A 57,164-nucleotide genomic window follows, 5' to 3' on the forward strand; every position below is an offset into this window, starting at 1 on the left:
GGGGATGAGCAGCGTGTCCCGCTTCTTGATGAGGTGCAGCGCTGCGCGCCGCGCCGAGCGTGGGCCAAGACCCGGCAGGCGCGCCAGCAGCTGGATCAGGCGCTCGATTTCAGGGCCGGCGACGTGCTGGGCCATGCAGGCTCTCTTTTGCTTTTAGCGCATCGCTCGATGCGAAGAACCGGTATCCACTTCTTCGCGCGATGCTCTACTTAGAACAGCTTCAGGCCGGGCGGGATCGGCAGGCCCTTGGTGATGCCTTCCATGCGCTCCTGCGCGGCACGCTCGGCCTTGCCTCGCGCATCGTTCATGGCGGCAACGATGAGATCCTCGAGGATCTCCTTCTCGTCCGGGTTCATGAGGGTGGGATCGATGGAGATGGCCTTGAGGTTGCCCTTGCCGGACACTTTTACAGTCACGACACCGCCGCCGGCCGTACCGTCGACTTCGAGAGTGTCCAGCTCGGCCTGGGCATCCTGCAGCTTCTGCTGCATGGCCTGAGCCTGCTTCATCAGTCCCATGATGTCCTTCATGACTTAATCCTCCGATGAGCAAAATTTGCGATTAGAAAAGATCGTCGTCGTCTTCGGCTTCGTGCGCGGCAAGCGCATCGGCCTCGCCGAGAATCTCCGTCTCGGCATCCGCCCCATCTTTCTCGGCGCGCTCGATCACATTGACGATCTGCGCGCCGGGGAACTTCGACAATACCGCCTGCACCAGGGGATGGTTGGCTGCCCCTTCCTTGCGCTCGCGCTCGGCGGTTTCCGCCTGCTCGCGTAAGGTCGGCGCGCCCTCCTCCGACGACAACGCCACCATCCAGCGCTCACCGGTCCAGTTCTGGAGCGCGCGGGAGAGATCGTTGGCAATGGTGCGATTGCCGGAACCGGTGAGGCTGAGCTCGATGTGACCTTCCTCGAAGCGCACAAGGCGCACATCGCGCTCCAGCGCAGCTTTCAGCACGATCTCACGCTTCTCGCTGGCGAGCGCCACCACATCCTCAAAGCGGCGAAGCCGCATGGTCGGCTCAGGCTGTGCCGGTTGGGGACGCGGCTGCGGCTGGGGCTGCGATGTCGCAAGCGCCATGGAGCCGGAAGTAGCCGGGCCGCCGGACGGCCTGGAGGGTGCGGGAGCGGGGCCGCCTGCGGGCAACGGCGAGCCGTCCTTCAACGCGCGCAACGCCTCATCAGGCGTGGGCAGGTCGGCCGCATAGGCCAAACGCACCAGCACCATCTCGGCGGCGGAAATCGGACGGTTCGAAGACTGAACTTCGGGAATACCCTTCAGCAGCATCTGCCACGCGCGCGAGAGCGTGCGCACCGACAGCTTCTGCGCGAATTCCGTGCCACGGATGCGCTCGATCTCGGACAAAGCCGGATCTTTCGCGGCCTCCGGGATCAGCTTGAGGCGCGTAACGATATGCGAGAAGGCCGCGAGATCGGACAGGATCACGCCCGGATCGGCACCGGCATCGTATTGCGCACGAAGGCCCGCGAAAGCGGCGGGAACATCGCCGCGCATCACAGCCTCGAACAGGTCGATGACTTGCGTACGGTCGGCAAGGCCCAACATGTCGCGCACCGTGTCGCCGGTGACGACGCCCGCGCCATGGGCGATGGCCTGATCCATGAGGGAGAGCGAGTCGCGCGCCGAACCTTCCGCCGCGCGGGCAATCGCCGCGAGCGCTTCCTGATCCGCCTTCACCTCTTCCGCGTCGCAGATACGGCCGAGATGGGCGACGAGCTTGTCGGCATCGATGCGGCGCAGGTCGAAGCGCTGGCAGCGGGACAGGATGGTGACGGGAACTTTGCGGATCTCAGTCGTGGCGAAGATGAACTTCGCGTGCGGCGGCGGCTCCTCCAGCGTCTTCAGGAAGGCGTTGAACGCCTTCTCCGAGAGCATGTGGACCTCGTCGATGATGTAGACCTTGTACCGCGCCGAGACCGGCGAATAGCGGATGCCGTCGATGATCTGGCGAACGTCGTCGATGCCGGTATGGGACGCCGCGTCCATCTCCAGCACGTCCACGTGCCGCGATTCCATGATCGCCTGACAATGCACGCCGAGATCCGGCATGTGGATGGTAGGCTGACCGGAGCCGTCTTCCTTCTGGTAGTTGAGGCCCCGCGCCAGGATGCGGGCGGTGGTGGTCTTGCCGACGCCGCGAACGCCGGTGAGCATCCAGGCCTGCGGAATGCGGCCGGTCTCGAASGCRTTSGAGASGGTGCGSACCATCGCCTCCTGGCCGATCAGGTCATCGAAGGTGCGGGGGCGGTATTTCCGGGCAAGGACGCGATAAGGCGAAGCCTGAGCCGCAGGGGCTGGCGCAGCGGGGAAACCGGGCAGGGCCGGCTCGTCGTTCAGGGGCGTGCCGGCTGTGGTATCGTCCATGGGCTGCAAGGCTTTGGAAAACTCTAGGGTGGGAGGCTGGACGAAGACCCGTTCGGTCTCGTTAGGGCTGCTTCCTTCCGGATCTGACCCGGTTGGCGAGTGAGACGTCCCTCGCCAACCTCCCAAGGGCTATATGAGCGTTTCAGGCCGGGAACGCAAGTTGGAAAGGCCCACCCCGCGAGTCATCCCCGGATTGCACAAGGCCATAACGATCCATGGATGCGCGGCATTGTCGCTGGACCTCAAGAACATGCACCTTTGTCCTCGGCGCTTTTCGGCGTCCGAGGGTGACAATCGAGGAGGCGCGAGGAGCGGTCCGGCTCGATGATGATGGTGAGGGAAGAGCAGGACTGCCCCTCGCGCACGGCTTTTTTAGGCGGACAGGCGCGACCGGCCCATGAACTGCCCGAGGCGGACACCGTCTGAAGTTACGGGCGGCCTTGGACCAGAACTGAGCCCAGCCTCTCGCCTGGGCCTCCCGTCACGAGAGGTTGCGTCATCCCCCGCACGAGACCGTGCCCGACCCCACAATCACGACGCCTCGCGAGCGCGCCCCTCGGTGGATCGGGCTGCGCCATCCATAGCCAAGCTTAGGATCATTGTCAAGAACAAATGCAGAACATAGCATTGCGTGCGCTTGTTCCCYCCCCCTTTCGGGGAGGGAACAAGGGTGGGGTGGTGCGACCGGGTGAGCGCTTCGTCAGTCAAGCGCAGTCCCAACCTCTCCCGAGCGGGAGAGGTCGACGCGCGGCAGCGCGGCGGGTGAGGGAATGCCGTTTCCGGACAGGGCAGTCCCTCACCCCTGCCCCTCTCCCACCCGGGAGAGGGGAGGCACTGTAATTCGCACAATGCTCACTGGAAGAAGCGCAGCACTCTGACTTTGCGCTCCCCGCAAGCCCTCCCGGCAAGGAGGGAGGGAAGCATGCACCACATCCTGCTTGCGATCCCGGATCGGCTCCGCCGTCGGGATGACGCCTTTCCCTCGTGCCACCCTCCACGTCATCACCGGCCTTGTGCAGGGGATCCCGATGGTCTGAAGCGCCTCACTTTTCCGATCGGGATGGCCAAGACAAGCCCGGCCATGACGGGACAGGGCACGGCACGATCACCGAACCGGCTGACAACTGGCCGCCACCTCGGGTACATAAACCCCATGACATTCCAGCTCGATTCCCGGCTCGAAGCCGACACGATTCCCGTCGGCGACCTCGCCCTCTGCTCCATCCTTCTCCTGAACGATGCGCGCTTTCCTTGGTTCGTGCTCGTCCCGCGCGTAGAGGGCGTGAGCGAGCTGACGGACCTCTCCGAGGAGCACGCGGCCCAGCTGATGCAGGAGATCCGCATCGCGACCCGGGTGATGCTGGAGCTGTCGAAGCCCGACAAGGTCAATGTGGGCGCGCTCGGCAACATGGTGCCTCAGCTTCATGTGCACGTGATCGGCCGCTTCCGCTCCGATCCGGCCTGGCCCGGCCCCGTCTGGGGCCATGGCACGAAGGCCCCCTACCCTGACCACGCGGTGACTGCGCTCATCGAGCGCGCGGCCGCTCTTTTTGCGGCGGCATGATTATGGCGACATCCCTCGGCTACACCAACAACGCCCTCATCCGCCATACCGTGGAGCATGACCCGGAGGCTCTCGCCAAGGCGGCCGAGAACCCGAAGAGTGCGCTGATTCTCCTCGCTGGCGACCAGCCGATCCTCCAGGCCGGAGAGCCGGGCACGAGCCTCCTGCCCTTCTCGGTTCTCGACCGTCTGCCGGAACATAAGGAACAGGTGTTCCTCGGCCTTCTCGGCGGCCGCCCCATCATCGCGACGCTCGCGGCCCCGGACACCGCGGCGCTGTTCCAGGACCCCGCCTACACGGTCGCCGATTTGCGCTCGATTGCGTCTCAGGGACTTGTTCGGACAGAGGAACTGGGCATCCTCGCCATGGCGAAGTCCATGCTGGACTGGCACAACCGCCACCGTTTCTGCGCCAATTGCGGCGCACCGTCCAAAGCTGCCCAGGCGGGTTTTCGCCGTGACTGCGCGGCTTGCGGCACACAGCATTTTCCCCGTACCGATCCCGTGGTGATCATGCTGGTCACGCGCGGCGACAAATGCCTGCTCGGGCGACAGCCCCGGTTCGTGGAGAAGGTCTATTCCTGCCTCGCGGGCTTCCTCGAACCGGGCGAGACCATCGAGGACGCGGTGCGGCGCGAGACGTTCGAGGAAGCGGGCATTCGCGTGGGCGAGGTACGCTACCTCGCCTCCCAGCCCTGGCCCTTCCCGTCCAACATCATGATCGGCTGCCAGGGCGAGGCGATCAGCGACGAGATCAACTTCGACCGCGAGGAATTACAGGACGCGCGCTGGTTCTCGAAGGACGATGTGCGCCGCATGCTGGACGGCACGCACGAGGATTTCGCCGCGCCCATGCCGATCGCGATTGCAAACCACCTGCTGCGGGAATGGGTAAAGGGCTGAAGCCTCAGACGAGGCCAGCCGGAATCGGCTCGAAGCGATAGGCAATCTCGGTGAGCTGCTGGCCTCGCACGTCGAAGGTCTGCTCCGCTCCCGGCTGTCCGCCGAACCCTTCGTAAAAGCGGCGGGCAGAGAGATTCTCTTTCAGGACCCACAAGCCGACAGAAGCGAAGCCTTGCACGATGAGATGATCGAACACACCGGTCATCAGCCTGCGCCCGATGCCCTGCCGCTTCACCTTGTCGAGCAGATAGATCGCAAAGATCTCCGCTTCAGTTCCAAGAAGATCAGCGCCTTTGTTGCGGATCGGCCCGCCACGCGCGAAGCCGACAATTTCACCCTCCGCATCCACGGCCACGACGAGCTTTGCCTGTGCGTCGGGCTGCACCAGAACGCCTTGCCACATACGTTTGCGCTCTTCGACGGAGAGGCCGGCGAGTGCCTCCGGCGTCATGAAATCCTTGTAGGATTCACGCCAACCCTGAACATGCACTCTGGCGATGCCATTCGCATCGCTGTCGTTCCCGTCGCGAACGATGACGTTCACTCCGCCGCTTCCCTGATCTTCTCGCGGAACGGTGCCGCCGGATACACGCCGAGGATGCGCAGCTCGCGGGAGAAGAACTCGAGTTCCTCCAGCGCGCGTTTGAGGTTCGTGTCCTCCGGGTGGCCGTCTACTTCGGCGTAGAACTGCGTCGCCAGGAACTCGCCTTCGAGCATGTAGCTTTCGAGCTTCGTCATGTTGATGCCGTTCGTCGCGAAACCGCCCAGCGCCTTGTAGAGCGCAGCGGGAAGGTTGCGGACGCGGAAAACGAAGGAGGTGACGGTCGGGCCGTTGCCGGCGGGCGCCCATTGCGGGGTCTTCGACAGCACGACGAAACGCGTGGTGTTGTGCGCCTCGTCCTCCACATCCTCGGCGAGGATCTTGAGCCCGTAAAGGCTTGCCGCCATGCGCGGCGAGAGCGAGGCGCGCGTCGGGTCCTTCCACTCGGCGACCTGGCGCGCGGAGCCTGCGGTGTCGCCCGCCACATGAGCTTTCAGCCCGAGCTTGCGGACGATCTTGCGGCACTGGCCGAGCGCATGGACGTGGCTGTAGACGCTTTTGATCGTGCCGAGATCGGCCTCGGGCAGCGCCATGAGCTGGAAATGAATCGGCAGGAAGCCCTCGCCGATGATATGCAGGCCGGAGGTCGGCAGGAGGTGGTGGATATCCGCCACGCGGCCCGCGATCGAGTTCTCGATCGGGATCATGCCCAGATTCGCCTGCCCTTCGTTCACGGCCGCGAAAGCATCCTCGAAGGTCGGGCACGGCAGCACCTCCCAATCGGGAAACATCTCCGAGCAGATGATGTGGGAATTGGCCCCCGGCTCGCCCTGGAATGAAATGACCTTGTTCATGATGTCCTCCGGGCCGCGATGATCTCGCGGGCTCTGTCCAGATCGTGGGGGGTGTCGACGCCGAGCGGCACATCATCGACGACGACCGCGTCGATTCGCATACCGGCCTCCAGTGCCCGCAGCTGCTCCAGCTTCTCGCGCAGCTCCAGCGGCGAAGGCGGCAGCCCGACAAAGCGCTGAAGGGCTTTGCGGCGATAGGCGTAAAGGCCGATGTGATGGTAGAGCGGCCCCTCGCCATAGGGCGCGGTGGCGCGGGTGAAGTAGAGGGCGCGGAACCGGCCCGGCGCGACCTCGCTTCCCACCATCTTCACCACATTCGGGTTGGTCCGTTCCTCCTCGCGCTCGATGATCGCGACGAGGGTCGTCAGATCGACCATGGGGTCAGACAGAGGCGCGATGGAGGCGGCGATGGCGGCCGGATCGACGGTCGGCAGGTCGCCTTGAACGTTCACAACTACGTCATGCCGGCCTTCCGGGTCGAGCTTTTCCACAGCCTCGAAGATGCGGTCGGAGCCTGACGCGTGGTCGGCCCTGGTCAGCACCGCCTGCCCGCCGGCGCGGGTCACGGCCTCGGCGATCTCGGGGGCGTCGGTGGCGATGGCGACGGGGCCGATCCCGGCCTCCATGGCCCGGCGCCACACATGGACGATCATGGGCTCGCCCGCGATATCCGCCAGGGGCTTGTTCGGCAGGCGGGTCGCCGCGAGGCGGGCGGGGATGAGAACGAGGGGATCGGACATGGGTTCTTCAGGGTTTGGTCTTTCGCGTCCTTACCAAGGCAGGGACCATTTGTCATGGGCTCAAGCCCGGTCGAGGCCGGACCTCTGGCGGAACTCAGGCGTTTGTCAGCCTGTGCTGCGACTATACGAACGGCGAAAACCTCGAAGAGATCTAAAGAACCCCATTGTCAAAACCCCATCTCTACGGCTAAGCAACCCCCCTGACGCGGGCGCCCGCTCGCGATGTCGTTCTGCTGCGCTGATTTCGCCGACGAGGCGAGGAGAGCCTGACCTATGAATATCGAGACCAACAAGATCGCCGGTGCCGTTTTTGCTACGCTTCTCTTCGTGGTTGGCGTCAATGTCGTCGCTGGTGGCCTGTTCTCGCCCCATAAGCCCGCTGTTCCCGGCTACGATCTTCCGGCTCCCGAAGCCGGTGCTGCCGCCGGCGGTGCCCCGGCCGAGCCGGCTAAGCCCCTGCCCGTGCTTCTGGCCAGCGCCGATGCGGCCAAGGGCCAGGCTGCGGCCAAGAAATGCGCCTCCTGCCATGATTTCACCAAGGGCGGCCCCAACAAGGTCGGCCCGAACCTCTATGGCGTGGTCGGCCGCCCGGTCGCATCGCATGAGGGCTTCAATTACTCGGCCGGCATGAAGGCCCATGGCGGCGAATGGAACTACGAGGCCCTGAACGCTTTCGTCCACAACCCCAAGCAGGCCACTCCCGGCACCATCATGGCCTTCGCCGGCATCGCCAGCGACAAGGAGCGCGCCGACCTTCTGGCCTATCTGCGCACGCTCTCCGACAGCCCGATTCCGCTGCCGGCCGCTCAGTAACAAGAGCGAACATCCTTGCAATTCAGCAAAGCCGGGCCCTCGTGCCCGGCTTTTGTTTTGCGTGGCCTACCTTGCGCTCGCTCTGTTGCGCACAAAAATGTACCCTAGAGCATCGTACGGAAAAGTGGATCCGGTTTTCGCTAGCGCGGCCCGYCGGGTCCGGTCATACGATGCTCTCAATCTAAGAAGGAAGCATCGGATGGATCCCAAAAGTGCAAGTCCACTTTTGGGATCCATCCGATGCTTTAACGACAGACGCCTCACACCTAAGGAGACGCCTTTGCTCCGTTTCGTCCTGCCAAGCCTCTTTCCGAGTCTCCTGGCTGCCTGCCTCAGCTTTACCCCTCTCGCAGCCCAGGAAGCCTCCAAGGAAGCCCCATGGCGGCACGGCGCGACGCTTCTCGGAGAGGCCAAGTACCCCGCGGGCTTCAAGCATTTCGATTATGTGAACCCGAACGCTCCCAAGGGCGGCGTGGTGCGGCTCGGCGCACAGGGCACCTTCGACAGCTTCAACATCGTGGTTGCGGGCGTGAAGGGCTCGCCTGCGCAGGGCCTGGGCCTGATCTACGAAACCCTCACAACCGGCGCGCTGGACGAGGCGAACGCGGCCTATGGCCTGCTGGCGGAAAGATTCTCGTACCCGGCGGATTATTCCTCCGTCAGCTTCCGCCTGCGCCCGGAAGCCAAGTGGCATGACGGGCAGCCCGTGACGGCGGACGACGTGATCTATTCGTTCACGGCCCTGAAGGCGAACAGCCCGACTTATGCCTATTACTATGCCAACGTGACCAAGGTGGAGAAGACCGGCGATCGCGAGGTAACATTCACCTTCGACGAAAAGGGCAATCGCGAACTGCCGCAGATCATGGGCCAGCTCATGGTGCTGCCGAAGCATTGGTGGGAGGGCACGGCGCCGGACGGGCGCAAGCGCGACATCACGCAGACCACGCTGGAGCCGCCCCTGGGTTCAGGCCCCTATCGCCTCAAGAGCTTCGAGGCGGGCCGCAACTCCACTTACGAGCGCGTGAAGGATTACTGGGGCGCCAACATCAACGTGAATGTGGGCCAGAACAATTTCGACGAGATCCGTTACGAATATTATCGAGATTCGACGGTGCTGCTCGAAGCCTTCAAGGGCGACCGCATCGACTTTCGGACCGAGAACAGCGCACGCAATTGGTCAACGGGCTACAATTTTCCCGCGCGCCAGGAAGGCCGCGTCATTCTTGAAGAATTCAAATATACCGCCGTGGGCATCATGCAGGCTCTCGTCCTCAACCTGAGGCGTGACAAGTTCAAGGACGAGCGCGTGCGCCGCGCCTTCAACCTCGCGTTCCAGTTCGAGGAAATCAACAAGACGCTTCTTTTCGGACTCTACGAACGGCCATCGAGCTTTTTCTATGGACTCGATCTCGCCTCATCCGGTCTTCCCGAAGGCAAGGAGCTGGAGATCCTTGAGTCGATGCGCGACAAGGTTCCAGCATCGGTCTTCACCACACCCTACAAGAACCCCGTCAACGATTCACCGGAAGCTACCCGCAACAATCTGCGTGAAGCGGATCGCCTGCTCCGCGAAGCCGGTTGGGAGGTGAAGAACGGCCGCCGCGTCAACGCGAAGGATGAAGTCTTGAGCGTGGAGTTGCTCGGCGACACACCCAGCGACGAGCGTCTCTTCCTGCTCTACAAGTCGGCGCTCGACCGGCTGGGCATCCAGACCTCGGTGCGCATCGTGGACGATGTGCAGTCGACCAACCGCGTTCGCAGTTTCGATTTCGACATCACTACAGGCGCTTGGGGGCAGTCTTCATCGCCAGGCAACGAGCAACGCGAGTACTGGGGCTCGCAGGCTGCCAAGCGCGAAGGCTCGCGCAACCTTGCCGGCATCGCCGACCCCGCCGTCGATGCGCTGATCGAGCGGATCGTTTACGCCAAGGACCGTGAGGAGCTGGTGGCCGCCTCGAAGGCGCTCGACCGCGTGCTGCTCGCGCACAATTACATGGTACCGCAATGGACGTCCCTGAAGCAGCGCACCGCCCGCTGGAATCGCTACAGCCATCCTGAGAACATGCCGGCCTATGGTGGCGCCGCCTTCCCCACCATCTGGTGGTATGACGAGGCCAAGGCCGCCAAGACCGGAGCGCCGCGATGAGAACCTTCAATCGTCGCGCGATCCTCAAATGCAGTGCTGCCGCAGCTACGATCGGCCTTCTGCCGAAAGCAGGTTTCGCTCAGGAGAATGGCGGGACGGAGGTTCATGGCCTCTCCAGCTTCGGCGAACTGAAGTACCCGCCCGCTTTCAAGCATTTTTCCTACGTCAATCCCGCCGCTCCTAAGGGTGGCACGCTTGCGATCCAGATCAAGCAGACGACCGGAAACCAGAACTTCGATACCTTCAACACGCTCAACGTGTTCGTGCTGCGTGGCGACGGCGCCGCCGGGATGACTTCTACCTTCGACACGTTGATGTCGGGCTCCGGCGACGAGCCGGATGCGCTCTACGGGCTCGTTGCGAAGAGCGTGCGCATCTCCGACGACAAGCTGACCTATCGTTTCGCCTTACGCCCCGAAGCGCGCTTTCATGACGGCACGAAGCTGACCGCGAAGGACGTCGCCTTCTCTCTCAGCATACTCAAGGAGAAAGGCCATCCGGTCTTCCGATCACTGCTGACGCAGATGGCCTCGGCGCAGGCTGAGTCGGATGAAATCCTACGCGTGCAATTCACACCGCAGCGCAGCCGTGACCTGCATCTCGTCGTGGCCAGCATGCCGATCTTCTCGGAGCGTTACTGGCAGGGCAAGGATTTCGAAGCATCGACGCTTGAAGCGCCGCTCGGCTCCGGGCCCTACAAGGTCGGCCGTTTCGAGACCGGACGCTTCATCGAGTTCGAGCGCGTGGCCGATTACTGGGCCAAGGATCTTCCCGTCAGTGTCGGCCTGAACAATTTCGACCATGTTCGTTACGAATATTTTCGCGACAGGACCGTGGCCTTCGAGGCCTTCAAGAACGGGACGCTCAATTACAACGAGGAATACACGTCCCGCATCTGGTCCACCGGATACGACTTTCCGGCCATGCGCGAAGGAAAGGTTAAGAAGGAAGAGATTTCGAACGACGCGCCTTCTACCATCCAGGGCTGGTACTTCAACATGCGCCGCGATGCCTTCAAGGATCCGCGCATTCGCGAAGCCATCGGCCTTGCCTTCGATTTCGAGTGGACGAACGCCAACATCATGTTCGGCCTGTTCAACCGCACCACGTCGTATTTCGAAAACAGCGATATGAAGGCCAAGGGCATGCCCTCGTCCGAGGAGCTTGCCTTGCTGGAGCCGTTCCGCGCCCAGCTTCCCAGTTCCGTTTTCGGCGAGCCGCCCTTGCCGCCCGTCTCCGACGGATCGGGCCAGGACCGGCGTTTGTTGCGCCGCGCGGACGAGCTATTGCGCGAGGCCGGCTGCAAGCGCGAGGGTGGTGTGTTGAAGCTTCCCAACGGCCAGCCGCTGCGGATCGAGTTCCTCGATTTCCAGGCCGCGTTGCAGCCGCATACGCAGCCCTTCCAGGCCAACCTGAAGCGGCTCGGCATCGAGGCCTTCTCGCGCATCGTCGATGCGGCCCAGTATCAGCGCCGCATGGATGAATACGATTTCGACATGGCGAGCCGCAATCTCGCGGGCAGCGCGACGCCCGGCGACAGCCTGCGGGTGGTCTACGGCTCCGAGGCCGGCAAAGCACCGGGATCGCAGAACATCGCCGGCATCAGCAGCCCGGCCGTCGATGCCCTGATCGAGACAGTTGCCAACGCGAAGTCCCGTCAGGACCTCAACATCGCATGCCGCGCCCTGGACCGGGTTCTCCGTTCGGGCCATTATTGGGTGCCCATGTGGTTTAGAGCCAGTGACTGGATTGCCTATTGGGACCAGTTCTCACGCCCCGAAACGAAGCCGCGCTTCGCCTCGGGCGCGCCGGGGAGCTGGTGGTACGATGCCGAGAAGGCCAAGCGGATCGGGCGAGGATAAGGCTTGAATACGACCATGACGGCTCCAGCCGTGGCGGGCATGCCCCGCCTTATCTTACGCCTTGAAGGGCTGGCGCTGCTCAGTGCTGCGGCTCTCCGTTTAAAGCTTACCGGGTTCGATCGCGTGTTAGGATACGGATTGAAATACGCTACCGCTTTCAGTGACACCCATCTCGGCCGCATCGGCCGCAACCGCACAGGCGCTTGATGCTGGGCTATATCGCGCGTCGCATCCTTCTCATGATCCCGACCATCTTAGGGATCATGCTCATCTCCTTCGTCATCATCCAGTTCGCGCCAGGCGGCCCGGTGGAACGCATCATCGCGCAGCTCCAAGGGCAGGACTCGAGCGCCACCTCGCGCATCTCCGGCGGTGGCGGCGATCTCGGCGGTGGAAGCCAGAGTCCCGGCGGCGGAGGCGGTGACGCCGCGTCTTCCCGCTATCGCGGCGCGCAAGGGTTGGACCCGCAATTCATCAAGCAGCTGGAAACGCAGTTCGGCTTCGACAAACCCGCTCATGAGCGCTTCTTCAAGATGATCTGGGATTATGCCCGGTTCGATTTCGGCAAGAGCTACTTCCGCGATATTTCCGTGCTGGAGCTGATCAAGGAGAAACTTCCGGTCTCGATCAGCTTAGGGCTATGGATGACGCTTCTGTCCTACGCGATCTCGATCCCGCTCGGCATCAAGAAGGCCGTGAGGGATGGCTCGTCCTTCGACATCTGGACATCCGCCATCGTCATCATCGGCTATGCCATTCCGGGCTTCCTTTTCGCGATCCTTCTGATCGTGCTCTTTGCGGGCGGGTCCTTCTGGCAGGTATTCCCCTTGCGCGGTCTCACCTCCGAGGGCTGGGCCTTCATGCCGTGGTACATGCAGATCGTGGACTACTTCTGGCATCTCGTTCTGCCCATCACCGCCATGGCGCTCGGCGCCTTCGCTACCTCGACGCTGCTGACGAAGAACTCGTTCCTCGACGAGATCCGCAAGCAATATGTGCTCACCGCACGTATGAAGGGTCTGTCGGAGCGGCAGGTTCTCTATGGCCACGTCTTCCGCAATGCGATGCTGATCGTCATCGCGGGCTTTCCCGGCGCCTTCATCGGAGCCTTCTTCGCCGGCGCGCTGCTGATCGAGACGATCTTCTCCCTCGACGGTCTCGGCCTCCTCTCCTTCGAGTCCATCGTCAATCGCGACTATCCGGTGGTGTTCGCCAACCTCTACATCTTCTCGCTCGTCGGTCTCTTGGTGAACCTGGTCTCCGACCTCACCTATACCTGGATCGATCCGCGCATCGATTTCGAGACGAGGGAGGCGTGAGATGAACGAGAACGTTCCTGTCGTCTCTCCTGCCTCCTCGCCCGTCGCCCCGCCGCTGCCGCGCGAGGGCTTCATCCAGCTATCGCCGCTCAACCGGCGGCGCATGCAGAACTTCAAGGCGAACCGGCGCGGCTTGTGGTCTTTCTGGATCTTCATGATCCTGTTCGTCTTAAGCCTGTTCGCGGAGCTCATCGCCAACGACAAGCCAATCCTCGCCTCCTACAAGGGCGAGCTGCTCTATCCCGCCTTCGTGAATTATCCGGAAGAAAAGTTCGGCGGCTTCCTCGCGGTGACGGATTATCGCGATCCCGTGATCTCCAAGGAGATTCAGGAGAACGGCTGGCTTCTCTGGGCGCCGATCCGCTTTTCCTACAACACCCACAACCTCGACCTTCCCGTCCCCGCACCGGCACCGCCCACATGGACGCTCACCGACAAGCAATGTCGCCCCATCGCGGAGCGCTCAGGCGGCACCGGCTGCGACAGCATCGAGTGGAACTGGCTCGGCACGGACGACCAGGGCCGCGACGTGGTCGCGCGTCTCATCTACGGCTTCCGCCTCTCCGTGCTGTTCGGCCTCACGCTGGCAGGCATTTCCTCCATCGTCGGCATCCTCTCCGGCGCGGTGCAGGGCTATTACGGCGGCTGGGTCGATTTGATCGCACAGCGCTTCATCGAGATCTGGACGGCGATCCCATCGCTTTATCTGCTCATCATCATCTCATCGATCATCACGCCGAGCTTCTTCGTGCTGCTGGGCATCCTGCTGCTCTTCTCATGGGTGTCACTGGTCGGCGTCGTGCGCGCCGAGTTTCTGCGCGCCCGAAACTTCGAGTACGTGCGCGCAGCCAGAGCTCTCGGCCTGTCCAACGCAACTATCATGTTCAAGCATCTTCTGCCGAACGCCATGGTGGCGACGCTGACCTTCATGCCGTTCATCATCAACGGCTCGATCACGACGCTCACCTCCCTCGACTTCCTCGGTTTCGGCCTGCCGCCCGGTTCGCCCTCGCTCGGCGAATTGCTGGCGCAGGGCAAGGCCAACCTGCAAGCGCCATGGCTCGGCCTCGCCGGCTTCTTCGTGATCGCCGTGATGCTCAGCCTCCTCATCTTCATCGGCGAAGCAGTCCGTGACGCCTTCGATCCGCGAAAGACGTTTCGATGACAGAGCCCCTCCTCTCCGTGCAGGACCTCTCCGTCGCGTTCCGTCAGGGCCAGCGCGACATGCTGGCCGTCAATAAGGTGTCGTTCGACATCATGCCCGGCGAGACGGTGGCGCTCGTGGGCGAGTCGGGATCGGGCAAGTCGGTCTCGGCGCTCTCCGTGCTCAAGCTCCTGCCCTACCCGTCCGCGCATCACCCATCAGGGAAAATCCTCTTCAAGGGGAAGGACCTGATTTCTTTAAGCGAAGACGAGATGCGCAAGGTGCGCGGCGACGACATCACCATGGTGTTCCAGGAGCCGATGACCTCGCTCAATCCGCTCCACACCATCGACCGGCAGATCGGCGAGATCCTGAAGCTGCATCGCGGCATGTCGGAGCGCGAGGCGCGCACCCGCACGCTGGAGCTTCTGCATCTCGTCGGCATCCGCGATGCGGAGAGCCGCTTGACCGCCTATCCGCATCAGCTCTCCGGCGGCCAGCGCCAGCGCGTGATGATCGCCATGGCGCTGGCCAACGAGCCCGACCTGTTCATTGCGGACGAGCCCACCACCGCCCTCGACGTGACGGTGCAGGCGCAGATCCTGAAATTGCTCGCGGAGCTTAAATCCAAGCTCAACATGTCCATGCTCTTCATCACGCACGATCTCGGCATCGTGCGGAAGATCGCGGATCGCGTCTGCGTCATGCTGAAAGGCGAAATCGTCGAGCATGGCCGCGTGGAAGAGGTGTTCGGCAATCCACAGCACGAATATACCAAACGCCTCCTCGCGGCGGAGCCGAAGGGCCGCGCCAATCCGGTGCCTGCGGATGCGCCGACCGTGGTGGAGGCAGGCCCCATCAAGGTGTGGTTCCCCATCAAGCGGGGTTTCCTGCAGCGCACAATCGGCCATGTGAAGGCGGTGGACGGCGTGTCCGTGCGCGTGCGCCAGGGCGAGACCGTGGGCGTGGTGGGGGAATCCGGCTCCGGCAAGACGACGCTGGGCTTAGCGATCTTGCGCCTCGTGCAGTCGGAAGGCCCCATTGTGTTCCTCGGCAACCGCATCGACGGCCTCCGCTCGAAGGAGGTCCGCCCCATGCGCAAGGATCTCCAGGTGGTGTTCCAGGATCCTTACGGTTCGCTCTCGCCGCGCATGTCGGTGGCGGAGATCGTGGAGGAAGGCCTTCTCGTGCAGAACAAGGGCCTCTCCTATTCTGAGCGCCGCGACATCGTGGCGAAGGCGCTGCACGATGTCGGCCTCGATCCCGCGACCATGGACCGCTACCCGCATGAATTCTCCGGCGGCCAGCGCCAGCGCATCGCGATCGCCCGCGCCATGGCGCTGGAGCCGCAATTCATCATGCTGGACGAGCCGACTTCGGCCCTCGACATGTCCGTGCAGGCGCAGATCGTCGAGCTGCTGCGCGATCTGCAAAAGCGGCGCAACCTCGCTTATATGTTCATCAGCCACGATTTGAAGGTGGTGCGCGCGCTCGCAAACCATGTGGTCGTGATGCAGAACGGGAAGGTCGTCGAGGAAGGTTCTGCGGAAAACATCTTCGCCGCGCCGCAAACGGATTACACACGAGCCTTGTTCGCGGCGGCGTTCAACCTCGAAACGGCGGGCTCCAACACCGTCAGGCAGTGAAGCGTGAGTTGTCGATTATGCACGCACATCATTCAGGAAGCCACTCGCATCACGGACACGGTATCGGCCACGGCCGCGCCTTCGCCATCGGCATTTCGCTGAACCTTGCCTTTGTCTTCATCGAAGCAGGCTATGGCTTCTGGGCCGATTCCATGGCGCTTCTGTCGGATGCGGGCCTTAACCTGAGCGATGTGCTGGGCCTCGCCATCGCCTGGGGCGCGGCGCTGCTCGCCAAGCGCGGCGCGACGGATCGCTACACCTACGGCCTGCGCTCCAGCTCCATTCTGGCCGCGCTGTTCAACGCACTTCTCCTGCTCGTGGCGGTTGGCGGCATCGTATGGGAATCCGTGCAACGCCTCATCGAGCCCGCGCCCGTATTGGCAGGCACCATGATGATCGTGGCGGCCATCGGCATTCTCGTGAACGGTTTCACCGCCTTCCTGTTCATGAGCGGGCACAACGACCTCAATATCCGCGGCGCCTTCCTGCACATGGTGGCGGATGCCGCCGTGTCGCTGGGCGTCGTGCTCGGCGGCCTCGCTATTTTGTGGACGGGTGCAACCTGGATCGACCCGGTGCTGAGCCTCCTCATCGCCGCCGTCATCGTCTGGGGCACATGGGGCCTTCTCAGGCAATCGCTTCACCTGTCGCTGCATGGCGTGCCGAGCGGGATCGCCGTGTCCGAGGTTCGTCATGCGTTGGCGCTGAGGCCCGGCGTAGCGCGGGTCCACCACCTGCATGTCTGGGCCATGAGCACCACGGAAACGGCGTTGACGGCGCATCTGGTCATGCCGGGCGGACACCCGGGAGATCATTTTCTGGCCGACATTCAGCACGACCTGAAGGAGCGTTTCGGCATCGGCCACGCCACCTTGCAAATCGAAGTTCGCGCCCCCGATCATCGCGACCACAGCCAGGATTGCCCGCTCGATCACCACGATCACAAACATGATCACGCTCACGAGGGCCACAATCATGACAGTCACCCCCACAGCAGCGGGGAATCGCATCTTGCGCCGTAATGCCGTATCAGTCGTGATTCTTGAGAGTTGAAGGATCTCCCTATGGCACGCGCACTTCTCATCGTTCTCGACTCCGTCGGCATCGGCGGCGCGGAGGATGCGGCTGCTTACGGCGATGTCGGCGCCGACACGGTGGGCCATATCGCCGAAGCCTGCGCCGATGGCCGGGGCGACCGCGAGGGCTTGCGCCAGGGTCCGCTGAACCTGCCCTACATGGCAGCCCTCGGCTTAGGCCTGGCCTGCGAGGCCTCCACGGGCCGCATGCCGCCAAACCTCGCGCCACAGGGTGCGCTGAAGGGCGCCTGGGGCTATGGTGTCGAAACCTCGAAGGGCAAGGATACGCCCTCTGGTCATTGGGAAATCGCGGGCGTGCCAGTCACCTTCGACTGGGGCTATTTCCCCAACACCGTTCCGACCTTTCCGGAGAAGCTCACGGCGCCGCTGATCGAGCGCGCGAACCTTCCTGGCATTCTCGGCAACAAGCACGCTTCCGGCACCGCCATCATCGACGAATTCGCGGTGGAGCATCTCAAGACCGGTAAGCCGATCTGCTACACCTCCGTCGACAGCGTGCTGCAGATCGCGGCGCATGAGGAAAACTTCGGGCTGAAGCGCCTTTACGAACTCTGCGAAATCGCGCGCGAACTCTGCGACGAATACAAGATCGGCCGCGTGATCGCCCGTCCCTTCCAGGGCACAGCCGAGACCGGGTTCAAGCGCACGGGCAACCGCAAGGATTTCGCGACGCCTCCGCCCGCGGACACCATCATGGACACGCTCACGAAAGCCGGACGCTCCGTGGTCACTGTCGGCAAGATCGGCGACATCTTCGCCCATCGCAGCACCGGTCAGGAGATCAAGCCCAACGGCAACGATGCGTGCCTGTCTGCTGCCATCGACGCCATGAAGAGCCTGCCCGATGGCGGCTTCGTCTTCGCAAACCTCGTCGATTTCGACAGCGAATTCGGCCACCGTCGCGACATTCCGGGCTATGCCGACGCGCTTGAGGCCTTCGACCGGCGCATCCCTGAAATCGAAGCGGTGCTGAAGGACGGCGACATCGTCATCATCACCGCCGATCACGGCAATGATCCCTCGTGGCAAGGCTCGGATCACACCCGCGAGCACGCGCCGATCCTGTGCTTCGGGCCGGGCGTGAAGCAGGGCACCATCGGGCGGCGGGAAAGCTTTGCCGATATGGGTGCGAGCGTGCTGGCGCATCTGGGCGTCGCGAACGCGGGCAAGGGGAAGTCCTGGGTTTAAGCACCAAGCTTGGCCATGGTCATTTCCCCGCCCTGCCCACACCGCCACACCCCTCTCCTTAAGCCATTGACGGCCCCGCAACTTTGGATCAGTCTCCTATAGATCGTATGGAGACTCTCCGGACGATCAGGGGGAGTCTTCCCGTTTTTGCGTGGAAGATCATCGATGAGCTCGCCTAACCGCTCGACCCATATCCGGCTCACCTCCCATCCCGAGCCCAATACTGGCACGATCAAGCATCCGATCAGGTGGGGCGCCTCAACGCCTAAGGAACGCGGGCCGATCATCGGGACCGTCACCACTCCCGCCGACCGCAACGTCATCGGCGCGCATGGCGGCTCGTATTCGCTCTATCGGGCACTAGCGATCTCCGCCCGCGCGCTGAACCCGCTGGCGCGGCCCGATCTTCACAACACGCACCCGACCGCCGACATCGGACCGCATCCGCAATGGTCGGAGCCGGGCAGGATCGTATCGCTCGATCCCTGGGGCCATATGGTCGGCGAAGTTTACAAGGACGATATCGCGAGCGGCATCGACATTCGTCCGAGCATCGCGGTGACGAAAGCGCGCCTCAACATGCCGGAAATCCTCGCCGCCATGGGCGCGAAGCGGCTGAAGGCGGATGGGGGATTCCTGCACGATTCCGGCGATATTTCCGTCACCAAGATAGCGGTCGATCCCGTGTGGTATCTGCCGGGTATCGCGGAACGCTTCGGTTGTTCGGAAGGCGAGCTGCGCCGCACATTGTTCGAGCAGACCGGCGGCATGTTCCCCGAACTCGTGACCCGTCCCGACATGAGCGTGTTTCTGCCACCCATCGGCAACATCACGGTCTATGTCGTCGGCGACGTGTCGCGCCTCAGCGATCCGAAAACCCGCATCGCGTGTCGCGTGCATGACGAGTGCAACGGCTCCGATGTCTTCGGCTCCGACATCTGCACCTGCAGGCCTTATCTGGTGCACGGCATCGAGGAATGCGTGAGGGAAGCGCAAGAAGGCGGCGTCGGCGTGATCGCCTATAACCGCAAGGAAGGCCGCGCGCTCGGCGAAGTTACCAAGTTCCTCGTCTACAATGCGCGCAAGCGTCAGGAAGGCGGCGATTCCGCCGCGACCTATTTCGAGCGCACGGAATGCGTGGCTGGCGTGCAGGATGCGCGCTTCCAGCAGCTCATGCCCGATGTGCTGCATTGGCTCGGCATTCGCCGCATCGACCGGCTCATGTCCATGTCGAACATGAAATACGATGCCATCACGGGCTCCGGCATCGAGGTGGTGGAGCGCGTGCCGATCCCCGCCGAGCTCGTGCCGCCGGATGCGCAAGTCGAGCTGGAGGCGAAGAAGGCCGCCGGCTATTACACGCCGGAGGGAGCACCCGATGCCGAGGGTTTGGACAAGGTAAAGGGCCGCGATCTCGAGCGCTTTTAACCTTCTCCACAATCGGCTGGGCCTGACGGTGCTGGCCGGCGACAGATATGCTATCGCTTCTCGCGTCGAGAACACCGGAGCCCTGATTGACGGACCAATCCAACGCGTCTTCCGAGACCCTTGCCGCCCGCAAGCTTCTGACCGCAGCAGCGGTGCGGGGGCGTTCCCATCAGCTTCTCGAAGCCGGCCTCGCCGGCCGCCTGCAGCATTTCACGGTCCATCTCGACCGGCTCGAGCCCTGCGCGGACGAGGTGGTCGCCACCATTCGCGAAGCCTACCCTTCCCTCGACATTCCCTTCCATGCCCGCTGGCGTCATTTCTCGGCCGGAAGCCATGATCGGTGGGATGCGGTGATGCATGGTGCGCCCTGGGAGAATGCTGCCCAGATGGCCCGCGCGGCCTTCGATCTCGCCATCGTCTCCGTGCTGCTCGATGCCGGCGCCGGCCCGCAATGGCGCTACGAGGAAGGCCGCACGGGCGAGACTTATACGCGCTCCGAAGGCCTTGCGGTCGCCAGCTTCGACATGTTCGTGAGCGGCGCGTTCTCTAGCAATCCCACCGACCCGTTCCGCGTCGATGCGGATGTGCTGATGGCGATGACAGCCGAAGACTTGGCCTCGGGCTTCCAGGTCTCGGCGGATAACCCGCTCGTGGGGCTGGAGGGCCGCGCCTCGCTTCTCAACCGCCTCGGCCGCGTGGTCGCGACGAACCCCGATATTTTCGGCCAGGCCGACGATCCCCGTCCCGGCGGGCTCTTCGATGTGATCGCGGCGACCGCCGAGGACGATGCCATCAAGGCCACCTCGATCCTGGAGGCGCTGCTTGCCTATCTCGGCCCGATCTGGCCTGGGCGGATCACACTCGGCGGCATCGATCTCGGCGATACATGGCGTCACCCACTCCTGGAGGCTCCCGACGCCACGAAGGGGCTCGTTCCCTTCCACAAGCTTTCGCAGTGGCTGTCCTATTCCCTCATCGAGCCGCTGGAATGGGCGGGCTATACGGTGGTCGAGATCGACGGCCTCACGGGCCTGCCGGAATACCGCAATGGCGGCCTTTTCCTCGATACGGGCGTTATCGCCCTGAAGGATCCGGCGGATGCCAAGCGCGCTCATGCGGTGGATTCGCAGATTGTTGTCGAGTGGCGGGCCTTGACGGTTGCGCTTCTGGACCGCATTGCCGATCCCATCCGGGCGAAGCTGGGCTTCAAGGCGGAGGAATTCCCCCTTGCCAAGGCGCTGGAAGGCGGCACCTGGGCAACGGGGCGCCGATTGGCGAAGGAGAAGCGCGGCGACGGCTCGCCGCCTCTCAGCGTCATCAGCGACGGAACAGTGTTTTAGATTTAAGTCAGTACACGACAATGAAAGAGGGCAAGAACATGCAGGGCGTCACGGTGGTCGATCACCCCCTGGTTCAGCACAAGCTGACCTTGATGCGGGATAAGGAGCGCTCCACGAAGGGCTTCCGCCAGCTCCTCAACGAGATCGGCATGCTGCTCTGCTACGAGGTCACCCGCGACCTGCCCATGGAGCGTATCGAGATCGAAACGCCGATGACCAAGATGGCAGGTGCGCAGATCGCCGGCAAGAAGCTGGTCTTCGCCCCCATCCTGCGCGCAGGCGTCGGTTTTCTCGACGGCATGCTGACGCTCGTGCCCGCGGCACGCGTGGCGCATATCGGCCTCTACCGCGATCCGGAATCGCTGCAGGCGGTGGAATATTACTTCAAGGCTCCGTCCGATCTCGCCGACCGCATGGTGCTCGTGCTCGATCCGATGCTCGCCACTGCGAACTCGGCGGTTGCCGCCATCGACCGCCTGAAAGAGCGCGGCGCGAAGGATCTGCGCTTCGTGTGCCTGCTGGCCGCGCCTGAGGGCATCGAGAAGCTGCGCGGCGCTCACCCGGACGTGGATATCTGGACCGCCTCGATCGATGAGCGGCTCAACGACCACGGCTACATCGTTCCCGGTCTCGGCGATGCCGGCGACCGCATGTACGGAACGCGCTGACACGAAGGGATACGGCCTTGCGATTCATCGTCGCCGATTGGGGAACGACACGCTTCCGTGGCTATCTGATCGAGAATGAAACCATTCTCGATCAGGTCTCGTCGAACGAGGGCGTTTCCGAACTAAAGAAGGGCCAGCATCGCGACGTGTTCCTGCGGCAATGCGGACGCTGGCTCGAGGCCGAGCCCAACGCGCCGGTTCTGCTCGTCGGCATGGTGGGAAGCCGCGAGGGCTGGGTGGAAGCGCCTTACGCCACTTGCCCCGCCGGTCCTGGGGAAATCGCGAAGGCGCTCGTACCGGTGGAACTCGGCAATGGCCGCAACGGCTTCATCATTCCCGGTCTTTTCTGCGAGCCCGCTCCGGGTTCCGCCGATGTGATGCGCGGCGAGGAAACGCTTGCGCTCGGCTCTGGAATCGAGAACGGCATCATCTGCTCGGCGGGCACGCATCCCAAATGGATCGAGATGCGCAACGGCCGCATCGAGCGCTTCGCCACCTACATGACGGGCGAAATGTACGCGCTTTTACGCGAGCATTCCATGATCGGCCGTCCGGCCACCGAGCCGGAAGATCCGAAAGGCTTCGATCTCGGCCTCGATGCCGCCATGCGCAACGATGGCGAGAACGCAGTGGGCCTGCTGCATCTCCTGTTCAGCGCCCGCGCATCCGTTGTTTCCAAGCGCATGGACAGCAACCTGCTCGCTCCCTACCTGTCAGGACTTCTCACGGGCGACGAGATCAACGGGGCACTGAGCCAGTTCGGGCGACCCACGAGTGTCACCATTCTGGCCGAGGAGAGCCGCGCCGAGCTTTATGTGCATGCGCTGAAGCGATACGGAATCGAGGCGAAGATCAAGGTTCCGCAGGAAGCGCTGCTCGCCGGGTTGTCTCGCATCGTTCGCGCGCACGCGCAGAGTTAAGCGACACAGGCATCATCCAACTCCCAATAACTCTCAGGTCTAAACACATGCCCCATCCTCTCCTTGCCGCTGACACCGAAACGTCGCGTCCGATCTGGCTCGTCAACGACCAGACATGGCCCGAGATCGCATCCCGCCTGCCGCAGGCCGCGCAGGCTTTCGCGAAGGCGCAGGGGTTCGAAGGCAAGGCCGGAAGCCATTGCCTGCTGGCCGATGCGGATGGCGGCATTCTCGGCGTGGCATTCGGTTTGAACGGCGCTGACGCCAAACATGCCGATCCCTTCCTCGTCGGCAAGCTGCCAACGCTGCTGCCGGATGGAATCTATCGCTTCGAGACTGACGCTCCGAACCCGACTCTTGCTGCGCTCGCCTGGCTTTTGGGAAGCTACAGCTTCACCCGCTATCGCAAGCGCAGTGAAAAATCCGTGCGCCTCGTCGTGCCGAAGGGCGTCGATGCGGATGACGTGACGCGCATCGCGGATGCGGTTTGCGCGAGCCGCGATCTCGTCAACACGCCCACGAGCGATCTCGGTCCCGATGGCATTGAAGCTGCCGCACGCCGGTTAGCGGATAAGCATGGCGCGAAGTTCACCAGCATCGTCGGTGATGACCTGCTCAAGCAGAATTTCCCCATGATCCACGCTGTCGGCCGCGCATCTGCAACGCCGCCGCGGCTCATCGACTTCACCTGGGGTAACGAGAACGCGCCGCGCATCACGCTCGTCGGCAAGGGAGTTGCCTTCGACACCGGCGGCCTCGACATCAAGCCGTCCTCGTCGATGCTGCTCATGCGCAAGGACATGGGCGGCGCCGCAGCGACGCTGGCTTTGGCCGACATGATCATGGGCGCGAAGCTGCCCGTTCGCCTGCGCGTGCTCATTCCCGCCGTCGAAAATTCCATTTCGAGCAATGCCTTCCGCCCCGGCGACATTCTGCAAAGCCGCAAAGGCATCACGGTGGAGATCGGCAACACGGATGCCGAAGGCCGCCTGATCCTCGCCGATGCGCTGGCGCTTGCGGATGAGGAGAAGCCGGAGCTCATCGTGGATTTCGCGACACTCACGGGTGCCGCCCGCGTGGCGCTCGGCCCCGAGCTACCGCCTTTCTTCACGGATGATGACGCGCTTGCCGCAGACCTTGCTCGCCATGGCAACGCCGTGAACGATCCCGTCTGGCGCATGCCGCTTTGGGTGCCCTATCAGGCCCAACTCGATTCCAAATTCGCCGACATGAACAACACCGGCGGCCCCATGGGCGGCTCGATCACCGCCGCCCTCTTCCTGCGCCGCTTCGTGAATGATGCGAAGGCCCACGTGCATTTCGACATCTTCGCTTGGAATCCCTCCACCAAGCCGGGCCGCCCCGAAGGCGGTGAGGTCCATGCGGCCCGTCTGATGTATGCCTATCTGACAGAGCGCTACGGTTCTTAAGCATAGCAGCAGAGACTGGTTGCACCGTTCGCAACGCCCCGGAATAATACGGGTCCGAAACGAACGGTGCGGCCATGGCTGTCGAGTTGCGTCCTCTTCAATCCTTGCGTCTCTGGCACGACGTGAACCTGGATCTCGTGCATCAGGGCGGCGATCTCTCGTCCCGCCAGATCGCCATTCTGCTCACGATCTATCTGGAAGCGCCGCCGCATACGGTGCGCGGCTTAGCCCACAAGCTCAACGTCACCAAGCCCGTGATCACCCGCGCCCTCGATACGCTGGGCAAGCTCGACTTCGTGACTCGGCGTCGGGATGAGGCGGATCGGCGCAACGTCATCATCCAGCGCACGGTCGCTGGCGCTTTGGCCGTGGAGAGGCTAGGAGATATCGTGACCGCCCGCGCCAAGGAGCTGCCCCGATGAATTTCGACCGCCGCATTACGCCTGTCCGTGCCGATCTGGCGGATGAGCGCCTGCGTGGCCAAGTCGAGGCCGAGCGTTTCACCGCCGGCACGATCAAGCGTCTCATCGCCTACTTTGCACCCTTGCACCGCCATCCCTCCCGCGAGGCGCCTGTCGATACGCAGGCGATCTTCGGCGAGGCCGTGACGGTTTATGACGAGCATGAAGGCTGGGCCTGGGTACAGCTGCACGACGACGGCTATGTGGGCTACCTGTCGAGCATCGTGTTGGGCGATGCAGGTGCGGAACCCACGCACAAGGTCGGCGCTATTCGCACCTTCATCTATCCGGGTCCGAACCTAAAACTTCCCTATCAGGATTATCTCACGCTCAACGCCAAGGTCACTGTCGTCGAAACACAAGGCGATTACGCACGCCTTGCCACCGGCGGCTGGGTGTTCGCCGCGCATCTGCGCAACCTCGACGATTGGCAGAAGGATTATGTCGGCACCGCCGAGCGTTTTCTGCACACGCCCTATCTCTGGGGCGGCAAGACGAGCCTCGGCATCGATTGCTCCGGCCTCGCACAGACGGTGCTGACGGCGGCAGGAATCAAGGCCCCGCGCGACAGCGACATGCAGGAGAAGGAACTCGGCTCCAACATCGAGATCAAGCCGGATCTCGGCGGTTTGCAGCGCGGCGACCTGATATTCTGGAAAGGCCATGTGGGCCTTATGATGGACGCGAAAAACTTCATCCACGCCACCGGCCACAGCATGACCGTGATGATCGAGCCTCTGGCCGTCGCGGAAGAACGAATCCGCACGACGAGCTACGGCGCGATCACTTCCATCAAGCGTCTGTAACCGAAACGCATGCCCGATCTTTCGCTTCTCCTCGTTGCGGCTTTCGGGGTCTTCCTGATCGCCTTCATGAAGGGAGCCTTCGGCGGCGGATTGGCCATCATCGGCATTCCGGTCCTGTCGCTCGTGATGGATCCGATCACTGCAGGCGCGCTTCTCGCGCCGCTCTTCGTATTGATGGATGCGGCCGCGCTCTATTATTGGCGGCCCAAGACGTGGTCGAAGATCGACCTGATGCTGCTGGTTCCGGCCCTGGCCCYCGGCACCGGCCTCGGCTTCCTGCTCATGAAGGTGATCGATCAGCGCACCTTCGCCATCGTCATCGCCCTGATCACGCTTATGTTCACAGGCTTGTGGTTTCGCGGCGGCGGCAAGATCGCGCAGCAGCCACGCTCGAAACTGAAAGCACTTGTCGCCGGCACGGCTTCCGGCGTGACATCCATGGTGGCGCATTCCGGCGGCCCGCCGGTCGCCATGTATTTGCTTCCCCTCGGGCTCCCGAAAGCCGTCTATGCCGGCACATCCAGCAGCTTCTTTGCAGCCGGCAACCTGATGAAGGCGGGGCCCTGGCTGGCACTCGCAAAGCCAACGGCCGAGCTTTGGGCATTGATGGCGTGGTGCCTGCCCTTCATCCCGCTTGGTGTGTGGGCCGGCTATCGCCTGCATGAACGCCTTGACCAGAAACAGCTCTATCGCCTCTGCTACACCCTGCTCACCTTGACCGCACTGAAGCTGCTGTGGGACGGCCTGCGCGGCTACGGATTGGTGTGAACGACACCACCCGCTTGCGCTTGCCGAGCAGCGGACCTATATGGTGGCGCAAGCGAGGACGGCCTCCCCCAGTTTGGGACAATCGTTCGGGACGACCCGAACTTTTTCCTGTCGGGGGAACATCATGCGCACGACACGCGACCGCATCCGTCACGCACTCAGCTTCGAAATCATCGGCCTTGCTCTCGTCACGCCGCTTGGCGCGTGGGCCTTCGGCATGCCCCTGCACGATATCGGTGTGGTAGGCTTTGTGAGCGCGACCATCGCGACAATCTGGAACTACATCTACAATCTCGGCTTCGACCGCGTGATGCAGCGCGTGCGCGGCAGCACGGCGAAAACCGCGTCGATCCGCGTGCTTCATACGGTGCTGTTCGAGGCCGGGCTTCTCCTCGTATTGATGCCCCCCATCGCCTGGTATCTCGGCATCAGCCTGTGGCAGGCATTCCTGCTCGATATATCCTTCGCCGTTTTCTACATGGTCTATGCGTTCGTGTTCAACTGGGCCTACGACCGCGTATTCCCCCTGCCCGAATGGCAGAAGCTGGAACCGGCATAAAGCGATGTGAATGTCGTCATCGGTATTGTACCGGTGATCCCCGCCTTCGTTTCCAACCCCACCGCCCTTATCCTGAGGAGCAGCCACAAGCTGCGTCTCGAAGGATCGTCCAGCGCGTACTGGACCCTCCTTCGAGACAGCGCTACGCGCTTCCTCAGGATGATGTCAGTGGGTGTGAAGCAAGGCGTGGATGGCCGGGCAAGCCCGGCCGCAACGTTGGCTCAATAGCCCCGCGTCCGATCCACGAGGTTCTCAAACGGCTCGCCCGCTTCATGACGCTTGATCTGGTCCGCGATGTAACGCGCGGTCGCTTCAGGCTCGCTCGTCGCGGCATTGTGGGGCGAGATGGTGACGCGCGGATGCGTCCAGAGCGGCGAATCCTGCGGCAACGGCTCTACTTCGAACACATCGAGCGTTGCGGCTTTCAACGTGCCATCGTCGAGGCAGGCGAGGATGTCCGCTTCCAGCTGTAGCTTGCCGCGTCCGGCATTGATGAGAATCGGCCCGCCGAGTCTTCCATCCTGCGCCAGCTTCTCGAACAGCGAACGGTTGAGAATGCCGCGTGTGTCGGGAGTGAGCGGGATCAGGCTGACCAGAATATCCGTACGCGCGAGAAATGCGGAAAGCCCGTCCTCACCCGCATAGGTCTCAAAACCATCGACGCTCTTCGGCGTGCGGCTCCAACCGGCGACATCGAATCCCATGACCTTCAGCTTGCAGGCTGCGTCCTGCCCAAGGACACCAAACCCAAGGATGCCGACGCGCACATCACCTGCAATCGGCGGAGCACGGTCCGGCTGCCAGCTTTTGGCGCGCTGATCGGCATCGAAGCGGTGCTGATCGCGCAGATGCATGAGGCAATGCATGACCACGTATTCGCTCATGCGATGGGTGAGATCGTCCTGCGACACACGCACGATCGGCACGTCGGGAAGATCCGGATAGTTCATCAGATGATCGACGCCGGCTCCCAGAGAAAAGAGCGCGCGCAGGTTCGGCAGGCCTGAGAGGCTGCCGGGCTTAGGCCCCCAGGTGGCCACGTACTCCACGCGGGCCTTGTCGAAATCCTCACCGAGCACCACGATATCGCGGTCTGGCAGAACCTTGCGAAAGCGATCCACCCAGGGCTTCGGGTCCCATGTGAGGGCAACGAGCAGCGTCATACTTTAAGCTCCGATCCGTTCAAGAATAAGCGTGCTCGCGGCAGGCTTTTCCCGGCCAAGCGTGTAGGCGGCACGAACAGCGCGAATTGCGGCCTCGGCGGCTGCTTCACTGCGTGCATGAACGATGGCGAGCGGACGATCCTGATCGACACTCGCGCCGACTTCCGCCAAATCGGTGAGACCAACAGCATGATCGATAGGATCTTGCGGCCGGGTGCGCCCACCGCCGAGCGCCACGACGGCAACGCCGATGTCGCGCGTCGCGATCCTTTGCACGATGCCCGAGCTTTCCGCATGGATCGGGCGGATGATGGGGGCGGCTTGCAGATGTTGCGGATGCTTCTCCAGCAGATCGGGAGGCCCGCCGAGCGCAACGACCATGCGCTGGAATACCTCGGCTGCCCTGCCGGAGGAAATCGCGTTCTCGATCTTCGCACGCGCTTCCACGATATTGGCAGCGAGCTTGCCGAGCACCAGCATCTCGGCGGAGAGTTCGACAGTCACCTCATGGAAGCGCTTCTCGCGGTGACGGCCGGTGAGATAAGCGACGGCATAAGCCATCTCGACGGCGTTGCCTGCGGCGGATGCGAGGGGCTGATCCATATCGGTCAGGAGCGCGCTAGTGGGCAGGCCTGCGCCGTTGGCGACGAGCACGAGGCTCTCGGCCAGGGCGCGCGCGTCCTTCGCGTTGTCCATGAACGCGCCGGAGCCGAACTTCACATCCATCACCAGGCCGTGAAGGCCAGCAGACAGTTTCTTCGAGAGGATGGAGGCCGTGATGAGGTCGATGGATTCCACGGTCGCCGTGACGTCGCGGATGGCATAGAGGCGCTTGTCGGCCGGCGCGAGATCCGCCGTCTGGCCGATGATGGCGCAGCCAACCTCGTGTGTCACGCGCCGGAATGTTTCGATGTCGGGCTGCGTCACGTATCCGGGAATAGAATCGAATTTGTCGAGCGTGCCGCCCGTGTGGCCGAGGCCGCGCCCCGAGATCATCGGCACATAGCCGCCGCATGCAGCAACCGCAGGCCCAAGCGCGAGGCTCACCGTGTCGCCTACGCCGCCGGTGGAATGCTTGTCGAGCACGGGGCCCGGCAGATTCCATTTCAGCACCTCGCCCGAGTTCATCATGGCGCGCGTCAGCGCCACGCGCTCCGGCACGGTGAGCCCGCGAAAGAAGATCGCCATGGCGAAGGATGCCGCTTGGCCTTCAGACACGTGGCCCGAGGTCAGGCCTTCGATGAAGCGGTGGATTTCTTCCGCCTCGAGCGTTGCGCCGTCGCGTTTGCGGCGGATGATTTCCTGCGGGAGATGGTGGCTCATATCAATACGCTCCGGTGGCGGCGTTGCCCGCTCGCCCTTCGATCGCGGCAATCAAGGTGTCGTAGACGCTGCTTGCGCCGATGCGAAAAGTCTTCGGCGTGGCCCAGCCCTGCCCCATGATGCGGTCCGCGAGGTCGAGATACGCTTTCGCATCCGCCACATTGCGAATGCCGCCGGAAGGCTTGAGACCGACCTTGCGGCCGGACGCCTTGATGGCGTTGAGCATGATCTCGGCAGCTTCCGGCGTTGCGGAAATCGGTGTCTTGCCCGTCGAGGTCTTGATGAAATCGGCACCCGCTTCGATGGAAAGGCGGCTTGCGGCGTCAATGAGCGCCACGTCTTTCAATTCGCCGGTCTCGAGAATGACCTTCAGGAGACGCTCTCCATCGACGAGATCGCGCACGGCCTCGACCATGTCGCGCGCCGTGCTAAGATCGCCGCGGCGCAGGGCGTTGTAGGGCAGAACAAGATCGATCTCGTTCGCGCCGTCGGAGAGCGCTTCCTGCGTGTCGTCGGTGACGCGGCCTACATCCTCGCCACCGGCGGGAAAGTTCACCACCGTCGCAATGCGAACGGGCGATCCCTTCAGGCTCTCCTGCGCGCGCCTCACGAATTGCGGCCATACGCAGACGGCAGCGACCGGTCCGCGCTGATCGAGCGCTTTCTTGCACAGCGCATCGATAGCCTGATCGGTGCAAGTGTCCGTAAGGTCGGTGAGATCGAGGCTGCGCAGCGCGCGTTGGGCAATGAGCGCATCGGACATTTTACATCTCCGCGACGAAGGATCGGATCAGGCGCTTGAATTTCTCAGAGGCTTCCGCCGCCGTGTCCTTGGTTTCCTGGTGCGAGGGTGATGCGCCCTCGATCCCTGCCGCCAAGTTGGTGACGACAGAAATCGCCGCGACCTTCAAACCGTAATAACGCGCGAGGATCACTTCCGGCACCGTCGACATGCCGACGAGATCGCCGCCGAGGATCTGCACCATCTTGATCTCGGCGGGCGTTTCGAAGCTCGGGCCGGAGAGCCACGCATAAACACCTTCGGGAACGTCGATGCCGGTCTTCCTCGCGGCGCGCTGCAACGTCTCGCGCAGGCCCGCATCATAAGCGCCGGTGAGCGACACGAAGCGGCCTTCCGTGTGATCGCGCAGCAGCGGGTTACCGCCGGAGAGATTGAGGTGATCGTTGATCGCCACAAGGCTTCCGGGGCGGATATGAGCCCGCACGGAGCCTGCGGCATTCGTCGCCACCAGCACGGGAATGGCGAGTTCCTTGATGAAGGCGACAGGCAGGCGCATCGCGCCGGCATCGCCCGTTTCGTAGTAATGCGCGCGGCCCTGGAACAGCAGAACGCGCTTGCCCTCCAGCGTACCGGCGACGAGCTTGCCCGCATGGCCGGACACGCCGCTTTTCGGAAAATGCGGAATGTCGGCATAAGCCAAGCTTACCGCGTCACTCACTTCATCGACCAAGGTGCCGAGGCCGGTGCCGAGCACGAAAGCGGCGTCGAAGCGGCCATCGAAGCCGCGGGCGCGCACGAACTCGGCGGCCTCTTGAACGTTCTGGTGCATCATCGTCTTTGCAGGCTCAACCATGAGCCTTCCTTCCATTGTGCGAGGCCCGCTGACAGGCCTCCTCTTCCAATCAGCTTTGCGTCAGATTATCCGGCCCGAACGAGAAGGGCAGCAATTCATCCAAGGTGAAGCTTTTGCGGATGCCTTCAGGTCCCGCGATGTGAATTTTCGTGTCGGGCGATGCGAATTCGCGGATACGCTGGCGGCAGCCACCGCAGGGCGTGACGAGGTTTTCGCCCTCGCCCATCACCACGATTTCGCCGATGCGGCTCGCGCCGCCTGCGATCATGGCGGAGATGGCGCCCGCTTCCGCGCAGGCGCCAACCGGATAGGCCGCATTCTCCACATTGCAGCCGATGAAGACCTGGCCTTTCGGCGTTGCGATGGCGGCTCCCACCTTGAAGCGGGAATAGGGCGCGTAGGCCCTGGCCTGGATGTTTTTGGCGGCCTCAAAAAGCGTGTCGAGCGAGGGCATGCTCAGCGCTCCTTCACATACGGTACACCGGAGGCGCGCGGCGGGATGGCGGTGCCGATGACGCCTGCAAGCAGGATAACGGTGAGAAGATACGGCATGGCCTGAATGGCCTGCACTGGCACCTCACCGATGATGGGAAGCGAACGCCCCTGCAACTGGTTGGCGAAGGCATCCAGGAAGCCGAACAGAAAGCACGCGCCCAGCGCCRGCCATGCACGCCATTTCGCGAAGATGAGCGCGGCGAGTGCGATGAAGCCGCGCCCCGCGGTCATGTTGGGAAGAAAGCCCGCCGCCTGTGCGACGGACAGATAAGCGCCGCCCAGGCCACACAGGACGCCACCGATCACGACAGCCGAGTAGCGCAAAGCCGTCACGGAAATGCCGGCTGTATCCACCGCCGCCGGGTTCTCGCCGACCGCGCGTAGGCGAAGGCCGAAGCGCGTGCGGCCGAGCACGAACCATGTCACCGGCACGGCGAGAAGAACGAGATAGACCAGGGCGGAGTGGCCAAAGAGAATTCCGCCGAAGCGCTGGTCGCCTTCCAACGGCGGCGTGCGTCCGCCCTGCCCGTACCAGGCATTGCCGACGATGGCGGTGAGGCCCGCTGCCAGCATGTTGATGGCGACGCCGGACACGATCTGATTGCCGCGCTGGCTGATGGAGGCAAAGCCGTGGATGAGCGCGAAGGCTACGGATGCGAAGATTCCGAAGAACAGCCCGATCCATGCGGAATCGAAAGCATAGGCTCCGGCGGCAGACGCGAAGGCCGCCACGAGCATCTTGCCTTCGAGGCCGATATCGACGACGCCCGAACGCTCCGACCAGAGGCCGGCAAGGCACGCCGCCAGCAGCGGAATGGAGAGCCTCAGGGCCGAGTCGAGAATGGTTGCGATGATGCCAAGATCCATGATCACGCCCCCGCGAATTTCTGGCGCGTCATGACATGCGCCACGATGCGCCTGAACAGGCCATCGAGCGCGCCAGCGAACAGAATGATAATGCCGCCGATCACCACCACCATGTCGCGGGTGATGTTGGGCTGCTCGAAGGCAAGCTCCGCGCCGCCTTGATAGAGAATGCCGAACAGGAGCGAGGCTAGCACGATGCCCACCGGATGTGCGCGCCCCATGAGCGCCACCGCGATGCCGACGAAACCGTAGCCGGAGGTGAACTCCAGCAGCAGACGGTGCTGATAACCCATGAGTTCGTTGACCGCGAGGCCGCCGGCGAGAGCGCCCGACAACACCATGGCGATGATGATGATCCGCGCGGGCGAAATGCCGGCATAGACCGCAGCCGTGGGGTTCGAGCCGACGACGCGGATCGCATAGCCCAGGCGCGAGCGATAGATGAGGAGCCACACGAAATAAGCTGCGGCCAGGGCGAGAACGAGGGTGAGGTTGAGCTGCGATGCGGGAATTTTGATTCCGAAGGCGGCGAAGACCTCGTGCATGAAGGGAATATGCGACGCGTCCGGGAAGGTGCGCGTTTCCGGGTTCATGGATTGCGGCTCGCGCAGCACGTTCACGAGCAGATAGACGATCAGCACGCTGGCGAGCCAGTTGAACATGATCGTCGTGATCACGATGTGGCTGCCGCGTTTGGCCTGAAGATAGCCGGGAATGGCGGCCCAGGCCGCGCCGAAGGCGGCAGCGCCTAAAATTCCGAGCGGGATCAGCAGGAAGCCCGGCAGGAAGGTGAGGTTGTTGAGCACCAGCGCGATGCCGAGTCCCGCAAGCGTCGCCTGCCCCTCACCGCCGATGTTGAAGAGACCGGCATGATAGGCCACCGCCACCGCCAAGCCGACGAAGATGAAGTCGGTGGCGTAGAACAGGGTGAAGCCCAGGCCCTCGCCGGTGCCGAGGCTGCCTTGCAGCAGGTACTTGGTCGCGGTCAGCGGATTCTCGCCGATACCGAGCACCACGAGGCCCGCGATGAGAAAGGCCGCGACCACCGATATGGCGGGAACCAGGACCGTGTCGGCCCATCTGGGCATGTCGATAGGTGCGCTCACGTCTGACTGTCCGGAAGGAACAGGTGGCCCTGTTCGTCGAGAGGAAAGAACGGGTTCCAGGCAACTTCCCAGAGATGCCCGTCAGGATCGGCGAAATAGCCCGAATAGCCGCCCCAGAACACGTCCTGCAGCGGCTTCACCGCACGAGCACCCACCGCGATGGCGCGGGCATAAACCTCGTCGGCCTCCTGCTTGGAGTGGGCGTTGTAGGCGAGCGTGATGGCGGCAAAGCCCGTGGGCTTGTCCTCCACATGCGCATCTTCGGCCAGAGCGGTACGACCGAAGAGGCCGAGCGCCAACCCGTTCGCCTGGAAAAAGACGACGCTCGGCTGGCTCGCACTGGAGGCCTTCCAGCCCCAGGCTTCATAGAAGGCTCGCGATTTTGCAAGATCGGTCACGCCGAGCGTGACCAGCGTCAATCGCGGCTGCATCACGCGGCCTCGTCGGTTACGCCGGCCATGAGAAGGCCGAGATCCTGCTCGTTGGTCTCGGACGCGATGCGCTCGCCGGTGATCTTGCCGCCGCACATGGTGAGGATGCGGTCGGAGAGATTCATGATCTCGTCGAGTTCCACCGACACGAGCAGAATGCCGACGCCCGCATCGCGCAATGCGATGAGGCGGCGATGGATGAATTCGATGGCGCCGATATCGACGCCGCGCGTGGGCTGGCCGACGAGCAGAACACGCGGATTGCGCTCGATCTCCCGCGCCAGCACGATCTTCTGCTGATTGCCGCCGGAGAACTTGGAGGATTTCAGGCGCGGCGCAGGCGGGCGCACATCGTACTGTTCCATCTTCTTCGCGAGATCGGCGATGAGACGGTCATGATCGAGGATCGGTCCACGCCCAAGCTGCGGCTCGTCGCTGAAGCCGAGAATGGCGCTCTCGAAAGCCGGGAATGCGGGCACGAGGCCCATGCGCAGGCGGTCTTCCGGCACATGCAGAAGCCCTGCCGCGCGCATGTCGTGCGGGTTGTGACGCGACGAATGGATCGTCTTGCCTTCCAGGCGAATGGTGCCGAGCGCCGGCTGGCGCATGCCCGCAATCGCTTCGAGCAATTCACTCTGACCGTTGCCGGCCACACCCGCGATGCCGACGATCTCGCCCGCGCGAACGGTAAGCGATGCATTGGCGACGCGCAGCACGCCACGGGAATCGATGACGGTAAGATCCGCGATTTCGAGCAGGGGCGTGCCGGGCGCCTTTGCCGATTTTTCGACGCGCAGGAGAACACGACGACCGACCATCAGCTCCGCCAGTTCCGGCGGCGACGTGTTGTCCGTCTCGACGGTCGCGACCATCTCGCCGCGCCGCATGACAGAGACGCGATCCGTGATCGCCATGATCTCGCGCAGCTTGTGTGTGATGAGTATGACGGTTTTGCCCTGCTCCTTCAGCGAGCGGAGCAGCTCGAACAAAGCGTCCGCTTCCGGTGGCGTGAGTACGGCGGTAGGCTCGTCGAGAATGAGAATATCGGCGCCGCGATAGAGCGCTTTCAGAATTTCCACGCGCTGCTGAAGACCGACGGAAAGTTCGCCGACGGTGGCGCCCACGTCGATTTCGAGGCCGTAATCCTTCGCCAGCCGCGCAAGCTCCTTTCGGACCTTGGCCTCGCCCGCGCGCAGCATGGCGCCGCCTTCGGCGCCGAGCATCACGTTCTCGACTACGGTCAGCGGCTCCACCAGCATGAAGTGCTGGTGCACCATGCCGATGCCCGCGTGAATGGCATCGTTGGAGGAGCGGATGCGGATCAGCCTGCCGTTGACGCGGATCTCGCCGGAATCGGCCTCGTAGAAACCGTAGAGGATCGACATCAGAGTCGATTTGCCGGCACCGTTCTCACCGACGATGCCGTGGATCGTGCCGCGCTCGACGCGCAGGTTCACATCCTTGTTGGCGTGAACGGCGCCGAAGCTCTTGTTGATCGCAATAAGTTCAATCGCGGGGGACATCGGCCTCTGGTCACTGTCCGGCTGGGAGGTGGCGTACGTGCCGGATCCTAAAGGAAAAGCAGACACTTAAAAAGAGATCCGGCCGCAGACCCTTTTTCGAGTCTGCGGCCGGAACCATGCTTCAGCTTACATCGGGCACTTCGAATCCGACATGTAGTCGTGCACCTTGATGGCGCCCGACTTGATATCGGCGGCGGCCTTGTCGGCGGCGGCCTTCATGTCGGCGGTGATCAGCGACTTGTTGTTGTCGTCGAGCGCCCATGCCACGCCGTCCTCGGCGAGGCCGAGAACCGAGACGCCGGCCTTGAAGGTGTCCTTCTTGGCCTGATCGAAGGCATTGTAGGTGGCGACATCCACGCGCTTGACCATGGAGGTCAGCATCTTGCCCGGGTGCAGGCCGTTCTGGTTCGAGTCGACGCCAATGCCGAGCTTGCCCGCGTCCACGGTGGCGCGCAGCACGCCGATGCCGGTGCCGCCGGCCGCGTGGTAGACCACGTCCGCGCCGCGATCGATCTGGCCCTTGGCGAGCTCGCCGCCCTTCACCGGGTCGCCCCAGGCAGCGCCCGTGGTGCCGGTCATGTTCTGGAACACCTCGGCGTCCTTGTTGGCGTATTTCACGCCCTGGACGTAGCCGCAGGCGAACTTGCGGATGAGCGGGATGTCCATGCCGCCCACGAAGCCGACCTTGTTGGTCTTGGAGGCCTTGGCCGCCAGCAGGCCGACCAGGAACGAGCCCTCGTGCTCCTTGAATACGACGGACTGCACGTTCGGCTTCTCGACGACGGCGTCGATGATGGCGAACTTGATATTCGGGAATTCCTCGGCAACCTTCTTCAGCGCGGTTTCCTGGGAGAAGCCCACCGCCACGATCGGCGAATAGCCGTCACGGGCGAAGCGGCGCAGGGCCTGCTCGCGCTGGGCATCGTTCTGCGGCTCGAAATCGCGGTAATCGGTGCCTGTGTCCTTCTTGAACTTCTCGGCGCCCGAGTGAACGCCCTCGTTGAAGGATTTATCGAACTTGCCGCCGAGATCGTAGACGATGGCGGGCTTGAAGGCGGCCTGCTGCGCGAAGGCGGCGGAGGCGGAAAAGGCGAGGCCCGCGAGTGCGAGGCCGAACTTGGTAACTGTCATCGGCAATGTTCCCTGTTTTGACGCCGGCCTTAAGGCCGGTTGCCCCGTGACGATGGCACGGGAAGGGTCATGACGCCAAGGTCTCTGTCAAGCGGCATGTTATTTCCTTAACGGTAAGGTTGATCGGCTGTCCCAGGGCGCTAAGGTCGCATCCATGCCCTTGAATCCGGACGAAATCGACCGCTATGCCCGACACCTCGTTCTCCGGGACGTGGGAGGGCCGGGCCAGTTGAAGCTGAAGGCCGCTCGCGTGCTCGTGATCGGGGCGGGAGGCCTGGGCGCGCCCCTTATCCAGTACCTGGCGGCCGCCGGAATCGGCACCATCGGGCTTGTGGATAATGATGTGGTGTCCCTCTCAAACCTGCAGCGGCAGGTGATTTTCGGGACCTCCGATATCGGCCTACCCAAGGTGGAGGTGGCCGCCAGAATGATCGCGCAGCTCAACCCGAACGTCGCCGTGGAACCTCACAACCTTCGCCTGACGGACGGGAATGCCCGCGACCTGATCCGCCGATACGACATCGTGGTGGATGGATCCGACAATTTCGACACCCGCTATGCCGTGTCTGATGCCTGTTTTTACGAGAATAAGCCTCTGGTCACGGCGGCCCTGGGCCAGTTCGACGGCTCGCTGACGACGATCCGGGCGCATGAAAACAGCCCTGATGGCCGCCCGAACCCCACCTATCGCTGCCTGTTCCCCTCCCCGCCTCCACCGGGCGCGGTTCCCACCTGCGCCGAGGCAGGCATTCTGGGCGCGCTCGCGGGCGTCATGGGGAGCCTAATGGCGATGGAAGTGATGCGGGAGATCGTGGGCTTTGGAGAGAGCCTCGTCGGGCGTCTCTTGATGGTCGATGCGCGCTCGATGCGGTTCGACACGTTTCGGTATGGGTGGGATGAGCGGAATCCGCTGAGTGGATCCAAGGCAGCGCCATCCCGGACGCGGTAGAGCCGCGTCCGGGATACCCATCTGTCAGGAGCGCAGCACTGCGCCGGTCTTCTTTGCCACCTCCGCAACGATCTTGGCCGTGACGGCTTCGATCTCCACGTCGGTCAGTGTCTTTTCCGTCGGCTGCAGCGTCACGGCGATCGCGACGGACTTCTTGTCCGGGTCGATGCCGGTGCCCTCGTAAATGTCGAACACGTCGACGCCCACGATCAGCTGACGTTCCGCGCCTTGAGCCGCCTTCACGATGTCGCCCGCCGCCACGTCGCGGCCGACGACGAAAGCGAAGTCGCGGGTGAGCGGCTGGAAGTCGGGCAGGCTCAGCTTCGGCTTCATCTTCGTCGGCCTCGCCTTGGGCGGCGGCAGCGCATCGAGATTGAGCTCGAAAGCCACTAGAGGACCCTTCAGGTCGAGAGCCTTCAAGATCTTCGGATGAACCTCGCCGAACGCGCCGACGATGTTCTTCGGACCGAATTGCAGCGTGCCGGAACGGCCGGGATGGAACCAGGCCGGACCGCCCGCGACGATCTGGAGACCGCCCGCCGGAATGCCGAGCGCTGATAGCAGCGCCTGCACATCCGCTTTCGCATCGAAGGCATCGACGGTCTTGGCACCGCCATTCCAGTGACGGCCGACGCCCTCAGCGCGCGCCGTGCCACGACGCACGGCGGCGGCCTTGATCGACTGGCCTTCAGGCTCGTCGGACGCGAAGGTCTGGCCGACCTCGAAGAGCGCCACATCACCGAGCCCACGATCTGCGTTGCGCTGCGCAGCCTTCATGAGACCCGGCAGCAGGGATGGGCGCATGTCGGAGAGTTCGGCCGCGATCGGATTGGCGAGAGCAAGCCGCGCATCGCCGCCGCCGAACAGCTCGGCCTCGTCCTTCGAGATGAAGGACCATGTGACGGCCTCAACCAGTCCACGCACGGCGAGCGAGCGGCGCGCGAGGCGCGTGCGCTTCTGGATCAGCGTGAGGATGGGCTTGGCGACAGTCGCTTCGAGACGCGGCAGGGGCTGCGGCTCGATGCGGTCGACACCGGCGATGCGGATGACCTCTTCGACGAGATCCGCCTTGCCTTCGATGTCGGGACGCCAGGACGGCGGCGTGACATTCACGCGCTCGCCCGAGCCCTGAACCTCGAAGCCGAGCTTCTTCAGGATCGCTTCGGATTCAGCGGGCTTCACGTCGAGGCCCGACAGGCGCGGCACTTCTGAATACGGGAACTCGATCACGCGTGTGGTGTCCGGCACCTGACCAGCAACCACAGCCTCGCTCGGCTCGCCGCCACACAGGTCGATGACCAGCTTGGTCGCGAGATCGAGACCCGGCACCGTGAAGGCCGGATCGACGCCGCGCTCGAAGCGATAGCGCGCGTCGGTGATGATGCCGTGCTTGCGGCCCGTCTGCGCAATGTTCAGCGGGTCCCAAAGCGCGGATTCGATCAGCACATCGGTCGTGCCTTCATCCGAACCCGAATGCTCGCCGCCCATGATGCCGGCGATGGATTCGACGCCGTTGTCATCGGCGATCACCACCGTGCCGGGATCGAGCTTGTAGGTGCGGCCATCGAGGGCCAGCACCTCTTCGCCGTCCTTGGCGCGGCGAACGGTGAGATTGCCCTTCACCTTCTTGGCGTCGAACACATGCAGCGGACGGCCGCGGTCGAAGGTGATGTAGTTGGTGATGTCGACGAGCGCATTGATCGGACGAAGCCCGATGGAGAGCAGGCGACGCTGCATCCAGTCCGGCGACGGGCCGTTCTTCACGCCGCGCACAAGGCGAAGCGCGAAGGTGGGGCACAGCTTCGCATCCTCACCCGAGAGATCGAGCGTCACCGAAACCGGGCATGCGCCCTTCCCCTGAACGGCGGGAACATCGCCGCCTCTGAGCGTGCCGAGGCCAGCCGCCGCGAGGTCGCGCGCGATGCCGAAGATCGATGTGCAGTCGGGACGGTTCGGCGTGAGGTTGATCTCGATCACCGGATCATCCAAGCGGGCGTAAGCAGCATAAGCCACGCCGACAGGCGCATCTTCCGGTAATTCGATGATGCCGTCATGATCGTCGGAGATCTCGAGTTCCGCCGCCGAGCACAGCATGCCCGCGCTCTCGACGCCGCGAATATTGCCGACGCCGAGCGTGATGTTCTTGCCCGGAATATAGGTGCCAGGAGGCGCGAACACGCTCTTCATGCCGGTGCGCGCATTCGGTGCACCGCAGACGACCTGAATCGGCTGACCATTGCCGGTATCGACCATGCACACGCGCAGGCGATCCGCATTCGGGTGCTGCTCGGCGGAGATCACATAGGCGTTGATGTAGGCACCAAGCGTCTTCGCCTTGTCCTCGACGCCTTCGACCTCGAGGCCGATGCGCGTGAGCGTTTCCACGATCTCATCGAGAGACGCGGTGGTATCAAGGTGATCCTTGAGCCAGGAGAGAGTGAATTTCATTGTTGCTCTCCTTTACGAAGTCAGGCCGCTGACGAGGGACGGGATGTCGAGCGGGCGGAAGCCGTAATGATTCAGCCAGCGCACATCGGCCTCGAAGAACGGACGCAGGTCCGGCATGCCGTATTTGAGCATCGCGATGCGGTCGATGCCCATGCCCCAGGCGAAGCCCTGGTACTCGTCGGGATCGAGGCCGCAATTGCGCAGCACGTTCGGATGCACCATTCCGCAGCCCAGAATTTCGAGCCAGTCGGTGCCTTCGCCGAAGCGGATTTCGCCGCCCTTGCGCGAGCACTGGATGTCGACTTCGGCGGAGGGCTCTGTGAACGGGAAGAACGACGGGCGGAAGCGCATCTTCACCTGATCGACCTCGAAGAAGGCCTTGCAGAATTCTTCGAGAATCCATTTCAGGTGCGCGATGTTGGCCTGCTTGTCGATGACGAGGCCTTCGACCTGATGGAACATAGGCGTGTGTGTCTGGTCCGAGTCGTGGCGATAGGTGCGGCCTGGAATGATCACGCGGATCGGCGGCTTTTGCGACTGCATCGTGCGGATCTGCACCGGTGAGGTGTGCGTGCGCAGCACCTTGCGCTCGCCCTTCTCGTCTGGGGCAAGGAAGAAGGTGTCGTGCATCTCACGCGCCGGGTGGCCGACGGGGAAGTTGAGCGCCGTGAAATTGAGATAATCGGTCTCGATATCCGGTCCTTCCGCGACGGAGAAGCCCATATCGGCGAAGATCGCCGTGAGTTCCTCGATCACTTGGCTGATGGGATGGATGCGACCACGAGACTCGGGCGCTTCCGGCACGGGCAGCGTCACATCGATGCGTTCTGCCGACAGGCGCGCTTCTAGAGCCGACTCCGCCAGCGTCTCTTTCTTGGCGGCAATCGCGCCCTGCACCTTGTCGCGCAGGCCATTGATGAGCGGGCCGCGCTCCTTGCGCTCGTCCGGCGTCATGGCGCCGAGAGTTTTCAGCAATTCGGAGACGGAGCCCTTCTTGCCGAGCGCGGATACGCGCACAGCTTCAAGGGCCGCTTCGTCGCCGGCGGCTTCGACCTGAGAAAGCAGGTCATGTTCGAGATGGTTGAGATCGGTCATCGGTCCCTGGCCAGATGCAAGCGCTTTAAGTGAGGCGCGGCGCGGGAACCGTGAAGTCGTCCGAGCCGCGTGGTCGCAACCGACAGCATTCAGCCGTCAGCGCGGATGGTCTCGGAGAAGGGGGAGTAAGGCGGTGCGGCTGAACAAGCCAGCCGCACCGAAGCTAGTCTATCCGATTTTTAGGCGGCCTGCTGCGGCAGGGCGGCCTTGGCAGCTTCCACGTAAGCAGCGAAAGCCGCCGGCTCGTGGATGGCCAGTTCGGACAGGACCTTGCGATCGACCTCGATCCCAGCCTTGCCGAGACCGTCGATAAATCGGGAATAGGTCATGTCATGCATACGGACGGCAGCGTTGAGACGCTGGATCCAGAGAGCGCGGAAGGTGCGCTTCTTGTTGCGACGGTCGCGCGTCGCATACTGCATGCTCTTCTCGACCGCCTGCTTGGCGATGCGGATGGTGTTCTTGCGGCGGCCGTAGAAACCTTTGGCGGCCTTAAAAATCTTCTTGTGCTTGGCGTGGGACGTAACGCCCCGTTTGACGCGTGCCATGGGTAAACTCCTTCAAAATCCGGGATGGTGGGGAAGACCGCCTTAGCCGTTGGGCAGGAAGTACTTCTTCACATTGTAGGCGTCGCCCTCGAACATCGTCGTGGTGCCGCGCAGGTTGCGGATCTGCTTCTTGGTCCGCTTGATCATCCCGTGGCGCTTGCCGGCCTGGGCGTAAACGACCTTGCCGGTGCCAGTGATCTTGAAGCGCTTCTTCGCGCCAGATTTCGTCTTCAGCTTGGGCATTTTGCTCTCCTTTGGTCAGGCCTCGAGAGCGGCAAAACCGCCCTTTCAACCCATATTGCTACTGTGAGCAACACAAACCGCCACGGCAGCCCTAACAGCCGGGCGGTTCGATGAAGGGCGGCTTATGGCAGAAGGCCACCCAAAAAGCAATGGCCGCCGGAACCCCGACGGCCATGAATCTTGCCTTCATAGGAAGGTTTTAGCGAGGTGCGAGCACCATGACGACCTGACGGCCCTCGAAGTTCGGCTCCATCTCGACCTTGGCGATATCGCCCACGTCGGCCTTGACCCGGTCGAGAACCTTCAGGCCGAGCGACTGGTGCGCCATTTCGCGGCCGCGGAAGCGCAGGGTGATCTTCACCTTGTTGCCTTCCTCGAAGAAGCTCTTCATGGCCTTCATCTTCACATCGTAATCGTGATCGTCGATGCCCGGACGAAGCTTGATTTCCTTGACCTCGACGGTCTTCTGCTTCTTGCGCGCCTCGGCGGCCTTCTTCTGCTCCAGGAAGCGGAATTTGCCGTAATCGAGGATCTTGCAGACCGGAGGAGTGGCGTTCGGCGAGATTTCCACCAGGTCGAGGCCGGCGTCTTCAGCAACGCGCAGGGCATCGAAGAAGGGGACTACGCCCTTATTCTGTCCGGTATCATCGATCAGCTGAACTTCGCGGACTCCGCGAATGTCTCGGTTGGCGCGCGGACCTTCTTTCTGCGGCACCGGCAAGGGTCTCATGGGACGACGAATGGCTCTTATCTCCTGTTTAAGGGCTCAGTTGAGAGAGGAGACTTGACCTCAAGTCTCTGCAGGATGCTCAACGTTGCCGAGAATGATCTGACATTTCGCCCAAAATGGCGCGAAGTCAACTTGTTCTATGGCTAAAATGGTTCTCCAGAAGCGCTGAATACACATTCAGCGTGCCGGAAACCATGCGTTCGAGCGAGAAGTGGCGCTCTACATGGGACCGGGCCCGGGAGCCCAGCGCGATCCGGGCGCTGGCGCCCAGGTTGAGGGCCTCACCGATGGCCTCGGCCAAAGCCTCCGAGTCTCCCGGCGGAACCCGCCAGCCGGTCCGTTCCTGAGGGGTGACAGTCGGCGGGGCGAGAACGGTTTCCGGCACTGCCCCCAGATCGGATACGACGACCGGCGTGCCCATGGCCTGGGCCTCCACCGCCGAGCGGCCGAAGGCTTCCGGCTCCGTGGAGGGCACAGTCACCACGGCGGCGGTCAGGAAAGCCGCCGGCATGTCCGTGCAATGGCCGACCCGGCGCACGATGTCCTTCAGCTTGTTCGCCCCTATCAGGCTATCCAGCTCCTTCACATAAGAGTCGCGCCCCTGCGGATCGCCGGCGAGGATATAGACCGCATCCGTCACGCCCTTGTCGCGCAGTTTGGCCGCGGCCTCGATCAGAACCTTCTGGCCCTTCCAGCCCGTTAGTCGGGCCGCCAGCAGCACCACGCGCTCGTGGGGCGCCACGTTCCAGGCTTTTCTGAGCGCTTCGATCCGCTCCGGCGCGACCGCCCCGGGGGAAAACTTCAGGAAGTCCGTTCCGCGATAGATCACCCCCACCCGGTCGCCGGCCTGGGGATGCATCGAGCGGATCAGGTTGCTCGTATATTGCGAGTTGGCGATGACCACGTCGCCCCGGGCCATGACCGAGTTGTAGAGGATCTTCACCGAAGAGCGGCCGGAATAGCTGCCGTGATAGGTGGTCACGAAGGGAATGTTGAGGCTGCGCGCCGCGCCCAGCGCCACCCAGGCCGGGGCTCGGGAGCGGGCATGGATCAGCGACACCTGCTCCCGATGGCAGATCTTTGCGAGCTTGCGCACGTTGAGAAGCATGGAGATCGGGTTCTTCGTGGCAGCCGGAAACGGAATCCAGATGCCGCCCTTGGCCTGCAGCTCACCGACGAGCCGCCCGCCATCGGTTGCCACGAGCGCCCGCGCCCCGGCATTCACCAAACCTTCGGCGATGTCGACGGCGGTACGCTCCGCACCGCCGGCCTCAAGCTCCGGAATAATCTGCAGAATCGTCCTTCCCGCCAGGGGATGAACTTGGGATGACGGAAAAGCCGCTCCTCCGCCGGGTCGCGCTGAAAAACTCACCGATGTAAGAGCCTTCTTCAAAGAATGACAGAATCGCCTGTAAACGCTTGCTTCAAAGCAGTTGAGGATCGGTTAACCATGCAGCAAAGCGTCACGATCGGCAAAGATGCCGATGCACGCCGGATCGCCGTGATATCCCGCGAGGGCAAGGGGCCGCCCGTGGTCTGGCTCGGCGGTTTCAAGTCCGACATGCGGGCCACCAAGGCCGGCGCCATCGACGCCTGGGCCGAGAGGAACGGCCGCGCCTTCCTTCGCTTCGACTATAGCGGCCACGGCGAATCAGGCGGAAATTTCGAGGAAGGCACCATTTCCCGCTGGCTGGAGGAGGCGCTTGCGGTCATGGAGCAGCACCTCAAGGAGCGTCCCATCCTCGTCGGCTCCTCCATGGGCGGGTGGATTTCACTTCTGGCGGCACGCGAGTTGACGGCAAAGCGCCCTGCCCTTGCCCCTGCGGGCATCGTGCTCATCGCGCCCGCCACCGACATGACGGAAACGCTCATGTGGGCGCGTTTTCCCGAGGGCCTGCGGCAAGGTCTTGAAGAGACCGGCGTCTATTATCGCCCCTCCGCCTATTCGGAGGATCCCTACCCGATCACGAAAAAGCTGATCGAGGACGGCCGCCGCCATCTCCTTCTCGGGCAGCCGATCCAAACCGGCTGCCCCGTGCATATCCTGCAAGGGATGGAAGACCCCGACGTGCCCTGGAGCCACGCCCTCCGACTGGTCGAGCGCCTGCCGGGAGACAGCGTATCGCTCACGCTCATCAAGGACGGCGATCACCGTCTCTCGCGGGACGAAGATGTGGAGCGATTGATCGGGGCGATCGAAGCGATTGCCTGATGCAGGCGAAGGGGTGAGCCTTAATGCAGGCTCACCGTCGTCAGGTCATGCGCCCAGGCATTGGCGACCGCCGCGTCCATGGAATCGGTCAGGACGATGGGCTCGCCGCTGGCGGACAGGAGCGCGAAAAGCTCCATGCCGGGCTGCAGCTTCGGGGCCTGGGGAAAGAGCCGCGCCACGTCGTCGGAGCGCAGGGGTTTCACATAGGCCACATCGCCGAGGCCCAGATTGGCCAGCTCGGCCATATCCAGAGGCTGACCGGCATGATTGTTGATGTCGAAATTCATGGCCTTCTCCTTATGCGGCCGCCGTCACACCTTGTCCGAGGCGATAATGTCGATCTTGCGGATGATCCGCTCCGGCTCGGGCCGGGCCAGATCGATCGACAACAGGCCATTGGACAGATCCGCGCCCATCACCTCCATGCCGTCGACAAGGAGGAAGGTGCGCTGAAACTGACGGGCGGCGATGCCGCGATGAAGGAAGTGCCTGGTCTTGTCGTCGGACTGACGCCCCCGGATGACGAGCTGGCTCTCTTCCAGGGTCACTTCCAGCTGGTCCCGGGTAAAGCCGGCGACAGCCAGGGTGATGCGCAGACGCTCTGGAGCGTGCTCGGTGCGAGCGAGGCGCTCGATATTGTAGGGCGGATATCCATCCCCGGCAGCTTTTGCGACTCGGTCGAGCGCCTGCTCGATCTCATCGAAGCCTAACAGAAACGGGTGCCCAAAGGGCGACTGACGCGACATGTTCGAAGCCCAAGGTTAGAGGCACTTCGGTTGTTTGAGCCCGCTCATGCGGCACTCAAGGCGACCGTTACCGGCCGCTGACAGCAATATGGATATGGTTTCCGGGCGTATCAAGGGCTCGGCCAAGACAGCTTGGCTGGCCCCCGCTTCAAGGTAAACGACCGAGTTTCAGACCTTGCCGCGCCACCAAGCGACCTGCTCCGCCACCTGGACCGGCGACGTGCCGCCGAAGCTTGTGCGCGAGCGGACGGAGTTTTCGACGCTCAGAACGTCGAGGATGCCCTTGTGGATGCGCGGCTCCACGGCCTGCATGACCTCCAGCGGCAGCTCTTCGAGGGTGCAGCCCCGCTGCTCGGCTTCGGACACGATGCGCCCGGTCACATGGTGGGCATCGCGGAAGGGGATGTTGAGCGAGCGCACGAGCCAGTCGGCGAGATCGGTCGCCGTGGAGAAGCCGGCCCCGGCCACCGCCGCCATGCGCTCCGGCACGGGCTCCAGATCCTCGATCATCCCGGTCATGGCGGCGAGCACGATCTCGATGCTGTCGGCGGCATCGAAGACCTGCTCCTTGTCCTCCTGCATGTCCTTGGAATAGGTCAGCGGCAGCCCCTTCATCATGGCGAGCACGGCCATCAGCGAGCCGAAGATGCGGCCGGATTTTCCGCGCACCAGCTCCGCCGCGTCGGGATTGCGCTTCTGCGGCATCATGCTCGAACCGGTGGTCCAGCGGTCGGGCAGCTTCACGAAGCTAAAAGGAGCCGACATCCAGATGATGATCTCTTCCGCGAGCCGCGACAGGTGCACGGCGCTGATGGAAGCCGCCGCCATGAATTCGAGCAGGCTGTCGCGATCCGACACGGAATCGAGCGAATTGCGGGTCGGGCCATCGAAGCCCAGAGCCTTCGCGGTCATGTGCCTGTCGATGGGGAAGGAGGTGCCGGCGAGCGCGCCCGCGCCGAGCGGGCATTCGTTGAGGCGCTTGCGGGAATCGCGGATACGGCTGCGGTCGCGGCCGAACATTTCCACATAGGCCATCAGGTGATGCCCGAAGGTCACCGGCTGGGCGCTCTGGAGATGGGTGAAGCCCGGCATCACGGTCGCCACATGCTTTTCGGCCTTGGCAAGCAGGGCCTTGATGAGGTTCGTGAGCTGCTCCTCTGTGCGGTCATGGGCGTCGCGCATCCAGAGGCGGATATCGACGGCGACCTGATCGTTGCGGCTCCGCGCCGTATGCAGGCGTGCCGCGGGATCGCCCACGATCTCGCGCAGGCGGCTTTCCACATTCATGTGAATGTCTTCCAGCGCCTTCGAATAGGTGAAGTTTCCTGTATCGATCTCGCCCAGCACCCGCTGCAGACCTTGGTGGATCGCATCCCGGTCGCTCTCAGCGATGATGCCTTGCTTCGCCAGCATGGCGCTGTGGGCGATGGAGCCCTGGATGTCCTGGGCCGCTAGTCGCTTGTCGAAATCGATGGAGGCGTTGATCGCCTCCATGAGCGCGCTCGGCGAGGACGAGAACCGCCCACCCCACATGGTGTTGGCACCGGTCTTCTTGGCTTCTTCAGACACTGTGTTTCATCCAGAGATTAACGTTCGCAAGCCTTTGCCATAGGTCACCCCGCAAGGCAAAGGCGTTACAGAGATGCACAGGCATTAATCATCCTGGCTAACGTTTGCCAGTTTAAAACCAGTTGATAGACTCGACAGAGCCTGTGTGATTTGCATTCATACGTCGGCACAAGAAGGCGCACGTAGCGCCATAAGGGAACTGGCCTATGAGAAAACTACCGAAATTCCTCCTATCCGCCGCGATGGTCGCCACCATGGCAACCTCGTTCTCTGCCGTTCAGGCAGCGACGCCTCCGGACACACTGGTCCAGGCCTGGCAAATGGACGACATCATCTCGCTCGATCCGGCTGAAGTATTCGAGTTCACGGCGTCCGAGCTTCTGGGCAACACCTATGAGCGCCTGATTGCCTATGACTACAAGGACGTGTCCAAGATCTACGGCGAGGTCGCTGAATCCTGGACGGTCTCCCCCGACGGCAAGACCTTCACATTCAAGATCCGCCAGAACAAGAAGTTCAACTCCGGCAACCCGCTGACCGCTGAGGACGTTGCGTTCTCGCTCCAGCGCGCCGTGATCCTCGACAAGTCACCGGCCTTCATCCTGGGCCAGTTCGGCTTCACGAAAGACAACGTGAAGGACAAGATCAAGCAGACCGGCCCTTACGAGTTCACGATGGAACTCGACAATGCCTATGCGCCGACCTTCGTCCTGTACTGCATGACCTCCAGCGTCGCCTCAGTCGTCGACAAGAAGCTCGTGCTGCAGAACGAGAAGGACGGCGATTTGGGCTACAACTGGCTGAAGACCAAATACGCCGGATCCGGTCCCTTCTCGATCCGTGACTGGAAGGCGAACGAAGTCGTCGTGCTGGAGCGTAACCCGAATTACGATAAGAAGACTCCTCTCGCCCGCGTCATCTACCGTCACATCAAGGAAACGGCGACTCAGCGCCTGATGCTCGAGAAGGGCGACGTGGATATCGCCCGCAACCTGAACCCGGAAGAAATCGAAGCCCTTTCGAAGAATCCGGACATCAAGATCGATTCCGGCCCGAAGGGCGGCCTCTGGTATCTCGGCCTGAACCAGAAGAACCCGAACCTGGCGAAGCCCGAGGTTCGCAAGGCGCTCAAGTACCTCGTCGATTATGCGGCCATCGCCGACACGATCATGAAGCATAAGGGCACCGTCCATCAGGCGTTCCTGCCCAAGGGCTTCCTGGGCGCCGAGACCGAGAACCCCTACAAGCTCGACGTCGCCAAGGCGAAGGAACTGCTCGCGCAGGCCGGCCTGAAGGACGGCTTCACGGTGACCATGGACACGCGCTCCACAGCCGATGTCACCGGCACGGCGCAGGCCATTCAGAACACCTTCGCTCAGGCGGGCGTGAAGCTCGAGATCATCCCGGGCGACGGCAAGCAGACCCTGACCAAATATCGCGCACGCCAGCACGACATCTATATCGGCCGCTGGGGCGCGGATTATCAGGATCCGAACACCAACGCCGATACCTTCGCGGCGAACGACGACAACAAGGACGATGCGAAGGCGAAGCCCCTCTCCTGGCGTAATGCCTGGGATCCGGGCCCGCTGACCGCCAAGACCCGCGCCGCCGTCCTCGAAAAGGACGCCGAGAAGCGCGCCGCAATGTACAAGGAACTGCAGAAGTCGGTTCTGGATGATGGCCCATTCATCATCTACCTGCAGGAAGTCGAAGTCGCTGCTGAGCGCAAGAACGTCGATGGCTTCATCATCGGCCCGTCCTTCGACACCAACAGCGTCGCTCAGGCCAAGAAGAACTAATTTCTCGATGGCATCTTCAATCGCGAACGGAGGCGGAGGGCACGATGCCCTCCGCTTCTATCTTACAAAGATCGTCCAATTCATTCTCGTGCTGGCGACGACCCTGCTCGGGCTTGTTGCCGTCACCTTCGTCATCGGCCGCGTGGTTCCCATCGACCCCGTGATCGCCATCGTCGGCGATAGAGCTCCCCCGCATGTCTACGAGCGCGCCCGCCAGGAACTCGGCCTCGATCTGCCGCTCATCCAGCAGTTCTGGGTTTACCTGAAGAAGGCCGCTACCGGCGATTTCGGCAATTCTGTTCTCACCACTAATCCGGTGATGACGGATATCATCAACGCCTTTCCGGCGACGTTCGAGCTGGCGACGCTCGGCACCCTGATCGGCACGCTCATCGGCATCCCGCTCGGCGTTCTCGCCGCGGTGAAGCGCGGCAGCCTCATAGATCAGGTCGTGCGCTTCCTCGGGTTGGCAGGCTATTCCATTCCGATCTTCTGGCTCGGCCTCATGAGCCTGCTGCTGTTCTACGCCAAGCTCGGCTGGGTCGCAGGGCCCGGACGCATCGATGTGACCTATTCCTATCTCTACACGCCGGTCACCAACATCGTGCTGCTCGACACGGCCATGCAGGGCCAATGGGAGGCGTTCGGTGATGCGCTCTCGCACATCATCCTGCCCGCGTGCCTGCTCGGCTATTTCTCGCTCGCCTATATCAGCCGCATGACCCGCTCGTTCATGCTCAACGAGCTGGCGCAGGAATATGTCATCGCCGCGCGCGTGAAAGGCCTCTCCGAAATGCGCGTGATCTGGCGTCATGCCCTGCGCAACGCCGCCGTGCCGCTGGTGACCGTGATCGCCCTCTCCTACGCGAACCTGCTCGAAGGCTCCGTGCTCACCGAGACAGTGTTCGCGTGGCCGGGCTTAGGCCAGTACATCACCAATTCCCTGCAGAACGCCGACATGAACGCGGTGCTGGGCGGAACGCTGGCGATCGGCACCGTCTTCGTGCTGCTCAATCTCGTCTCCGACCTGCTTTATCGTCTGCTCGATCCGAGGACCCGCTGATGGCTGGCGCCCCTCTCGCAACTCAACCCTCCAGCCTGCGGGCATGGCTTCTCTCCGCAGAGCCGCATTCCCGCTGGCAGGCTCGCCTCGGCCGCTTCTATCTCGGCTGGCGCTCGTTCACGACGAACCCGCTTGCCGTGCTGGGCTTGAGCATCGTTCTGCTGCTGCTCTTCGTGGCGGTCTTCGCGGATTTCATCGCGCCCTATTCGCCTATCGCTGGCGGAGACCTTCGCACGCAGCGTCTCCTGCCGCCGAGCGAGACCTTCTGGCTCGGCACGGACGATCAGGCGCGGGACATCTTCTCCCGTATCATCTACGGCTCGCGCATCACGCTGTTCGTGATCGTGCTGGTGTCGATCATCGCGACGCCCATCGGCCTTCTGGTCGGCACCGTCTCCGGCTATCTCGGCGGCTGGGTCGATACGGTGCTTATGCGCATCACGGACATCTTCCTCGCCTTCCCCCGCCTCGTCCTCGCGCTGGCCTTCGTGGCGGCTCTGGGACCGGGCATCGAGAACGCCGTCATCGCCATCGCGATAACCTCCTGGCCGCCTTACGCGCGCATCGCCCGCGCCGAGACGATGATGATCCGCAACAGCGATTTCATCGCGGCCGTGAAGCTGCAGGGCGCCTCCACACCGCGCATCATCCTGCGTCACATCGTGCCGCTCTGCATGTCCTCGCTCATCGTGCGCGTGACGCTCGACATGGCGGGCATCATCCTCACTGCAGCAGGCCTCGGCTTCCTCGGCCTCGGCGCGCAGCCGCCCGCGCCGGAATGGGGCGCGATGGTTGCCACGGGCCGCAACTACCTCATCGATCAATGGTGGGTCGCCGCCATGCCGGGCATCGCCATTTTCGTGGTGAGCCTCGGCTTCAACCTGCTGGGTGACGGCCTGCGCGACGTCCTCGATCCGAAGGCTGCCAAATGACGAAGCCGCTTCTCGAAGTCGAGGACCTGCGCGTCCGCTTTCATCTTCGCACCGGCGTCGTCGAGGCAGTGCGCGGCCTCTCGTTGCAGCTCGGCCGCGAGCGGCTGGGCATCGTCGGCGAATCCGGCTCCGGCAAGTCGCAGACGGGCCGCGCGATCCTCGGTCTCACGCCGCCGCCCGGCGAAGTGACCGCCAAGCGCCTCACCTTCGACGGGATCGACCTGCTCACCGCCTCGAAGCGCACGCTGCGCCAACTGCGCGGCGGGCGCATCAGCATGGTGATGCAGGACCCGAAATATTCGCTCAACCCGGTCATGACCATCGGCGAGCAGATCATCGAGGCGTATCAGGCGCACAAGAAGTCCGGGCGCGGGGAAGCGCGCGAGAAGTCGCTCGCCATGCTGGAAGCGGTGAAGATGCGCGATCCGCAACGCGTATTCTCGCTCTATCCGCACGAGGTCTCGGGCGGCATGGGCCAGCGCGCCATGATCGCGATGATGCTCGTTACCGATCCTGATCTTCTCATCGCCGACGAGCCGACCTCCGCGCTCGACGTCACGGTGTCCATGGAGATCCTGCGCATCCTCGACGAACTCGTCTCCGAACGCGGCATGGGTCTCATCTTCATCTCGCACGATCTGAAGCTCGTCTCGTCGTTCTGCGACCGCGTGCTCGTGATGTATGCCGGCCGCGTGGTGGAGGAGCTGGAGGCTAAGAATCTTCGCGAGGCCAAGCATCCCTATACGCAGGGCCTCATGCGGTGCCTTCCGACGCTGGCGGACGACGTTCGCCCGCTCCCCACCCTCAACCGCGATCCCTCGTGGGCTCTGTGAACGGGGGATTTTAAAACCAATGCTCGATATTCAAAATCTCAAAGTCGTCTACGGCACCGGCCGCATGAGGGTCGAGGCCGTCAAGGACGTGAGCTTCCACGTGGAGCAAGGCGCATCCTACGGACTCGTGGGCGAATCCGGCTCCGGCAAATCGACGGTTTTGCGCGCCATCTGCGGCCTCGCACCCGTCTCTGGCGGCCACGTGAAGGTCGCCGGCCGTGAAGTCACTACGCCGCGTGGCAAGGATTTCTACCGCACCGCGCAGATGGTGTTCCAGGACCCTTACGGCTCGCTCCATCCGCGTCACACGGTGGACGATACGCTCTCGGAACCGCTCGCCATTCATGGCGAGAAGGATGTGGAAGCGCGCATTCTCCAGGCGCTAAAGGAAGTCGGCCTCGGGCCCTCCTTCCGCTTCCGCTATCCGCACCAGCTCTCCGGCGGCCAGCGTCAGCGCATCGCAATCGCCCGGGCGTTAATCCTGCGCCCGAAGGTCCTCCTTCTGGACGAGCCCACATCGGCGCTCGATGCCTCCGTGCAGGCGGAGATTCTCAACCTTCTGGACGAGCTGCGCCGCAAGCTCGGCCTGACCTATATTCTGGTGAGCCACGACCTCGCGGTCGTCGCGCATCTGTGCGAGCGTCTTCTGGTCATGCGCCATGGCGAAGCCGTCGAGGAAACAACCTCCGCGGCTTTGCGCTCGGGCGAGGCCTCCAACGAGTACACGCGGTCCCTGATCCAGGCGAGCCAGGGCTTTACGCGCGATCCATCCCAACCGGCGCCCGCTTTCGCCGGTTGATTTTCATTCATTGATCCGACGAGCAGAAAAACCGATGTCCTCTTCCGCCCCGATGCCCGTCTTCGACGGCCACAACGATGTTCTTCTTCGCCYGATGCGCGGCAAGATCCAGCCCGAGAAGGCGTTTCTGGACGGCGACAATATCGGCCATCTCGACTGGCCGCGCATGAAGCAGGGCGGCATGTTCGGCGGCTTCTTCGCGGTCTATGTTCCCTCGGAAGACATGGGCACGGATGTCGATTCGCTCATGTCCCGCGCGCAATACGACGTGCCCCTGCCGCCGCCGCTGCATTTGAACGGCAGCCAGCAAGTGACCGTGCACATGTCGTCGCTGCTGATCCGCATCGAACGCGCTTCGAACAGCGAGGTGAAGATCTGCCGCAGCGCCGCCGACATCCGGCACTGCCTCGATAACGGCAAGCTCGCCGCGATCCTCCACATCGAGGGCGCGGAGGGCATCGATCCCGACCTGCACATGCTGGACGTGCTCTATGAGAGCGGCCTCCGCTCCATAGGTCCGGTCTGGAGCCGCTCCAACATCTTCGGCCACGGCGTGCCGTTCCGCTTTCCCTCAACGCCTGATACGGGCCCGGGCCTCACCGAGCGCGGCCGCGAGCTTATCCGTGCCTGTAATCGCCTGAAGATCATGATCGACCTCTCGCACCTGAACGAGCAGGGTTTCTGGGATGTGGTGAAGCTGTCGGACGCGCCGCTCGTCGCCACTCATTCGAATGCCTACGAGGTGTGCCGGCACTCCCGCAACCTCACGGACAGGCAGCTCGCCGCCATTCGAGAGAGCCGCGGCATGGTGGGCGTGAACTTCGCCACCTCGTTCATCCGTCCCGACGGACGACGCAACGACGACACGCCGCTGGAAGAGATGATCCGCCACATGGATCACCTGATCGAGCATGTGGGCGTGGACGGCGTCGGCTTCGGCTCGGACTTCGACGGCGCGACCATTCCGGCCGAGATCGGCGACGTGCGCGGCCTCCCCCGCCTCGTCGACGCCATGCGCAGGCATGGCTACGACGAAGCGACGCTGCGCAAGCTCTGCTACGAGAACTGGGTGAATGTTCTGGAGCGCACTTGGGGTCGGTGAGGCCCGTTCACGGATAAAGATCCCCATTAGGGATGAACCTTATCCCTCAGTGTCATTCCCGGCCGAAGCGTCAGCGGAGGGGAAGGGAATCCACTCACAAGCGCGGTGCTATGGATCCCCTTCCTTCGCCTACGGCTCGCCGGGGATGACACTCTGCGCGTCATGGCCGGGCTTGATCCGGCCATCCCGATTGGAAGAGTACGACGCTTGAAAGCATCGGAATCACCGGCGCAAGGCCGGTGATAACAACGTGGATCACTTAACGCTCAGCCTTCGCCGTCAACGCGAAGATACTTGCGATCCCCCCCACGCCCAGCATCAGCAGCAGGCTGACCGCGTTGATCGCCGGTGACGCACCCTCTCGCATCTGGCCGTACATCGTGATCGGCAGCGGTGAATCGGAACCCACGAGCATCAGCGTCGTGTTGAAGTTCTCAAACGACATGAGAAGCGCGACCAGTCCCGCGCCGATGAGCGCCGGCATCAGGAAAGGCAGCGTGACCGTGCGCAGGACGCGGACGCGGCTGGCGCCGAGATCGAAGGCTGCTTCTTCCAGCGAGCGGTCGAACTTGCGCAGGCGCGCCGCGATGATGAGCGTGGCGATGGTGAGGATGAAGGAAAGCTGGCCCAGCACCACCAGCGGCAAGCCGGGGCGCAGGAAGTCGAGATCCATCTGAAGCCATTCCTCCAATCCGTTCGCCACGCGCGATAAGAAAGCGAGGATCGAGATGCCGAGCACGACGCCGGGAATGACGAGCGGCCAGAGCATCATCATCGCCAGGAGGGTCTTGCCGCGAAACTCGGCGCGCTCCAGCACCCAGGCATTCACCGTGCCGATGAGCACGGCAAGCAAAGCAACGGGGATCGCAATCTTGAAGCTGTTGGCGATGGTGTCGAGCCAAATGGGATCCACCAGCACGCCGGGCTTGGCCCCGGATGCGCCCGTGCCGGTGAACCATTCCAGCGTGAAGCCGCGCCAGGGCGGCGACGGGAACGGGCTTGCGTTGAACGCGAAGATGGCGACGACGAGGAGCGGGGCAAACAGGAACAGGTAGAACGCCGCGATGTAGAGCTTCCAAGTGAAGGACGGACGGTTCATGGTTCTTACGCCTGCTTCAAGGTGGTGCCGAGGCTCTGCCCCGTAAGGCGCAGGCCCGCCCACACGATGGCGGAGGACAGCATGAGGAGAAGCATGCCGAAGGCAGCGCCCTGCGGCCAGTTGAAGCGCGTGATGAACTGCGCGTAGATCTGCTCCGTGAACCACAACCCGTTCTTGCCGCCAAGCAGCACCGGCGTCGCGAAATTGCCGACGGTGAGCATGAACACGATGATCGAGCCCGCCACGATGCCCGGCATCGCATGGGGGATGACGATGCGGCGCAAAACGGTCCAGCGACTGCCGCCCAGATCGTAGCCGGCCTCGACGACGGACGGCTCCAAACTTTCAAGCGCGTTGGCGAGCGGCACGATCATGAAGAGAAGCCCGCCATAGACGAGGCCCAGGATCACCGCGCCATCGTTGTAGAGAAGCTCCACCGGTTGGTCCGCGAAGCCGATGGCGCGCAGGGTGTAGGAGATCACGCCGGTCTCGCGCAGCAGGATCATCCAGCCGAGCGTGCGCACGAGTTCGGACACCCAGAACGGCAGGAGGCACAACAGCAGCAGCATCGCCTTCGCGCGCCCCCGCGCCACGCGGGCGATGTAGAGGGCGATGGGAAAGGCGAGGACGAGGGTGAGCGCCGTCACCAGGATCGACATGATCGCCGTGCGGGCGAAAGTGCGCCAGTAGAGCGGCTCGGTGAAGAATTCGAGATAGTTGCCGAACCCGAATGCATAGACGCGTGGCGCAACCCGCTCGCTGAAGGAGAGGATGAGAATCTCCACATGCGGCAGCACGATGAGCAAGCCGAGCCAGAGGGCCGCCGGGGCCAGAAGCAGAAACAGCGTGAGGCGCTGCGCCGGTTTCGTGATCATGCGGCGAAGACCTTCATGGCATCCGTCGTCCAGCCCACATGGACCGGCGCGCCGACCTCGATGCCGGCGAGCGGCCCGGCCTGCGGCAGCACCGCGCGCACCGGCTGATCGAAACCTGACGCGTCGATGAGCAGGCTTGAATTCGCGCCGTCGAACAGAACCGCCGAGACGCGGCCCTCAAAGCGGTTGGGCAGGCTGCTCAACGCGGACGAATCCTGCGCCAACGCGACTGCCTCCGGCCGCACGAAGGCGAGCGTTGCCTTATCCGCCACCTTGCCCTGCCCCTGAAGGACGGTGCCCGACGGCAAGCGTACGGAAACGGAACCGTTGGAGGCCGCGGCCGCCTCACCCTGCCACTTGTTCGTCTCGCCAACGAAGCTCGCGACGAAGGGCGTCGCGGGATTGTGGTAGAGCTCGCGCGGGCTCCCAACCTGCTCGAACTGCCCCTGGTTCATCACCGCGATGCGGTCGGACATCACGAGCGCTTCGGACTGATCGTGAGTGATGTAAGCGAATGTCGTGTTGAATGTGCCCTGCAGCTGCTTGAGCTCGATCTTCATGTGCTCGCGCAGCTTCAGATCGAGCGCGCCGAGCGGCTCATCGAGCAGCACGAGTGTCGGCTCAAGGACGAGGCAGCGGGCGATGGCGACGCGCTGGCGCTGGCCGCCGGAAAGCGCCGTTACGCGGCGGTCGCCGAAGCCCTTCAGGCCCACGCGCTCCAGCATACGGTTCGCCCGCTCATCGGCTTCCGCGCGCCCGATACCCCGGCAGGTTAAGCCATAAGCCACATTCTCACCCACGCTCATCATGGGAAAGAGCGCGAGGCTCTGGAACACCATGTTCACCGGGCGCTTGTTGGCGGGAACGCCGATCATCGACTGAGCCCGAATGCGGATGTCGCCGGAGGTCGGATGCTCGAAGCCGGCGATCATGCGCATCAGCGTGGTCTTGCCGCAGCCGGACGGCCCGAGAATGGAGAAGAACTCTCCGGGCGCAACGCTGAAGCTCACATCGTTGACGGCCGCATAAGAGCCGAAACGCTTCACGACATTGAGGAGATCGAGATCGGTGGAATGTGCCATGGACGTACGCCGAAAAAGGTCATCCCCCGGGCAAGCCGGGGGATGATGGTCAATCGAAGTGGAGACTTACGAACCGGCTTTCAGACGGTCGAGAACCTTGCCCTCGATTTCTTCGAGACCAGCAGGCACGGCCGGATACCACTTGATGTTGTCGATAGCAGCCTTCGGGAAACTCTCGGCGAACTGATCCTTCAGCTTGCCCTGCATGAGCTTGTCGGCGCCGTTGGAAGCGGTGAAGTTACCCGCAGCAGCGGCCACCTTCGCGGCGATCTCGGGACGCATGTTGAAGTTGATCCACTTGTAGGCGGCGTCGTCGCTGCGGCCCTTGGCGGGGATCGCGAACGTGTCGACCCAGCCCAGAGCACCGGACTTCGGCGCGATGAACTTCATGTCGGCGTTCTCGGCATTGAGCTTCCAGCCGCCCGTATCCCACGCCATGGCGGCGACGATCTCACCGGAACGCACGGCGTTGAGGAGCTGGTCCGAGCCTTCCCAGAAGAACTTCACGTTCTTCTTGCACTCGGCAAGCTTGGCGCCGACCTTGTCCATCAGCGCGGCATAAGCCTTCGCATCGCCGTAAGCCGCAAAGGGATCCATGCCGTTGGCGAAAGCGAACGCGATCAGCGCGGGGCGCTTGGCGCGGAAGCTGGTCTTGCCGGCAAGCGACGGGTCGCAGAGATCGTTGTAATCGGCCACCTTGGGCGCAGCCTTCGCGTTTACGACGAGACCGTCCGTGCCCCAGATGTGGGGAACGCCGTAGACCTTGCCGTCAACGGTGGTGTTCTTCTTGGTCGCTTCCAGCATGGAGCCGATGAAGAG

56 protein-coding genes, 1 other RNA gene and 1 pseudogene (1 of these 58 running past the window's edge) are annotated in these 57,164 nt (G+C 63.1%); 28 read left to right on the forward strand and 30 right to left on the reverse strand.

From position 1 onward, the window contains the following. The 4 genes and pseudogenes from ACXJKO_RS01720 to ffs all read right to left on the reverse strand — a co-directional run. Positions 1-135: pseudogene (locus tag ACXJKO_RS01720) on the reverse strand (recombination mediator RecR); the annotation flags it as partial. 74 nt (positions 136-209) lie between these two features. Then, positions 210-530 (reverse strand): YbaB/EbfC family nucleoid-associated protein, encoded by a 321-nt coding sequence (locus ACXJKO_RS01725; protein WP_457089352.1) that lies wholly within the window; start codon positions 528-530, stop codon positions 210-212. A 31-nt stretch (positions 531-561) separates the two neighbouring features. Continuing rightward, entirely contained in the window at positions 562-2,385 is a 1,824-nt protein-coding gene (locus ACXJKO_RS01730; RefSeq protein ID WP_457089353.1) for a DNA polymerase III subunit gamma/tau, read from the reverse strand. A 27-nt stretch (positions 2,386-2,412) separates the two neighbouring features. Further along, positions 2,413-2,509: signal recognition particle sRNA small type (gene ffs, locus ACXJKO_RS01735), an RNA gene on the reverse strand. 1,029 nt (positions 2,510-3,538) lie between these two features. On the opposite strand from ffs, the gene ACXJKO_RS01740 reads away from it, so the two are divergent. Beyond that, positions 3,539-3,949, forward strand: a complete 411-nt coding sequence (locus ACXJKO_RS01740; protein WP_457089501.1) for an HIT domain-containing protein — start codon at positions 3,539-3,541, stop codon at positions 3,947-3,949. Between the two features lie 2 nt (positions 3,950-3,951). After that, the gene (nudC, locus tag ACXJKO_RS01745) at positions 3,952-4,851 is read left to right on the forward strand and encodes an NAD(+) diphosphatase (RefSeq protein WP_457089354.1); all 900 of its coding nucleotides are present in this window, start codon (positions 3,952-3,954) and stop codon (positions 4,849-4,851) included. Positions 4,852-4,855: 4 nt separating this feature from the next. Here nudC and ACXJKO_RS01750 read toward each other — a convergent pair whose 3' ends face one another. Genes ACXJKO_RS01750 through ACXJKO_RS01760 form a run of 3 tightly spaced genes read right to left on the reverse strand, consistent with a single transcriptional unit; the run spans position 4,856 to position 6,986 of the window. Further along, entirely contained in the window at positions 4,856-5,395 is a 540-nt protein-coding gene (locus ACXJKO_RS01750; protein ID WP_457089355.1) for an N-acetyltransferase family protein, read from the reverse strand. Then, on the reverse strand, positions 5,392-6,246 hold the full coding sequence (locus ACXJKO_RS01755; RefSeq protein ID WP_457089356.1) for a prephenate dehydratase: 855 nt from the start codon (positions 6,244-6,246) through the stop codon (positions 5,392-5,394). Before ACXJKO_RS01755 ends, ACXJKO_RS01750 begins: the two co-directional genes overlap by 4 nt. Continuing rightward, a complete protein-coding gene (locus tag ACXJKO_RS01760; protein ID WP_457089357.1) occupies positions 6,243-6,986 on the reverse strand; it encodes a 3-deoxy-manno-octulosonate cytidylyltransferase in 744 nt (247 codons plus the stop codon). Before ACXJKO_RS01760 ends, ACXJKO_RS01755 begins: the two co-directional genes overlap by 4 nt. A gap of 273 nt (positions 6,987-7,259) precedes the next feature. Here ACXJKO_RS01760 and ACXJKO_RS01765 point away from each other — a divergent pair, with 273 nt between their 5' ends. The 18 genes from ACXJKO_RS01765 to ACXJKO_RS01850 all read left to right on the forward strand — a co-directional run bounded on the left by ACXJKO_RS01765 (position 7,260) and on the right by ACXJKO_RS01850 (position 26,584). Next, entirely contained in the window at positions 7,260-7,799 is a 540-nt protein-coding gene (locus ACXJKO_RS01765; RefSeq protein WP_457089358.1) for a c-type cytochrome, read from the forward strand. Positions 7,800-8,079: 280 nt separating this feature from the next. Beyond that, on the forward strand, positions 8,080-9,948 hold the full coding sequence (locus ACXJKO_RS01770) for an extracellular solute-binding protein (protein ID WP_457089359.1): 1,869 nt from the start codon (positions 8,080-8,082) through the stop codon (positions 9,946-9,948). Continuing rightward, on the forward strand, positions 9,945-11,810 hold the full coding sequence (locus ACXJKO_RS01775; RefSeq protein ID WP_457089360.1) for an extracellular solute-binding protein: 1,866 nt from the start codon (positions 9,945-9,947) through the stop codon (positions 11,808-11,810). The genes ACXJKO_RS01770 and ACXJKO_RS01775 overlap by 4 nt, the downstream gene beginning before the upstream one ends. Before the next feature lie 39 nt (positions 11,811-11,849). Continuing rightward, on the forward strand, positions 11,850-12,017 hold the full coding sequence (locus ACXJKO_RS01780) for a DUF4260 family protein (protein ID WP_457089502.1): 168 nt from the start codon (positions 11,850-11,852) through the stop codon (positions 12,015-12,017). Then, a complete protein-coding gene (locus tag ACXJKO_RS01785; protein ID WP_457089361.1) occupies positions 12,017-13,129 on the forward strand; it encodes a microcin C ABC transporter permease YejB in 1,113 nt (370 codons plus the stop codon). Before ACXJKO_RS01780 ends, ACXJKO_RS01785 begins: the two co-directional genes overlap by 1 nt. A 1-nt stretch (position 13,130) precedes the next feature. Next, positions 13,131-14,294: an ABC transporter permease gene (locus tag ACXJKO_RS01790; RefSeq protein ID WP_457089362.1), complete on the forward strand. Its 1,164-nt coding sequence runs from the start codon at positions 13,131-13,133 to the stop codon at positions 14,292-14,294. Next, a complete protein-coding gene (locus tag ACXJKO_RS01795; protein ID WP_457089363.1) occupies positions 14,291-15,919 on the forward strand; it encodes an ABC transporter ATP-binding protein in 1,629 nt (542 codons plus the stop codon). Before ACXJKO_RS01790 ends, ACXJKO_RS01795 begins: the two co-directional genes overlap by 4 nt. A 17-nt stretch (positions 15,920-15,936) precedes the next feature. Then, positions 15,937-16,941 (forward strand): cation diffusion facilitator family transporter, encoded by a 1,005-nt coding sequence (locus ACXJKO_RS01800; RefSeq protein ID WP_457089364.1) that lies wholly within the window; start codon positions 15,937-15,939, stop codon positions 16,939-16,941. 42 nt (positions 16,942-16,983) lie between these two features. Then, positions 16,984-18,204 (forward strand): phosphopentomutase, encoded by a 1,221-nt coding sequence (locus ACXJKO_RS01805; RefSeq protein WP_457089365.1) that lies wholly within the window; start codon positions 16,984-16,986, stop codon positions 18,202-18,204. Between the two features lie 165 nt (positions 18,205-18,369). Next, entirely contained in the window at positions 18,370-19,632 is a 1,263-nt protein-coding gene (locus ACXJKO_RS01810; protein ID WP_457089366.1) for a GTP cyclohydrolase II, read from the forward strand. An 86-nt stretch (positions 19,633-19,718) separates the two neighbouring features. After that, positions 19,719-20,972, forward strand: a complete 1,254-nt coding sequence (locus tag ACXJKO_RS01815; RefSeq protein ID WP_457089367.1) for a URC4/urg3 family protein — start codon at positions 19,719-19,721, stop codon at positions 20,970-20,972. Positions 20,973-21,010: 38 nt separating this feature from the next. Further along, the gene (gene upp / locus ACXJKO_RS01820) at positions 21,011-21,640 is read left to right on the forward strand and encodes a uracil phosphoribosyltransferase (RefSeq protein WP_457089368.1); all 630 of its coding nucleotides are present in this window, start codon (positions 21,011-21,013) and stop codon (positions 21,638-21,640) included. Positions 21,641-21,657: 17 nt separating this feature from the next. Then, complete coding sequence (locus ACXJKO_RS01825) at positions 21,658-22,560, forward strand: 2-dehydro-3-deoxygalactonokinase (RefSeq protein ID WP_457089369.1); 903 nt, start codon at positions 21,658-21,660, stop codon at positions 22,558-22,560. Positions 22,561-22,607: 47 nt separating this feature from the next. Next, positions 22,608-23,990 carry a leucyl aminopeptidase family protein gene (locus tag ACXJKO_RS01830; protein ID WP_457089370.1) on the forward strand — a complete coding sequence of 461 codons (1,383 nt, stop codon included), beginning with the start codon at positions 22,608-22,610 and terminating at the stop codon, positions 23,988-23,990. Between the two features lie 74 nt (positions 23,991-24,064). After that, complete coding sequence (locus ACXJKO_RS01835; RefSeq protein WP_457089371.1) at positions 24,065-24,412, forward strand: MarR family transcriptional regulator; 348 nt, start codon at positions 24,065-24,067, stop codon at positions 24,410-24,412. After that, the gene (locus ACXJKO_RS01840; RefSeq protein ID WP_457089372.1) at positions 24,409-25,257 is read left to right on the forward strand and encodes a C40 family peptidase; all 849 of its coding nucleotides are present in this window, start codon (positions 24,409-24,411) and stop codon (positions 25,255-25,257) included. Before ACXJKO_RS01835 ends, ACXJKO_RS01840 begins: the two co-directional genes overlap by 4 nt. 9 nt (positions 25,258-25,266) lie before the next feature. Next, the gene (locus ACXJKO_RS01845; protein ID WP_457089373.1) at positions 25,267-26,025 is read left to right on the forward strand and encodes a sulfite exporter TauE/SafE family protein; all 759 of its coding nucleotides are present in this window, start codon (positions 25,267-25,269) and stop codon (positions 26,023-26,025) included. Positions 26,026-26,149: 124 nt separating this feature from the next. Beyond that, a complete protein-coding gene (locus ACXJKO_RS01850) occupies positions 26,150-26,584 on the forward strand; it encodes a PACE efflux transporter (RefSeq protein WP_457089374.1) in 435 nt (144 codons plus the stop codon). A 221-nt stretch (positions 26,585-26,805) separates the two neighbouring features. Here the strand turns inward: ACXJKO_RS01850 and ACXJKO_RS01855 are convergent, their stop codons facing one another. From ACXJKO_RS01855 to ACXJKO_RS01900, 10 genes are all read right to left on the reverse strand, one after another. Next, entirely contained in the window at positions 26,806-27,747 is a 942-nt protein-coding gene (locus ACXJKO_RS01855) for a 2-hydroxyacid dehydrogenase (protein ID WP_457089375.1), read from the reverse strand. 3 nt (positions 27,748-27,750) lie between these two features. Next, on the reverse strand, positions 27,751-29,070 hold the full coding sequence (gene deoA, locus ACXJKO_RS01860) for a thymidine phosphorylase (protein ID WP_457089376.1): 1,320 nt from the start codon (positions 29,068-29,070) through the stop codon (positions 27,751-27,753). Between the two features lies 1 nt (position 29,071). After that, entirely contained in the window at positions 29,072-29,833 is a 762-nt protein-coding gene (gene deoC, locus ACXJKO_RS01865) for a deoxyribose-phosphate aldolase (RefSeq protein WP_457089377.1), read from the reverse strand. Between the two features lies 1 nt (position 29,834). Beyond that, complete coding sequence (locus ACXJKO_RS01870) at positions 29,835-30,665, reverse strand: purine-nucleoside phosphorylase (protein WP_457089378.1); 831 nt, start codon at positions 30,663-30,665, stop codon at positions 29,835-29,837. A 49-nt stretch (positions 30,666-30,714) separates the two neighbouring features. Next, positions 30,715-31,119: a cytidine deaminase gene (gene cdd, locus ACXJKO_RS01875; RefSeq protein ID WP_457089379.1), complete on the reverse strand. Its 405-nt coding sequence runs from the start codon at positions 31,117-31,119 to the stop codon at positions 30,715-30,717. 2 nt (positions 31,120-31,121) lie between these two features. Next, the gene (locus tag ACXJKO_RS01880; protein WP_457089380.1) at positions 31,122-32,027 is read right to left on the reverse strand and encodes an ABC transporter permease; all 906 of its coding nucleotides are present in this window, start codon (positions 32,025-32,027) and stop codon (positions 31,122-31,124) included. 2 nt (positions 32,028-32,029) lie between these two features. Next, on the reverse strand, positions 32,030-33,133 hold the full coding sequence (locus ACXJKO_RS01885; RefSeq protein ID WP_457089381.1) for an ABC transporter permease: 1,104 nt from the start codon (positions 33,131-33,133) through the stop codon (positions 32,030-32,032). Further along, entirely contained in the window at positions 33,130-33,564 is a 435-nt protein-coding gene (locus tag ACXJKO_RS01890; RefSeq protein ID WP_457089382.1) for a VOC family protein, read from the reverse strand. The genes ACXJKO_RS01885 and ACXJKO_RS01890 overlap by 4 nt, the downstream gene beginning before the upstream one ends. Further along, positions 33,564-35,087 (reverse strand): ABC transporter ATP-binding protein, encoded by a 1,524-nt coding sequence (locus ACXJKO_RS01895; RefSeq protein WP_457089383.1) that lies wholly within the window; start codon positions 35,085-35,087, stop codon positions 33,564-33,566. Before ACXJKO_RS01895 ends, ACXJKO_RS01890 begins: the two co-directional genes overlap by 1 nt. A 126-nt stretch (positions 35,088-35,213) precedes the next feature. Next, complete coding sequence (locus ACXJKO_RS01900) at positions 35,214-36,218, reverse strand: BMP family lipoprotein (protein WP_457089384.1); 1,005 nt, start codon at positions 36,216-36,218, stop codon at positions 35,214-35,216. A gap of 154 nt (positions 36,219-36,372) precedes the next feature. Between ACXJKO_RS01900 and ACXJKO_RS01905 the strand changes: the two genes are divergently transcribed. Beyond that, a complete protein-coding gene (locus ACXJKO_RS01905; RefSeq protein ID WP_457089385.1) occupies positions 36,373-37,167 on the forward strand; it encodes a HesA/MoeB/ThiF family protein in 795 nt (264 codons plus the stop codon). A gap of 24 nt (positions 37,168-37,191) precedes the next feature. Here ACXJKO_RS01905 and pheT read toward each other — a convergent pair whose 3' ends face one another. From pheT to ACXJKO_RS01935, 6 genes are all read right to left on the reverse strand, one after another. Continuing rightward, the gene (gene pheT / locus ACXJKO_RS01910) at positions 37,192-39,615 is read right to left on the reverse strand and encodes a phenylalanine--tRNA ligase subunit beta (protein ID WP_457089386.1); all 2,424 of its coding nucleotides are present in this window, start codon (positions 39,613-39,615) and stop codon (positions 37,192-37,194) included. Positions 39,616-39,627: 12 nt separating this feature from the next. Next, positions 39,628-40,710: a phenylalanine--tRNA ligase subunit alpha gene (gene pheS / locus ACXJKO_RS01915; protein WP_457089387.1), complete on the reverse strand. Its 1,083-nt coding sequence runs from the start codon at positions 40,708-40,710 to the stop codon at positions 39,628-39,630. Between the two features lie 179 nt (positions 40,711-40,889). Further along, positions 40,890-41,258: a 50S ribosomal protein L20 gene (rplT, locus tag ACXJKO_RS01920; protein WP_457089388.1), complete on the reverse strand. Its 369-nt coding sequence runs from the start codon at positions 41,256-41,258 to the stop codon at positions 40,890-40,892. 42 nt (positions 41,259-41,300) lie between these two features. Next, positions 41,301-41,501: a 50S ribosomal protein L35 gene (rpmI, locus tag ACXJKO_RS01925; protein ID WP_109598789.1), complete on the reverse strand. Its 201-nt coding sequence runs from the start codon at positions 41,499-41,501 to the stop codon at positions 41,301-41,303. 199 nt (positions 41,502-41,700) lie between these two features. Then, positions 41,701-42,231 carry a translation initiation factor IF-3 gene (infC, locus tag ACXJKO_RS01930; RefSeq protein WP_457089389.1) on the reverse strand — a complete coding sequence of 177 codons (531 nt, stop codon included), beginning with the start codon at positions 42,229-42,231 and terminating at the stop codon, positions 41,701-41,703. A 127-nt stretch (positions 42,232-42,358) separates the two neighbouring features. Then, positions 42,359-43,603, reverse strand: a complete 1,245-nt coding sequence (locus ACXJKO_RS01935) for a glycosyltransferase family 4 protein (RefSeq protein ID WP_457089390.1) — start codon at positions 43,601-43,603, stop codon at positions 42,359-42,361. Between the two features lie 78 nt (positions 43,604-43,681). Between ACXJKO_RS01935 and ACXJKO_RS01940 the strand changes: the two genes are divergently transcribed. After that, complete coding sequence (locus tag ACXJKO_RS01940) at positions 43,682-44,443, forward strand: alpha/beta hydrolase (RefSeq protein WP_457089391.1); 762 nt, start codon at positions 43,682-43,684, stop codon at positions 44,441-44,443. Between the two features lie 20 nt (positions 44,444-44,463). Here the strand turns inward: ACXJKO_RS01940 and ACXJKO_RS01945 are convergent, their stop codons facing one another. The 3 genes from ACXJKO_RS01945 to argH all read right to left on the reverse strand — a co-directional run bounded on the left by ACXJKO_RS01945 (position 44,464) and on the right by argH (position 46,758). Then, a complete protein-coding gene (locus ACXJKO_RS01945; protein WP_457089392.1) occupies positions 44,464-44,730 on the reverse strand; it encodes a BQ00720 family protein in 267 nt (88 codons plus the stop codon). 24 nt (positions 44,731-44,754) lie between these two features. Continuing rightward, entirely contained in the window at positions 44,755-45,189 is a 435-nt protein-coding gene (locus ACXJKO_RS01950) for an Hsp20 family protein (protein ID WP_203442731.1), read from the reverse strand. A 168-nt stretch (positions 45,190-45,357) separates the two neighbouring features. Continuing rightward, on the reverse strand, positions 45,358-46,758 hold the full coding sequence (gene argH / locus ACXJKO_RS01955; RefSeq protein ID WP_457089393.1) for an argininosuccinate lyase: 1,401 nt from the start codon (positions 46,756-46,758) through the stop codon (positions 45,358-45,360). A gap of 206 nt (positions 46,759-46,964) precedes the next feature. On the opposite strand from argH, the gene ACXJKO_RS01960 reads away from it, so the two are divergent. The 6 genes from ACXJKO_RS01960 to ACXJKO_RS01985 are packed head-to-tail and all read left to right on the forward strand — an operon-like array spanning position 46,965 to position 53,289. Further along, on the forward strand, positions 46,965-48,560 hold the full coding sequence (locus tag ACXJKO_RS01960; protein WP_457089394.1) for an ABC transporter substrate-binding protein: 1,596 nt from the start codon (positions 46,965-46,967) through the stop codon (positions 48,558-48,560). Between the two features lie 7 nt (positions 48,561-48,567). Next, on the forward strand, positions 48,568-49,623 hold the full coding sequence (locus ACXJKO_RS01965; protein WP_457089395.1) for an ABC transporter permease: 1,056 nt from the start codon (positions 48,568-48,570) through the stop codon (positions 49,621-49,623). Beyond that, positions 49,623-50,555, forward strand: coding sequence for an ABC transporter permease (locus ACXJKO_RS01970; protein ID WP_457089396.1), 933 nt, complete (start codon positions 49,623-49,625; stop codon positions 50,553-50,555). The genes ACXJKO_RS01965 and ACXJKO_RS01970 overlap by 1 nt, the downstream gene beginning before the upstream one ends. After that, complete coding sequence (locus ACXJKO_RS01975) at positions 50,552-51,388, forward strand: ABC transporter ATP-binding protein (RefSeq protein ID WP_457089397.1); 837 nt, start codon at positions 50,552-50,554, stop codon at positions 51,386-51,388. The genes ACXJKO_RS01970 and ACXJKO_RS01975 overlap by 4 nt, the downstream gene beginning before the upstream one ends. 19 nt (positions 51,389-51,407) lie before the next feature. Continuing rightward, complete coding sequence (locus ACXJKO_RS01980) at positions 51,408-52,187, forward strand: ABC transporter ATP-binding protein (protein WP_457089398.1); 780 nt, start codon at positions 51,408-51,410, stop codon at positions 52,185-52,187. A 34-nt stretch (positions 52,188-52,221) separates the two neighbouring features. Then, positions 52,222-53,289, forward strand: coding sequence for a dipeptidase (locus ACXJKO_RS01985; RefSeq protein WP_457089399.1), 1,068 nt, complete (start codon positions 52,222-52,224; stop codon positions 53,287-53,289). A 259-nt stretch (positions 53,290-53,548) separates the two neighbouring features. Here the strand turns inward: ACXJKO_RS01985 and ACXJKO_RS01990 are convergent, their stop codons facing one another. The 4 genes from ACXJKO_RS01990 to ACXJKO_RS02005 all read right to left on the reverse strand — a co-directional run. Continuing rightward, positions 53,549-54,388 carry an ABC transporter permease gene (locus ACXJKO_RS01990; RefSeq protein ID WP_457089400.1) on the reverse strand — a complete coding sequence of 280 codons (840 nt, stop codon included), beginning with the start codon at positions 54,386-54,388 and terminating at the stop codon, positions 53,549-53,551. A 5-nt stretch (positions 54,389-54,393) separates the two neighbouring features. After that, positions 54,394-55,263, reverse strand: coding sequence for an ABC transporter permease (locus ACXJKO_RS01995; protein WP_457089401.1), 870 nt, complete (start codon positions 55,261-55,263; stop codon positions 54,394-54,396). Further along, a complete protein-coding gene (locus ACXJKO_RS02000; protein WP_457089402.1) occupies positions 55,260-56,345 on the reverse strand; it encodes an ABC transporter ATP-binding protein in 1,086 nt (361 codons plus the stop codon). Before ACXJKO_RS02000 ends, ACXJKO_RS01995 begins: the two co-directional genes overlap by 4 nt. Before the next feature lie 66 nt (positions 56,346-56,411). Then, positions 56,412-57,164, reverse strand: the 3' portion of a protein-coding gene (locus ACXJKO_RS02005; protein WP_457089403.1) for an extracellular solute-binding protein. Its footprint extends 321 nt past the window's final position; the window shows 753 of its 1,074 coding nt (coding positions 322-1,074); its start codon lies off the right edge, out of view; its stop codon occupies positions 56,412-56,414.

It is taken from the genome of Microvirga sp. P5_D2 (assembly GCF_054049475.1).

Coding starts and splice junctions, on each gene's coding strand:
- ACXJKO_RS01725 (WP_457089352.1), bottom strand. CDS start 530: ATGAAGGACATCATGGGACTGATGAAGCAGGCTCAGGCCATGCAGCAG.
- ACXJKO_RS01740 (WP_457089501.1), top strand. CDS start 3,539: ATGACATTCCAGCTCGATTCCCGGCTCGAAGCCGACACGATTCCCGTC.
- nudC (WP_457089354.1), top strand. CDS start 3,952: ATGGCGACATCCCTCGGCTACACCAACAACGCCCTCATCCGCCATACC.
- ACXJKO_RS01755 (WP_457089356.1), bottom strand. CDS start 6,246: ATGAACAAGGTCATTTCATTCCAGGGCGAGCCGGGGGCCAATTCCCAC.
- ACXJKO_RS01760 (WP_457089357.1), bottom strand. CDS start 6,986: ATGTCCGATCCCCTCGTTCTCATCCCCGCCCGCCTCGCGGCGACCCGC.
- ACXJKO_RS01765 (WP_457089358.1), top strand. CDS start 7,260: ATGAATATCGAGACCAACAAGATCGCCGGTGCCGTTTTTGCTACGCTT.
- ACXJKO_RS01775 (WP_457089360.1), top strand. CDS start 9,945: ATGAGAACCTTCAATCGTCGCGCGATCCTCAAATGCAGTGCTGCCGCA.
- ACXJKO_RS01780 (WP_457089502.1), top strand. CDS start 11,850: ATGCCCCGCCTTATCTTACGCCTTGAAGGGCTGGCGCTGCTCAGTGCT.
- ACXJKO_RS01785 (WP_457089361.1), top strand. CDS start 12,017: ATGCTGGGCTATATCGCGCGTCGCATCCTTCTCATGATCCCGACCATC.
- ACXJKO_RS01790 (WP_457089362.1), top strand. CDS start 13,131: ATGAACGAGAACGTTCCTGTCGTCTCTCCTGCCTCCTCGCCCGTCGCC.
- ACXJKO_RS01795 (WP_457089363.1), top strand. CDS start 14,291: ATGACAGAGCCCCTCCTCTCCGTGCAGGACCTCTCCGTCGCGTTCCGT.
- ACXJKO_RS01800 (WP_457089364.1), top strand. CDS start 15,937: ATGCACGCACATCATTCAGGAAGCCACTCGCATCACGGACACGGTATC.
- ACXJKO_RS01805 (WP_457089365.1), top strand. CDS start 16,984: ATGGCACGCGCACTTCTCATCGTTCTCGACTCCGTCGGCATCGGCGGC.
- ACXJKO_RS01810 (WP_457089366.1), top strand. CDS start 18,370: ATGAGCTCGCCTAACCGCTCGACCCATATCCGGCTCACCTCCCATCCC.
- upp (WP_457089368.1), top strand. CDS start 21,011: ATGCAGGGCGTCACGGTGGTCGATCACCCCCTGGTTCAGCACAAGCTG.
- ACXJKO_RS01830 (WP_457089370.1), top strand. CDS start 22,608: ATGCCCCATCCTCTCCTTGCCGCTGACACCGAAACGTCGCGTCCGATC.
- ACXJKO_RS01835 (WP_457089371.1), top strand. CDS start 24,065: ATGGCTGTCGAGTTGCGTCCTCTTCAATCCTTGCGTCTCTGGCACGAC.
- ACXJKO_RS01840 (WP_457089372.1), top strand. CDS start 24,409: ATGAATTTCGACCGCCGCATTACGCCTGTCCGTGCCGATCTGGCGGAT.
- ACXJKO_RS01850 (WP_457089374.1), top strand. CDS start 26,150: ATGCGCACGACACGCGACCGCATCCGTCACGCACTCAGCTTCGAAATC.
- ACXJKO_RS01855 (WP_457089375.1), bottom strand. CDS start 27,747: ATGACGCTGCTCGTTGCCCTCACATGGGACCCGAAGCCCTGGGTGGAT.
- deoA (WP_457089376.1), bottom strand. CDS start 29,070: ATGAGCCACCATCTCCCGCAGGAAATCATCCGCCGCAAACGCGACGGC.
- deoC (WP_457089377.1), bottom strand. CDS start 29,833: ATGTCCGATGCGCTCATTGCCCAACGCGCGCTGCGCAGCCTCGATCTC.
- ACXJKO_RS01870 (WP_457089378.1), bottom strand. CDS start 30,665: ATGGTTGAGCCTGCAAAGACGATGATGCACCAGAACGTTCAAGAGGCC.
- cdd (WP_457089379.1), bottom strand. CDS start 31,119: ATGCCCTCGCTCGACACGCTTTTTGAGGCCGCCAAAAACATCCAGGCC.
- ACXJKO_RS01890 (WP_457089382.1), bottom strand. CDS start 33,564: ATGCAGCCGCGATTGACGCTGGTCACGCTCGGCGTGACCGATCTTGCA.
- ACXJKO_RS01895 (WP_457089383.1), bottom strand. CDS start 35,087: ATGTCCCCCGCGATTGAACTTATTGCGATCAACAAGAGCTTCGGCGCC.
- ACXJKO_RS01900 (WP_457089384.1), bottom strand. CDS start 36,218: ATGACAGTTACCAAGTTCGGCCTCGCACTCGCGGGCCTCGCCTTTTCC.
- ACXJKO_RS01905 (WP_457089385.1), top strand. CDS start 36,373: ATGCCCTTGAATCCGGACGAAATCGACCGCTATGCCCGACACCTCGTT.
- pheT (WP_457089386.1), bottom strand. CDS start 39,615: ATGAAATTCACTCTCTCCTGGCTCAAGGATCACCTTGATACCACCGCG.
- pheS (WP_457089387.1), bottom strand. CDS start 40,710: ATGACCGATCTCAACCATCTCGAACATGACCTGCTTTCTCAGGTCGAA.
- rplT (WP_457089388.1), bottom strand. CDS start 41,258: ATGGCACGCGTCAAACGGGGCGTTACGTCCCACGCCAAGCACAAGAAG.
- rpmI (WP_109598789.1), bottom strand. CDS start 41,501: ATGCCCAAGCTGAAGACGAAATCTGGCGCGAAGAAGCGCTTCAAGATC.
- infC (WP_457089389.1), bottom strand. CDS start 42,231: ATGAGACCCTTGCCGGTGCCGCAGAAAGAAGGTCCGCGCGCCAACCGA.
- ACXJKO_RS01940 (WP_457089391.1), top strand. CDS start 43,682: ATGCAGCAAAGCGTCACGATCGGCAAAGATGCCGATGCACGCCGGATC.
- ACXJKO_RS01945 (WP_457089392.1), bottom strand. CDS start 44,730: ATGAATTTCGACATCAACAATCATGCCGGTCAGCCTCTGGATATGGCC.
- ACXJKO_RS01950 (WP_203442731.1), bottom strand. CDS start 45,189: ATGTCGCGTCAGTCGCCCTTTGGGCACCCGTTTCTGTTAGGCTTCGAT.
- ACXJKO_RS01960 (WP_457089394.1), top strand. CDS start 46,965: ATGAGAAAACTACCGAAATTCCTCCTATCCGCCGCGATGGTCGCCACC.
- ACXJKO_RS01965 (WP_457089395.1), top strand. CDS start 48,568: ATGGCATCTTCAATCGCGAACGGAGGCGGAGGGCACGATGCCCTCCGC.
- ACXJKO_RS01970 (WP_457089396.1), top strand. CDS start 49,623: ATGGCTGGCGCCCCTCTCGCAACTCAACCCTCCAGCCTGCGGGCATGG.
- ACXJKO_RS01975 (WP_457089397.1), top strand. CDS start 50,552: ATGACGAAGCCGCTTCTCGAAGTCGAGGACCTGCGCGTCCGCTTTCAT.
- ACXJKO_RS01980 (WP_457089398.1), top strand. CDS start 51,408: ATGCTCGATATTCAAAATCTCAAAGTCGTCTACGGCACCGGCCGCATG.
- ACXJKO_RS01990 (WP_457089400.1), bottom strand. CDS start 54,388: ATGAACCGTCCGTCCTTCACTTGGAAGCTCTACATCGCGGCGTTCTAC.
- ACXJKO_RS01995 (WP_457089401.1), bottom strand. CDS start 55,263: ATGATCACGAAACCGGCGCAGCGCCTCACGCTGTTTCTGCTTCTGGCC.
- ACXJKO_RS02000 (WP_457089402.1), bottom strand. CDS start 56,345: ATGGCACATTCCACCGATCTCGATCTCCTCAATGTCGTGAAGCGTTTC.